General features: G+C 35.2%; 44 protein-coding genes. 40 read left to right on the top strand and 4 right to left on the bottom strand.

Annotated features, from left to right (window positions below):
* Nucleotides 1-167: 167 nt before the first annotated feature.
* Together J7E16_RS09565 and J7E16_RS09560 are read right to left on the bottom strand one after the other, a co-directional pair.
* Nucleotides 168-449, bottom strand: a complete 282-nt coding sequence (locus tag J7E16_RS09565; RefSeq protein WP_214891182.1) for a DUF1827 family protein — start codon at nt 447-449, stop codon at nt 168-170.
* Nucleotides 450-801: 352 nt separating this feature from the next.
* Nucleotides 802-3,045, bottom strand: coding sequence for an ATP-dependent Clp protease ATP-binding subunit (locus J7E16_RS09560; protein WP_214891180.1), 2,244 nt, complete (start codon nt 3,043-3,045; stop codon nt 802-804).
* A 199-nt stretch (nt 3,046-3,244) separates the two neighbouring features.
* On the opposite strand from J7E16_RS09560, the gene ykzS reads away from it, so the two are divergent.
* The 4 genes from ykzS to J7E16_RS09540 all read left to right on the top strand — a co-directional run bounded on the left by ykzS (nt 3,245) and on the right by J7E16_RS09540 (nt 6,599).
* Entirely contained in the window at nt 3,245-3,436 is a 192-nt protein-coding gene (ykzS, locus tag J7E16_RS09555; RefSeq protein WP_214891178.1) for a protein YkzS, read from the top strand.
* Nucleotides 3,437-3,599: 163 nt separating this feature from the next.
* Nucleotides 3,600-3,866, top strand: coding sequence for a phosphocarrier protein HPr (locus J7E16_RS09550; protein WP_034548148.1), 267 nt, complete (start codon nt 3,600-3,602; stop codon nt 3,864-3,866).
* A complete protein-coding gene (ptsP, locus tag J7E16_RS09545; protein ID WP_214891176.1) occupies nt 3,866-5,587 on the top strand; it encodes a phosphoenolpyruvate--protein phosphotransferase in 1,722 nt (573 codons plus the stop codon). The genes J7E16_RS09550 and ptsP overlap by 1 nt, the downstream gene beginning before the upstream one ends.
* 127 nt (nt 5,588-5,714) lie before the next feature.
* Nucleotides 5,715-6,599, top strand: coding sequence for an NAD(P)-dependent oxidoreductase (locus J7E16_RS09540; RefSeq protein WP_214891174.1), 885 nt, complete (start codon nt 5,715-5,717; stop codon nt 6,597-6,599).
* Nucleotides 6,600-6,665: 66 nt separating this feature from the next.
* Here J7E16_RS09540 and J7E16_RS09535 read toward each other — a convergent pair whose 3' ends face one another.
* Nucleotides 6,666-7,847, bottom strand: a complete 1,182-nt coding sequence (locus J7E16_RS09535) for a pyridoxal phosphate-dependent aminotransferase (protein ID WP_214891172.1) — start codon at nt 7,845-7,847, stop codon at nt 6,666-6,668.
* 176 nt (nt 7,848-8,023) lie between these two features.
* Here J7E16_RS09535 and J7E16_RS09530 point away from each other — a divergent pair, with 176 nt between their 5' ends.
* The 4 genes from J7E16_RS09530 to thrB all read left to right on the top strand — a co-directional run bounded on the left by J7E16_RS09530 (nt 8,024) and on the right by thrB (nt 11,688).
* Entirely contained in the window at nt 8,024-8,257 is a 234-nt protein-coding gene (locus J7E16_RS09530) for a YkuJ family protein (RefSeq protein WP_034548155.1), read from the top strand.
* 220 nt (nt 8,258-8,477) lie between these two features.
* Nucleotides 8,478-9,767 (top strand): homoserine dehydrogenase, encoded by a 1,290-nt coding sequence (locus tag J7E16_RS09525; protein WP_214891170.1) that lies wholly within the window; start codon nt 8,478-8,480, stop codon nt 9,765-9,767.
* Nucleotides 9,767-10,825: a threonine synthase gene (thrC, locus tag J7E16_RS09520; protein WP_214891168.1), complete on the top strand. Its 1,059-nt coding sequence runs from the start codon at nt 9,767-9,769 to the stop codon at nt 10,823-10,825. The genes J7E16_RS09525 and thrC overlap by 1 nt, the downstream gene beginning before the upstream one ends.
* On the top strand, nt 10,822-11,688 hold the full coding sequence (thrB, locus tag J7E16_RS09515) for a homoserine kinase (RefSeq protein ID WP_214891166.1): 867 nt from the start codon (nt 10,822-10,824) through the stop codon (nt 11,686-11,688). Before thrC ends, thrB begins: the two co-directional genes overlap by 4 nt.
* A 59-nt stretch (nt 11,689-11,747) precedes the next feature.
* On the opposite strand, the gene J7E16_RS09510 is transcribed toward thrB, so the two are convergent.
* On the bottom strand, nt 11,748-12,389 hold the full coding sequence (locus tag J7E16_RS09510; RefSeq protein WP_214891164.1) for a copper homeostasis protein CutC: 642 nt from the start codon (nt 12,387-12,389) through the stop codon (nt 11,748-11,750).
* 251 nt (nt 12,390-12,640) lie between these two features.
* Here J7E16_RS09510 and dapG point away from each other — a divergent pair, with 251 nt between their 5' ends.
* From dapG to cspD, 32 genes are all read left to right on the top strand, one after another.
* On the top strand, nt 12,641-13,846 hold the full coding sequence (gene dapG, locus J7E16_RS09505) for an aspartate kinase (RefSeq protein ID WP_214891162.1): 1,206 nt from the start codon (nt 12,641-12,643) through the stop codon (nt 13,844-13,846).
* 171 nt (nt 13,847-14,017) lie between these two features.
* Complete coding sequence (locus J7E16_RS09500; RefSeq protein ID WP_214891160.1) at nt 14,018-14,563, top strand: YqeG family HAD IIIA-type phosphatase; 546 nt, start codon at nt 14,018-14,020, stop codon at nt 14,561-14,563.
* Nucleotides 14,541-15,674 carry a ribosome biogenesis GTPase YqeH gene (gene yqeH, locus J7E16_RS09495; RefSeq protein ID WP_214891158.1) on the top strand — a complete coding sequence of 378 codons (1,134 nt, stop codon included), beginning with the start codon at nt 14,541-14,543 and terminating at the stop codon, nt 15,672-15,674. Before J7E16_RS09500 ends, yqeH begins: the two co-directional genes overlap by 23 nt.
* Nucleotides 15,675-15,722: 48 nt before the next feature.
* A complete protein-coding gene (gene yhbY, locus J7E16_RS09490; RefSeq protein ID WP_214891156.1) occupies nt 15,723-16,037 on the top strand; it encodes a ribosome assembly RNA-binding protein YhbY in 315 nt (104 codons plus the stop codon).
* 39 nt (nt 16,038-16,076) lie between these two features.
* A complete protein-coding gene (locus J7E16_RS09485; RefSeq protein ID WP_214891154.1) occupies nt 16,077-16,730 on the top strand; it encodes a nicotinate-nucleotide adenylyltransferase in 654 nt (217 codons plus the stop codon).
* On the top strand, nt 16,720-17,328 hold the full coding sequence (gene yqeK, locus J7E16_RS09480) for a bis(5'-nucleosyl)-tetraphosphatase (symmetrical) YqeK (protein WP_214891152.1): 609 nt from the start codon (nt 16,720-16,722) through the stop codon (nt 17,326-17,328). Before J7E16_RS09485 ends, yqeK begins: the two co-directional genes overlap by 11 nt.
* A 10-nt stretch (nt 17,329-17,338) precedes the next feature.
* The gene (gene rsfS, locus J7E16_RS09475) at nt 17,339-17,695 is read left to right on the top strand and encodes a ribosome silencing factor (RefSeq protein WP_214891150.1); all 357 of its coding nucleotides are present in this window, start codon (nt 17,339-17,341) and stop codon (nt 17,693-17,695) included.
* Nucleotides 17,696-17,700: 5 nt separating this feature from the next.
* Nucleotides 17,701-18,435, top strand: a complete 735-nt coding sequence (locus tag J7E16_RS09470) for a class I SAM-dependent DNA methyltransferase (protein WP_214891148.1) — start codon at nt 17,701-17,703, stop codon at nt 18,433-18,435.
* A 74-nt stretch (nt 18,436-18,509) separates the two neighbouring features.
* The gene (recQ, locus tag J7E16_RS09465) at nt 18,510-20,306 is read left to right on the top strand and encodes a DNA helicase RecQ (RefSeq protein WP_214891146.1); all 1,797 of its coding nucleotides are present in this window, start codon (nt 18,510-18,512) and stop codon (nt 20,304-20,306) included.
* Nucleotides 20,307-20,322: 16 nt separating this feature from the next.
* Complete coding sequence (locus tag J7E16_RS09460) at nt 20,323-21,543, top strand: nucleotidyltransferase (RefSeq protein ID WP_214891144.1); 1,221 nt, start codon at nt 20,323-20,325, stop codon at nt 21,541-21,543.
* Between the two features lie 85 nt (nt 21,544-21,628).
* Nucleotides 21,629-22,192 (top strand): YceD family protein, encoded by a 564-nt coding sequence (locus J7E16_RS09455; RefSeq protein WP_214891142.1) that lies wholly within the window; start codon nt 21,629-21,631, stop codon nt 22,190-22,192.
* A gap of 68 nt (nt 22,193-22,260) precedes the next feature.
* Complete coding sequence (gene rpmF, locus J7E16_RS09450; RefSeq protein ID WP_034548189.1) at nt 22,261-22,440, top strand: 50S ribosomal protein L32; 180 nt, start codon at nt 22,261-22,263, stop codon at nt 22,438-22,440.
* 215 nt (nt 22,441-22,655) lie between these two features.
* Nucleotides 22,656-23,036, top strand: coding sequence for a DUF3397 domain-containing protein (locus J7E16_RS09445; RefSeq protein ID WP_214891141.1), 381 nt, complete (start codon nt 22,656-22,658; stop codon nt 23,034-23,036).
* A gap of 381 nt (nt 23,037-23,417) precedes the next feature.
* Nucleotides 23,418-23,849 (top strand): division/cell wall cluster transcriptional repressor MraZ, encoded by a 432-nt coding sequence (gene mraZ / locus J7E16_RS09440; protein ID WP_034548190.1) that lies wholly within the window; start codon nt 23,418-23,420, stop codon nt 23,847-23,849.
* A 61-nt stretch (nt 23,850-23,910) separates the two neighbouring features.
* The gene (gene rsmH / locus J7E16_RS09435; protein WP_214891139.1) at nt 23,911-24,867 is read left to right on the top strand and encodes a 16S rRNA (cytosine(1402)-N(4))-methyltransferase RsmH; all 957 of its coding nucleotides are present in this window, start codon (nt 23,911-23,913) and stop codon (nt 24,865-24,867) included.
* Between the two features lie 30 nt (nt 24,868-24,897).
* Nucleotides 24,898-25,281, top strand: a complete 384-nt coding sequence (gene ftsL, locus J7E16_RS09430; RefSeq protein WP_214891137.1) for a cell division protein FtsL — start codon at nt 24,898-24,900, stop codon at nt 25,279-25,281.
* Nucleotides 25,278-27,431, top strand: coding sequence for a penicillin-binding transpeptidase domain-containing protein (locus J7E16_RS09425; RefSeq protein ID WP_214891135.1), 2,154 nt, complete (start codon nt 25,278-25,280; stop codon nt 27,429-27,431). The genes ftsL and J7E16_RS09425 overlap by 4 nt, the downstream gene beginning before the upstream one ends.
* 21 nt (nt 27,432-27,452) lie before the next feature.
* Nucleotides 27,453-28,931, top strand: coding sequence for a UDP-N-acetylmuramoyl-L-alanyl-D-glutamate--2,6-diaminopimelate ligase (locus J7E16_RS09420; protein ID WP_214891133.1), 1,479 nt, complete (start codon nt 27,453-27,455; stop codon nt 28,929-28,931).
* Nucleotides 28,932-28,943: 12 nt separating this feature from the next.
* Nucleotides 28,944-29,909, top strand: a complete 966-nt coding sequence (mraY, locus tag J7E16_RS09415) for a phospho-N-acetylmuramoyl-pentapeptide-transferase (RefSeq protein ID WP_214891131.1) — start codon at nt 28,944-28,946, stop codon at nt 29,907-29,909.
* A gap of 72 nt (nt 29,910-29,981) precedes the next feature.
* Entirely contained in the window at nt 29,982-31,367 is a 1,386-nt protein-coding gene (gene murD / locus J7E16_RS09410) for a UDP-N-acetylmuramoyl-L-alanine--D-glutamate ligase (RefSeq protein WP_214891129.1), read from the top strand.
* Nucleotides 31,368-31,387: 20 nt separating this feature from the next.
* A complete protein-coding gene (gene murG, locus J7E16_RS09405) occupies nt 31,388-32,491 on the top strand; it encodes an undecaprenyldiphospho-muramoylpentapeptide beta-N-acetylglucosaminyltransferase (RefSeq protein WP_214891128.1) in 1,104 nt (367 codons plus the stop codon).
* Nucleotides 32,492-32,514: 23 nt separating this feature from the next.
* Complete coding sequence (locus J7E16_RS09400; RefSeq protein ID WP_214891126.1) at nt 32,515-33,441, top strand: cell division protein FtsQ/DivIB; 927 nt, start codon at nt 32,515-32,517, stop codon at nt 33,439-33,441.
* A 132-nt stretch (nt 33,442-33,573) separates the two neighbouring features.
* Nucleotides 33,574-34,905, top strand: coding sequence for a cell division protein FtsA (gene ftsA, locus J7E16_RS09395; protein WP_214891124.1), 1,332 nt, complete (start codon nt 33,574-33,576; stop codon nt 34,903-34,905).
* A gap of 35 nt (nt 34,906-34,940) precedes the next feature.
* Nucleotides 34,941-36,200 (top strand): cell division protein FtsZ, encoded by a 1,260-nt coding sequence (gene ftsZ, locus J7E16_RS09390; protein ID WP_214891123.1) that lies wholly within the window; start codon nt 34,941-34,943, stop codon nt 36,198-36,200.
* 2 nt (nt 36,201-36,202) lie between these two features.
* Nucleotides 36,203-36,877, top strand: a complete 675-nt coding sequence (locus J7E16_RS09385) for a YggS family pyridoxal phosphate-dependent enzyme (RefSeq protein WP_214891121.1) — start codon at nt 36,203-36,205, stop codon at nt 36,875-36,877.
* Nucleotides 36,878-36,924: 47 nt separating this feature from the next.
* The gene (locus J7E16_RS09380) at nt 36,925-37,410 is read left to right on the top strand and encodes a cell division protein SepF (protein ID WP_214891119.1); all 486 of its coding nucleotides are present in this window, start codon (nt 36,925-36,927) and stop codon (nt 37,408-37,410) included.
* Between the two features lie 21 nt (nt 37,411-37,431).
* Nucleotides 37,432-37,719, top strand: a complete 288-nt coding sequence (locus J7E16_RS09375; protein WP_211249831.1) for a YggT family protein — start codon at nt 37,432-37,434, stop codon at nt 37,717-37,719.
* Between the two features lie 20 nt (nt 37,720-37,739).
* Nucleotides 37,740-38,522: a YlmH family RNA-binding protein gene (locus tag J7E16_RS09370; RefSeq protein WP_214891117.1), complete on the top strand. Its 783-nt coding sequence runs from the start codon at nt 37,740-37,742 to the stop codon at nt 38,520-38,522.
* Nucleotides 38,523-38,604: 82 nt separating this feature from the next.
* Nucleotides 38,605-39,270, top strand: a complete 666-nt coding sequence (locus J7E16_RS09365) for a DivIVA domain-containing protein (RefSeq protein ID WP_214891115.1) — start codon at nt 38,605-38,607, stop codon at nt 39,268-39,270.
* A 361-nt stretch (nt 39,271-39,631) separates the two neighbouring features.
* The gene (ileS, locus tag J7E16_RS09360) at nt 39,632-42,424 is read left to right on the top strand and encodes an isoleucine--tRNA ligase (protein WP_214891113.1); all 2,793 of its coding nucleotides are present in this window, start codon (nt 39,632-39,634) and stop codon (nt 42,422-42,424) included.
* Between the two features lie 100 nt (nt 42,425-42,524).
* A complete protein-coding gene (gene dapF, locus J7E16_RS09355; RefSeq protein WP_214891111.1) occupies nt 42,525-43,505 on the top strand; it encodes a diaminopimelate epimerase in 981 nt (326 codons plus the stop codon).
* A 164-nt stretch (nt 43,506-43,669) separates the two neighbouring features.
* Nucleotides 43,670-43,870: a cold-shock protein CspD gene (gene cspD / locus J7E16_RS09350; protein ID WP_034548228.1), complete on the top strand. Its 201-nt coding sequence runs from the start codon at nt 43,670-43,672 to the stop codon at nt 43,868-43,870.
* Nucleotides 43,871-44,089: the final 219 nt, after the last annotated feature.

Below are 44,089 nucleotides of genomic sequence, written 5' to 3'. Positions count from 1 at the left end.
GCTCTTTGCTTGATTAATAATCGGCCAAGAAAATGCCTGGACTGGAAAACAGCATACGAAGCGTTTATGGAAAAGGTGTTGCACTTAATTTGACAAACCGTCATTAATTAAAAGGAAAGATGTTTTTTTGGGAAAATCACTTGAAATAAAGTTGTTCACTATAAAAGTCAGTCTTCATTAGGTACAGAAAGTTCAACAATATGTGGAGCATGTAGAATATCAACATTTTCTAAAGTTGCTTCAAGGATACTTTCTAATACAAAACTGATTTCCGCATTCTTTATATTACGGTTTTTATTTAGTAAAAGAACATCTTTATGTGTTGCAGCACCTGAATAGATAATTGTTGTTGGACCTAAAGAAAAAACTTTCACAAAATTTGCATCAGTATTCTCTAGTTGTTCCATCACAAGATCAGAATGATTATTCGTAACATCTATTAGTTTCATAATCTTTCACCTCTTTTTATACCGGTTAGGTTACATACATTATATAATTAAAAACGGAACAATTCAAAGCATTTCAACTGCCCGGCACTTACTTAAGTGAAAACGATAAGAAAAATAAAGGTAATTTAAAGCAGCAACAATTTATTATGACAGATATGTTTCAGCCAAAACTGAGTGAAATAGTTCAAATGGTACGCATAACTATACTGAATATTATTATTTAGGATAAGTTTATTTTAAGAGAAGTAGTGACCAAAATAATCTAGTCATTAGTTCAGTGATTTGCCAAGAAGATAGCACTCCATCAAGCTCTTTTTATCTTTATTGGAGTGCTGTCTCTATAGTTTGAAATTTAATTTTCGGTATCGGGTTCTTCCTTTGATCCAGTAGGAGATTCTGCTGAGATAATTTCTTTTGCCTCTACAACAATGTTCCCTTCAACGTTTGTTTTTGCAATCAATTCTTTTACAGAAGGGTAATCAAGATAGAAATCTGCAATTCGATCTTCAATTTGTTCTTGAATAACACGTCGCAAAGGACGCGCGCCTAATTTTGGATCATAGCCTAATTCGACTAGTTTTTCTTTAGCAGAAGGTTCTACTTCGATTGTTATACCTTGATGTTCGAGCATATCATTTACATCCTTTATCAATAAATCGACAATAAATAATAAGTTTTCTTTTGTAAGAGAATTGAATTCAACGATTCCATCAAAACGGTTAATAAATTCTGGTTTGAAGTAATCCGTTAAATGATTTAATATGGATTTTTGTGTGCCAGAAGTGGTGGCACCAAAACCTACGCTAGCTTCTACATCACTCGTACCAGCATTGCTTGTCATAATGATAATAGTATCTTTAAAACTAACTGTACGGCCTTGGGCATCCGTTAATCTGCCATCGTCAAGAATTTGTAGAAACATATGCAACACATCAGGGTGAGCCTTTTCAACTTCATCTAATAAAATGATACTGTAAGGATTGTGACGAACTTTTTCGGTAAGTTGACCTGCTTCTTCATAGCCAATATACCCAGGAGGAGAACCAATTAATTTAGAAACACTGTGTTTTTCCATATATTCACTCATATCAAATCGAATATAGGCTTCTTTGTTCCCAAATAGCTCTAATGCTAGTTGTTTAGCTAATTCAGTTTTCCCAACACCAGTAGGGCCGATGAAAAGGAAAGAACCAATTGGACGGCTTTTATTATTGAACCCAACACGGCTTCTGCGTATTGCCCTGGAAACTTTGTCGATTGCTTCATCTTGTCCAATAACATGTTTTTTAAGATCTTGTCCTAAGTTCCGTAATTGTGTTTGCTCTTTTTCTTTTAAATCTCCTACAGGAATATTTGTCTTCATTTCAATAATTTCGATCATATCCTGCTCAGTTACTGTAGGCTCATCTGAATCAGGATTTTGTTGATCTCTCATGGTAGAGAATTTTTTAGCCTGATCACGATAAAAAGCCGCTTTTTCATAATCTTCTTGTTGTAAAGCTAGTTGTTTTTGTTGAGCAGCTTCTGCAATTTTATCCTCCAATTGTTTCGGATCAACAACTTGTATCGTTAAATTCTTTTTGGAACCCGATTCATCTAACAAGTCAATCGCTTTGTCGGGCAAAAAACGATCTTGAATGTAGCGGTTAGATAAGCTAACGGCGCTCTTAATAGCTTCATCCGTGTAATGAACATGATGGTAATCTTCGTATTTTTTTTGGAGACCTTGAAGAATAGTAATAGTTTCTTCAACGGATGGTTCACTAACACGTACGGGCTGCATACGGCGCTCCAAAGCAGCATCTTTTTCAATCGTGCGGTACTCTTTTAACGTCGTTGCCCCGACCATTTGCATTTCACCGCGTGCAAGAGCTGGTTTAAGCATATTGCCAGCATCCATACTGCCTTCCGCACTTCCGGCTCCAACAATTTCGTGGACTTCATCAATAAACAAAATAATTTGTGGATTTTTCTTTAATTCATCCATTAATTGTTTCATACGTTCTTCAAATTGACCACGTATGCCCGTTCCTTGAACTAAGGAAGCAACGTCTAGCCGAATGACTTCCTTACTTAATAATTTTTGAGGCACATCACCATCAACGATTTTTTGTGCTAAACCTTCAACAACTGCCGTTTTACCAACACCAGGTTCACCTGTCAATACAGGATTATTTTTAGTCCGGCGATTTAGAATTTCAATCACTCGTTCAATTTCCTTATCGCGTCCAATGACTGGATCTATAGCCCCTGTTCGTGCTAAATCGGTTAAATTCGTTCCATATTCACCTAAAAGTCCAGGCTTTTTATTTATAGGCGGCTGACCTCCAGAACCCTTTTGAGTGGGAGGGACGCTTGAATTATTTTGTTGTGAGTTGTTATTTTGAGGATTTTGCATGGAACGGAAAATTTGATCTAAATTACCGAAACCAAAAGGATCTTGTGGTGATCGATTATTTCTGATCTCGCCATGATTTTGAGCATCTTTTATAAGTTGGTAACAATTTTGACAAACATCCAATTGACCTTTTTGGCCATTCATATTGGTGTATAAATGGATAGTTGCTTCACGTTGATTGCAATTTTGACATAACATTTAAACACAACCTTTCATTTAGTAGGTTAGTAAATCAAATAAAATTAAACAAATGATTGACCATTACTGACCTTTCTAATTATCATTATACACTGACCTTTTTTGACTTTCAAGTAATTGGTACTATAATTTTTTGTTTTTTTGAATTAAACTGATCATAATCAAGTTAGTTAAAACATTAGTAAAGGAAGTCTTAATAATGACCAGAGAAGAATTACAAAATCAACTGAAACAGTTGATCAAAGGCGATATTGATACAATGGCTATTGAAAAAAAAGATTTTATGACTTTTCGAGAAATTTGGATCAATCATGAAGAGAAAGAATCTATTATCGGAGAGGCTCTGCATAACGGAAATGTTATTTATCGGTATAGGTCAAATGGAAAGTAGCATAGAATATTTAGAAAAAAATAGTTGTTAAAACAGAAAAAAAATGGTAGTCTTATAAGTTGTAAGGGCTATATCGAATGTTTTTGCTGAAAAGAATATTATTGACAGTCGAAACTGGATGGAGTCCTCAAAAATAATATATATTAAAGGGGATTTTTTAATTATGGAAAAACGCGAATTTCACGTAGTAGCTGAAACAGGTATCCATGCACGTCCAGCAACATTATTAGTACAAACAGCAAGCAAATTTAGTTCAGATATCAACCTAGAATATAAAGGTAAATCTGTAAACTTAAAATCAATCATGGGCGTTATGTCTTTAGGTGTTGGACAAGGTGCTGACGTAGTTATCTCTGCTGATGGTTCAGACGAATCTGAAGCTCTTGCAGGAATCGAAGAAACAATGAAGAAAGAAGGTTTAGCTGAATAATGGTTGAAAAATTAAAAGGGATCGCAGCAAGTGATGGTATTGCAGTAGCAAAAGCTTACTTACTAACTGAACCCGATTTAACTTTCAACAAAATTTCAGTTGAGAACTCTGATTCAGAAATTAACCGCTTAAAATCGGCATTAAAAGAAGCATCAAAAGAACTTGAGATCATTCGATCTAAAGCAGCAGAATCTTTAGGTGAAAAAGAAGCCCAAGTTTTTGATGCTCATTTAATGGTTCTATCTGATCCAGAATTAATCGGGAGTATCGAAAGCTCTATTAATGATAATAAAGTCAATGCAGAGAGTGCATTAAAAGAAGTAACGGATATGTTTATTGGGATGTTTGAAGGCATGGAAGATAACCCTTACATGCAAGAACGTGCAGCTGATATCAAAGATGTTACTAAACGAGTATTAAGCCACTTGTTAGGTGTGAAACTGCCTAATCCTTCAATGATCGATGAAGAAGTGATTGTGGTTGCTCATGACTTAACACCAAGTGACACTGCTCAATTAAATCGTCAATTTGTGAAAGCCTTTGTTACAGACATTGGTGGACGTACATCACATTCAGCTATTATGGCTCGTTCGTTAGAAATTCCTGCAATTGTAGGAACGAAAGAAATCACTTCTTTTGTTAAAGAAGGCGATTTTATCATCATTGATGGTTTAGAAGGCGATGTAATCGTTCACCCTGAATCAACAGATGTTGAAACTTACGAAACAAAAGCAAAAGCTTTCGCTGATCAAAAAGTTGAATGGGATAAATTAAAAGATGAACCAACATTAACAGCAGATGGAAAGCACATCGAACTAGCTGCAAATATTGGTACTCCTAAAGATTTAGTAGGCGTAAAAAACAATGGCGGTGAAGCTGTTGGACTATACCGCACAGAATTCCTTTATATGGATTCACCTGATTTTCCTACAGAAGAAGCTCAGTTTGAAGCTTATAAAGAAGTTTTAGAAGGTATGGAAGGCAAAGGCGTTGTTGTTCGTACAATGGATATTGGCGGAGACAAAGAATTGCCTTACCTAACATTGCCACATGAAATGAATCCATTCTTGGGTTACCGTGCAATTCGTATTTGTTTAGCAAAACCGGATATGTTTAGAACGCAATTGCGTGCATTATTACGTGCCTCTGTTTTCGGACAGTTACGTATTATGTTCCCAATGATCGCAACTTTACAAGAGTTCCGTCAAGCTAAAGAAATGCTTTTAGAAGAGAAAGCTAAATTAGTAAATGAAGGTATTGAAGTATCAGATGATATCGAAATTGGTATCATGATCGAAATTCCTGCTGCTGCCGTTATTGCAGATAAATTTGCTAAAGAAGTAGATTTCTTCAGTATTGGTACCAACGATTTGATTCAATATACTATGGCTGCTGACCGTATGAATGAACGCGTTTCTTATCTTTACCAACCATATAACCCATCAATTTTGCGTTTAATTAAAACGGTGATCGATGCTTCTCATAAAGAAGGAAAATGGACTGGTATGTGTGGAGAAATGGCTGGGGATCAAACGGCTGTACCGCTTCTGCTAGGACTGGGATTAGACGAATTTTCTATGAGTGCTTCAAGCATTCTTAAGACACGTAGTTTAATGAAACGTTTAGATACGAAAAAAATGACTGAATTAGCTGATAAAGCAATCAATGATTGTGATACAGCTGATGAAGTAGTAAAACTTGTTGAAACGTATACTAAATAAAGAGAGGGAGCACAAGAATCAATTTGATTCTTGTGCTCTTTTTTTGCTACTTTTCCCTAAATAAATTACGCTCTCTTTGCAAGAACTGATATACTAGAGTTAAATTGAACAAGAGGAGAGGACATTAATGAAAAAAACTATCGGGTTTATCGGAACTGGAGTAATGGGTTTTTCTATCGTTAAACACTTATTAACAGCTGACTACACAGTAACAGTATACAATCGTACAAAGAGTAAGGCCGACGAATTAATTCGTTTAGGAGCAAACTGGGCCGATTCACCAGCTGAGGTAACTGAAAAGAGCGAAATTATTTTTACTATTGTAGGGTATCCCAAAGATGTTGAAGAAAGTTACTTTGGTGAAAATGGCATCTTTAAAACAGCCACTGAGAAACATATTTTGGTAGATATGACGACCAGTACACCTACATTAGCTAAAAAACTGTACAATGAAGCACAACAAAGAGGCATTGAGGTTTTAGATGCTCCAGTTTCTGGAGGAGACTTAGGGGCTAAAAATGGAACTTTAACCGTTATGGTTGGTGGAGACGTAAATACTTATGAAAAAGTAAAACCTATTTTTGAATTATTTTCTGCTAAAGTAAACTTGCAAGGCGAAGCTGGTAGTGGACAACACACAAAAATGGCTAATCAAATTATGATTGCTGGGACAATGATGGGTATGGCAGAATTATTAGTCTATGCAGAAGCTGCAAATTTAGATCTTGAAAAAGTATTGGATACGGTTGGCGGAGGTAGTGCCCAAAACTGGTCTTTATCAAACTATGCACCAAGAATCATTAAAGAAGATTTCACTGCTGGTTTTTTTGTTAAGCATTTTATTAAAGACTTGAAAATTGCATTAGATGAAGCTGAAAAAATGTCTTTAGATTTGGCCTCTACTCGTTTAGCTAAACAGCTATATGAAGATTTAGCGCAAAATGGTTTTGAAAACGATGGGACACAAGCCATTATTAAATTATGGTGGCCAGAAGGAAAACGTTCAAGATAAAAACTAAAAAGGCAGAAATGAAATTGATTCAATTTCATCTCTGCCTTTTTAGATATAAGGATAGTGTTATAAATTAGGTTTATTTTCTTGGGTGTAATTACGCAATCGTTTGACAGCTTCCACTAATTTTTCCATGCTAGCAGCATAACTAATACGGATATAACCTTCGCCAGCACTTCCGAAGGCGGAGCCGGGTATCAATGCTAGTTTATTTTTTTCAGCTAACTCAATACAAAAATCCATACTATTTTGTATAAACTCTTGCGGGATTTTTGCAAAAAGATAAAAAGCTCCATTTGGACGAGCAACTTCAAAGCCTAATTGAGTCAGTTCTTCAAAAAGATAATCTCTTCTTTTATGGTATTCTATTTTCATTGGAAGAGCATCGTCTATTCCAACGGTCAAAGCTGCTAAAGCTGCTTTTTGAGAAATAGAAGTAGCGCATGTGACAAGGTATTGATGTACTTTGATAATTTGTGCTGTAAGTTCTTTTGGTGCAAAAATAAAGCCGATTCTCCACCCGGTCATAGCATGTGATTTTGAAAGTCCATTGATCAAGATAGTTTGATCTCTTAAGTATTCAGCAATAGAGACATGTTCAACATCGTAAGTTAGTTCACTGTAAATTTCATCACTAATAACAAATAAAGGGTATTTTTTAATGGTTTCAGCAAGAGCTTTGATCTCTGCTCTTGTATAGGTCACACCAGTTGGATTATTTGGGTAGTTTAAAATAATAGCCTTTACACTCGTTCCGTGTTTTTTTAGTTCATCCTCTATCATCTCAGGAGTCAATACAAATCCGTTGACACTAGTATCAATGAAGATAGGCGTTGCTTGACTCAACGTGATCAATGGTTCATACCCAGGAAAAATTGGTGAAGGAACCAATATCTTATCACCAGGATTTAAAATAGCCAGCAAAGAAGCAGAAATGGCCTCAGTAGCTCCGACAGTCACCAATACTTCATTTTTTGGATCATAAGAAACCGTATATTTTTTTTGCATGAAAGCCGAAGCGGCTTCACGCAATTGACTATCACCAGACATACCTGTGTAATGCGATTCATTGTTGTTGATTGCTTCAATAGCAGCTAATTTGATATGATTGGGAGTATTGAAGTCAGGTTCACCCAAAGTTAGTTTAAGGATATTTTTTATCGGTGAAACACGTTCGTCAAATTTTCGAATATCTGACACTTCGATTTTGTACGTTTGACTGTTAAAATGATCAAGTAATGGATTCATAACTTTTACGCTCCCTTTTGAAATATATATTGCAATTATATTAACATAAGTTTTCATGAAAAAATGTTTTTTTAGATAAAGATTATTTTTTTATGAAAATAGAGTGAGTTTAATGTCTTTTATATAAAATTCTGGTAGAATGATTATTGAGTTAAGTTTGAAAGGGGCACGAAACTATGACAACTTCACAATTAGTAGGAATTATTCGCCGATTGGAAGCTATGCTAGAAGATACAGAAAGTGAAGTTCAAGTTCGTCGATTTGAAAAAGAAGGAAACGAACGTTGTATTATTACGTATGATGCAAAAACTGAAACATTTGAATTATTAGAAACAGCTACTCAACAAGTGTATCAATTTGATGATGTAGACTTGGTTGCTATGGAAATATTTGAATTATTTCAAGATTAAAATAGCCGTTAATGGTAAAATTTTGTCTGAAAAAGACGTATAGAAAAATTCTTTTTAGAATTTTTCTATACGTCTTTTTTGATTTTTTAAACTAGTATTTTTCCTGAAATTCGTTATACTGATAATATCGATAGTTAAAAATCAATGAGAAAAGATACTGAGAACTTATATAAAGAGCAATGACAAAAATGAATTAAGAGATACCGAAGGGGGAAAAAGTATGGAAAAACAATTGCAAATAGGCATTTTAGGTTTCGGAACAGTTGGGAGCGGTGTTTTACGCATCTTGAAACATCATGAACCAAAGTTAAATCAAATGACAGGCGTTTCATTAAAAGTAAAAAAAGTTTTAGTGCGCGATATTTTGAAAAATCGTGGCACAATTGCTGATGGTATTGAATTAACGCTTGATGCTGATGAGATTGTGAATGATCCTGAAATCGATATTATTGTCGAAGTTATGGGCAGTATTGATCATGCGAAAAAATACATTGAAAAAGCCTTGATAGCTGGGAAACATGTTGTTACAGCAAACAAGGACTTAATGGCATTGCATGGAAATGAATTAGTTGCCTTGGCAAAAGAAAACCGATGCGATCTCTACTATGAAGCTAGCGTTGCTGGAGGTATCCCGATTTTACGCACAATAGTGGATAGTTTAGCTTCTGATGAGATACAAAAAGTTTTTGGTATTGTGAATGGTACAACAAATTTTATCTTATCAAAAATGACAAATGAAGGAAAATCTTATGATCAGGCCTTAAAAGAAGCACAGGAATTAGGTTTTGCAGAGAGTGACCCGACGAATGATGTTGACGGTATAGATGCTGCGCGTAAAATGGTCATACTAACTCGTTTAGCTTTTGGCATGAATGTAGAAGTAGATAAAATTGAAACAAATGGAATTCGGGATCTTCAGCAAGAGGAGATTGAAATAGCCGATAAATTAGGTTATAAAATCAAATTGATTGGATCAGCTATTCAAATAAAAAATAAAATCAGTGTAGATGTAGGACCGATTTTAGTGCCGATCAATCATCCATTAGCAAGTGTCCAAAATGAGAATAATGCTATTTTTGTAGTAGGGGCTGCAGTTGGAGAAACAATGTATTATGGACCTGGAGCCGGTGAATTGCCAACTGCAAACAGTGTTGTCAGCGATGTTATTACAGTAGCTAAAAATATCCGGTTAGGTACAAGTGGCAATGTATTTAGTTCTTATCAACATGAAACGAAACTTGCAAGGGATACAGAAGTGAACAATAAATATTATATTGCTATTGAGATGCAAGATAAAACAGGACAATTTTTAGCATTAACAAAATTATTTAGCCAATTTGATATTGGTTTTGATCAAATTATTCAACAACCACTTTCAAGTTATATGGCGAAAGTAGTGATCGTGACCCACAAAATAAATAAAGCACAACAAAAAGAAATGGTGAGTGCACTTAAAGAGGTAAATGAAATGAATTTACTTGTTTGTTTTAAAGTGATGGAGGGAAAATAATGTATCAAGGATTACTTGAAAAATATAAAAAGCTGTTGCCGATAACAGATAAAACGCCTATGATTTCGCTGTATGAAGGAAATACACCTTTGATCCCATTGACAAATCTTTCAAATGAGCTTGGTATCATACTATATGGGAAATACGAGGGGTTGAACCCCACTGGTTCATTTAAAGATCGTGGAATGGTTATGGCAGTGGCTAAAGCAAAAGAAGCAGGGGCAAAAGCAATTATTTGTGCATCTACTGGAAATACTAGTGCTGCAGCTGCAGCATACGCTGCACGAGCTGGGTTAAAAGCGTATGTTGTCATTCCAGATGGAAAAATTGCTTTGGGTAAGTTGGCTCAAGCTGTTATGTATGGGGCCGACATCATTTCTATACAAGGTAATTTTGATCAAGCTTTAAAATCAGTAAGAAAGTTAGCTGAAACAGAAGCTGTTACTTTAGTTAATTCAGTAAACCCTTATAGAATTGAAGGACAAAAGACTGCTGCCTTTGAAGTGTGTGAAGATCTCGGAAAAGCTCCAGATGTGTTAGCTATCCCAGTCGGGAATGCCGGGAATATTACGGCTTATTGGAAAGGCTTCAAAGAATGGGATGAATTGAATCAAACAGGGTTGCCAAAGATGCATGGCTACGAGGCAGAGGGCGCAGCTGCTATTGTTCATGGTAAAATTATTGAATCTCCTGAAACGATCGCAACAGCTATAAGAATAGGCAATCCAGCCAGTTGGAAATTAGCTGAAAAAGCTCGAGATGAGTCCAGAGGAAAAATAGATTTTGTTACAGATGATGAGATCATTCAGGCTTATCAAAAAGTAGCAATGATGGATGGTGTATTTATTGAACCAGGGTCAGCGGCTTCATTAGCAGGGGTGATCAAAGACGTCAAAAGTGGAGCTATAAAAAAAGGTGAAACGGTTGTCTGTGTATTTACGGGTAATGGATTGAAAGATCCAGATACAGCTCTTGAAGTAACTAGTATTCCTATTTCAAAAATGGATGATTTAGAGGATATGAAGAAACATTTGCAAGCAGGTGTTAAAAAACCATGAAAATAATTGTGCCAGGAACGACTTCAAACTTAGGTCCTGGGTTTGACTCATGCGGATTAGCACTAAACCTCTATTTAACATTAGAAATAGGAGACGAAATTGAAAGTTGGGTGATTCATCATACCCTAGGTGAAAACATTCCGAGTGACGAAACGAATCTTATTGTTCAGACTGCTCTTTCGCTTGCTCCGGCTATTCATCCTCGAGAATTGTGGATGGAAAGCGAGATACCAGCAACGCGTGGATTAGGCAGTAGTTCGGCTGCAATTATCGCAGGGATAGAAATGGCTAACCAATTAGCTGGATTGAAATTAAGTGACAAAGAAAAAGTGACTATAGCATCTACTTTAGAAGGACACCCAGATAATGCAGCGCCGGCTATACTGGGAGACTTTGTTGTAGCAACCATGATCAACAATACCGTTTTTACGGTGAAACAAGTCTTTCCGGATACAGGTGTATTAGCCGTTATTCCAAACCATGAATTATTGACAAAAGAAAGCCGCGATGTATTGCCTGAAATTTTGGATTATCCACAAGCTGTTCAAGCTAGTTCTATCAGTAATGTTATGATTTCAGCTGTTTTAGCTAATGACTTGAATTTAGCAGGTGAAATGATGGAAAATGATTTATGGCATGAGATCTACCGCGAAAATTTGGTGCCTCATTTGTCTCAAATTCGTAATTTAGCCAAAAAAAATGGAGCGTATGCTACTTTTTTAAGCGGAGCTGGATCAACTGTTTTGATTTTAGTTCCTTATCTAAAATTAAAACAAATAGAACAATTATTAAAAAACTCCTTCTCAGATGCTGAGGTGAAACAGTTTAGTGTTGACCGAGAAGGTATGAGAGTACAAACATAACTAAAAATAGAGTCGGAACAAAAGTTCCAACTCTATTTTTAGTTGTGTTAGACGTGCCTTCAAAGCTCACCGACAATTTTTGAACCATGTAGTTCTGAAACGCCTAAGTAGTGATGGATATCATCTGCATTTTCATTAGTGATGCCCCCGCCTGGAAGAATAAGAATACGATCTTTTGCATAATCAACCAACTCTTTGAGATGTGGAAGCGTTTCTTCAATTGGCAAACTTAAATCCCCGCCATGAGTTAAAATTCTTTGCACACCATGTCCTGCCAACCAATCGATTGCTTCAAACTGCTTTTCAACTGGGATGGCATCAAAAGCCATATGAAAAGTGGTCTGTAATCCATAAGCTTCTTCTAATAATTGTTCGATTGCATCTTCGTCAATTAAATGGTCATCTGTTAAACAACCCAACACGATCCCATCTAATCCCAAATTACGAGCTTCAATAATGTCATAACCCATAATTTTCAATTCACTGTCATTATAGATGAAATTACCTGAACGAGGACGAATCATAGCCATTAACGGTATCATTTTTTCAGCGCAATAAGCAGCCGCTTCATGCATGACACCTTTGCTGACAGTTGTTCCCCCACTTACCAAGTAATTACATATTTCTATTCTAGTTGCTCCTTGTGCAATTGCTTTAGGAAGAGAGCTATAATTTTCTATACAGACTTCTTTTAAATACATAATGAAAAACTCCTTTTAATGGTTTATAAGCTAATTGTAAATCTACTGGTTGAAATTTATATTTACCAGTTCAACACTAAGTAGTATAGCAAAAAAACACTAAATAGTTCTATGAAATTCGTAAGATAATTGAATCTAAAGAATGTCTTCGCTATAATAGAGCAGAAATACTAAATGAAATGTTTATTATTTTTAAAATAATTGGACAGCAACGATTTTTTTCATGAAAATCGTTTCAAAGGATGGTAATAATGAAAATTTTAATTCAAAAATTTGGCGGTACTTCAGTAAAAGATGAAGAAAGCCGATCAGCTGCAGAGAAACATATCGTACATGCCGTTTCGTTAGGATATAAAGTAATAGTGGTCGTATCAGCTATTGGAAGAATGGGTGATCCATATGCGACAGATTCTCTCTTGGCGCTGGTTGATGGAGAAAAAAGCTATTTAGATCTAAGAGAGCGAGACATGTTGTTATCCGTTGGAGAAACAATATCTACAGCTGTCTTTACGAATCAATTGAAAAAAAATGGCACTCATGCAATAGGTCTGACTGGACAAAGCGCCGGTATATTTACTAATGAAGACTTTGGACAGGCAAGGGTAAAAAGAGTAGAGACAGCTATGATTTATGAATATTTGAAAACAAAAGATGTAGTCGTAGTGGCTGGGTTCCAAGGGGTAAGCGAAAAAGGAGATGTCACAACTATTGGACGTGGAGGTAGTGATACCACGGCTGCTTTGTTAGGTGCTGCTTTTAAAGCAGAATATATTGATATCTTTACAGATGTCTGTGGAATGATGACAGCAGATCCACGATTAGTTGAAAAAGCTCAATTTTTGCAAGTTGTGAGCTATAACGAAGTAAGCAATATGGCTCATGAAGGAGCGAAAGTCATCGATCCAAAAGCAGTTGAAATTGCGCAACAAGCGGGGATACCCGTGCGGATCCGTTCCACTTATCAATCTGTTAAGGAAACGGGAACATTGATTACCAATTCAGAAAAGCAAAGTGGTCCACAGCGTTTAGTAACTGGAATTGCTCATGTACCTCGTTTAGTTCAATTTACGATTGAAACAAATAAGAATTTACAAGAGTCATTATTTAATCTGTTAGCTCAATCGGGTTTTAGTTTGGATTTCATTAATATATTTCCTGAAAAAATTGTTTTCACACTTCCACAAGCTTTTTCTGGAAAAGCGAAACAATTACTGAATGAACAAAAAATTACTTTTACAACTCACGAAAATTGTGCAAAAGTTGCAATCGTAGGAGCAGGTATAACTGGCGTTCCAGGTGTAACAGCTAAAATCGTTACGGCAATGTCAAAATCAAGGATCCCGATTTATCAATCATCGGATAGCTACACAACTATTTGGATTTTAATTGAGGAAAAAAATTTAAAACAAGCATTAAATGAGCTACATGAAGTATTTCTACAAACAAATGAATACTAAAAAAAGTATAGCTGTGACATTCAAGTATAAAATAACGATGTCTCATGAGAATTAGCCTAAAAAAGACTGGTAATGATTGTTTTTTTTATAATTTGGCGTATAATTAAGAAAATAGCAAACTTGAGGAGTACTGTTAAGAGGTACTCCTATTTTAGTGAGTAAGGAGAAAAAATGTTAACGATATTTAAGCCGACGTACATGGTGGAAGCTATTTACCATATAACACCAGAACAATTGAAAGAACAAAATGTCAAAGCTGTCTTAGCAGACTTGGACAATACTTTGATTGCATGGAATAATCCAGATGGAACTGAAGAATTGATTGAATGGATCAACATGATGGAAAAATCCGGTATTCCTGTAGTGATTCTATCTAATAACAAAGCAACACGTGTGGAGCGAGTTGCAAAGGTATTGCAATTAGACTATGTTTCGAGAGCTTTAAAACCAACAACGATTGGGTTTAAAAGAGCAAGTAAAAAATTAAATCTATCCACTGATGAGATCATTATGGTCGGCGATCAGATTATAACGGATATTTGGGGTGCAAACCTTGCTGGGATACGTAATGTATTAGTAAAACCGATACTAAACACAGATGCTTGGAATACTCGCTTTAATCGCTTTATGGAACTGCATATTATGAACTATATGATCAAAAAAGATCCAACTATGAGATGGAGGAAATCAATAAATGACGATAGTAGAATTAAATAATGAAGAAGAGATTCGTTGCGTTGGTTGTGGAGCCATTATTCAAACAACAGAAAAAGAAGCGGTGGGTTATACACCAACTTCAGCCTTAGAAAAAGGGTTAGAAAAAGGCGAAGTGTATTGTCAACGTTGTTTTAGATTGCGCCATTATAATGAGATCCAAGATGTCCAATTAACGGATGATGATTTTCTGAAATTATTGAATGAACTTGGTTCAGAAGATGCATTGATCGTAAATGTTGTTGATATTTTTGATTTCAATGGGAGTTTAATACCAGGTTTGCATCGCTTTGTTGGGAAAAATCCAGTTCTTTTAGTTGGAAATAAGGTGGATCTACTTCCTAAATCATTAAAACGCGGAAAAATGACGCAATGGATGCGTGAACGAGCTCATGAAGAGGGCTTGCGACCTGAAGATGTTTTGTTAACCAGTGCTATGAAACCTGCTGAAATGGAAGTCTTGCTAGATACGATTGAAAAACACCGCAAAGGACGTAATGTATTTGTAGTTGGTGTAACAAATGTTGGTAAATCAACATTGATCAATCAAATCATCAAGTCGACTGCAGGGGTGCAGGATCTAATCACAACTTCTCAATTTCCTGGAACAACGCTTGACCGGATAGAGATACCATTAGATGATGGTAAATTTTTAATTGATACTCCGGGAATTATTCATCGTCATCAAATGGCTCATGTTTTGGGAGATAAAGATTTAAAATTGATTGCGCCTAAAAAAGAAATAAAACCAATCGTTCATCAACTAAATGAAGGACAAACATTGTTTTTTGGTGGAGTAGCTCGGTTTGATCACTTAAAAGGGGGCAGACATTCATTTACTTGTTTCACTTCAAATGATTTGCTTATTCACCGCACAAAATTAGAAAAAGCAGATGAATTGTACCAAAAACAAGTGGGTAAACTGTTGCAACCTCCACGTGAAGATGAAGTTGCGGACTTTCCTAAATTGGTTCGTTTTGAATTCTCTGTTAAAGAAAAATCAGATATCGTCTTTGCTGGACTTGGATGGGTTACAGTCAATGAACCAGGATGCGTCGTAGCAGGGTGGGCACCAAAAGGTATCGATGTCCTTATTCGAAAATCTTTAATATAAATAGAAATAAATAGAAATGATCATTAGGATCTTAATGGAGTGAATAAAATGAAATTAACTGGTAAACAAAAACGTTTTTTAAGAAGTGAAGCACATCATTTGAACCCTATTTTTCAAATTGGGAAAAATGGATTAAATAAAGAGGTAATCGTTCAAATTAACGAAGCTTTAGAGAAAAGAGAATTGATCAAAGTGGGCTTGCTTCAAAATACAGATGAAGTGGCTCAAGAAGTAGCAGCTATTCTTGAACAAGAAATTGGTTGTAATGCAGTCCAAGTGATTGGTCGCGTTATCGTATTATTTAAGAAATCTACTCAAGAAAAGTATCAACGTATTTCCAATGAAATTCCAAGAGTGAAATAACAACTTTTGTTCGATATTATTTAGTTTACATGAAGAAAGGTGAGCGACTTGAAAGAGCAAACTTTTTCTGCTAATAAAATACAATTTTCAACAGAAATAGAAATTGATACTCAGCCAAAAAGAAGAGTGGGTATCCTTGGAGGGACATTTAATCCTCCACATATCGGGCACTTGATTATTGCTGATCAGGTTTGTCATCAACTGGGTCTAGAAAAGATTTATTTTATGCCGAGTGCAAATCCACCACATCAAGATGAAAAGAGAGCAATCGATGCCAAGCATCGTCTTCATATGGTTGAATTGGCTATAGAAGATAATACGGTTTTCGATGTCGAAAAATCAGAAATTGATCGTGGCGGAAAAAGTTACACGTATGATACGTTAGTGAAATTAAAGGAAGAACATCCAGATACAGAATACTATTTTATTATCGGTGGAGATATGGTTGAATACTTACCTAAATGGTACAAAATAGAAGATCTGGCTCAGCTTGTAGAATTTGTGGGAGTGAATCGTCCAGGATACCCCTTTATTAGTCCGTATTCTATTATTTGGGTCGATGTCCCTTCAATGGATATCAGTTCTACTTCCTTACGTAAAAATCTAAAAATGAACTGTCCAGTAAATTACTTGATCCCTGAAAAGACCCTTAATTATATTCGTCAGGAAGGATTGTATCAAGATGGAAAGTAAAAAAAATTCATTAGTATATTCAAAAAAATACGTTTCTCTGACAAGAGATAAATTGATTCAGATTATTCAAAGTCAAATGAGCCGAGAACGATTTCAACATGTCCTAGGTGTAGAGCAAGTTGCTGTTCAGTTGGCAGAAAAATTTGGAGTATCAACAGAAGCTGCCAGTATTGCTGCTCTGACCCATGATTATGCTAAAGAACGTAGTGATAAAGAAATGCAAGAGTTGATTTTTAGCGAAAAGTTAGATTTAGAATGGCTTGATTATGGAAGCAACATTTGGCACGGTCCTTTAGGAGCTGTCTTAGTTGAACGAGAATTAGGTATCTCAAATCCAGATATTTTGAATGCTATTAGACATCATACAATAGGTGCTGAAAAGATGACTTTGTTAGAACAAGTGATCTACGTCGCAGATTATATCGAACCTGGCAGGAATTTTCCAGGTGTTGAACGTGCACGGGTGCTTGCGGCAGAGAATTTACAAAAAGCTGTTCGTTATGAAACAAAACGAATATTACAACATTTAATTGAGCAAAACAGAAAAATTTATCCAAAAACAATTGCTACTTATAATAAATGGGTAGCAAATTCTTAGGAGGAATAACATGTCAACTGAAAGTATAAAATTAGTAGAAACAGTCGTTAAAGCAGCAGATGATAAAAGAGCAGAGGATATCGTAGTAATGGATGTCAGCAAGATTTCAATTTTGGCCGATTACTTTATTGTGATGCACGGAAATAATGAAAAACAAGTTAAAGCTATTGCTGAAGAAATCATCGATAAAGCTCAAGAGTCAGGAATTGATGTAAGAAGAGTGGAAGGTCGTGAATCATCTAAGTGGATGCTTATTGACCTTGGAGATGTAGTTGTACATGTCTTCCACTATTCAGAACGTTCATTCTACGATCTTGAAAAATTATGGAGTGATGCTCCATTGGTAGACATCACTAAAATGGTCTAAGCTTAATGAGTTACCAAACATTTGCACAGGTCTATGATGCTATTATGGATGAAACTCTTTACGATCGATGGGGAGAATTTGTGGATAGTCAGCTTCTAGACAATAAGCCGCCATTATTGGAACTTGCTTGTGGGACTGGAGCTTTGGCTGTAGCACTTTCTAAAAGAGGCTATGATGTAACAGGGCTAGATTTATCTGAAAACATGTTGAGTTTAGCTAATGAACGAGCTATGGTTGAGCAAGTAAACTTACCTTTGATTCAAGCAGACATGATGGATCTGTCTGAAATTGGTCAATTTGGAGCTGTTACTTGTTTTTCAGATTCACTTTGTTATATGCCTGATGAAGAGGCCGTATTAAAAGTTTTCCAGCAAGTGCACAATGTATTAACAGAAAATGGAACATTTCTGTTTGATGTTCATTCAATTTATCAAACAGATGTAGTGTTTCCTGGTTACATGTTTAATGACCAATCAGAAGGAATTAGTTTTTTATGGAAAAGTTATGCGGGTGAAAAAGCCCATTCTGTTGAACATGATTTAACTTTCTTTGTATACGATGAAGAATTAGATCTTTATGACCGTTACGATGAAACACATAAAGAACGGACATATTCATTAGAACAGTATAAAAGTATGCTCTCAAAAGCTGGTTTTTCTTCAATTAAAGCAAGTGCTGATTTTGGAGAGTCAGAAATAACAGAGGAAAGCCCACGATGGTTTTTTATTTGTACCAAATAAATCGTTTATGAAGTAGAAACTTTTTTAATGAAAAAACAGAAAAATCGACTAGGATTTTTCTGTTTTTTTTCATAATGATTTTTATAGAAAGGAGAAATACATTGTTAACAAAGGCTTATGATGTACTCAAAGAAATTTACGGGTTTTCAGAATTCAAAACGGGACAAAAAGAAGTCATTGATAAAATATTACAAGGAAAAGATGCCCTAGCCATTATGCCTACAGGTGGTGGGAAATCTCTTTGCTACCAAATTCCTTCTCTAGTTTTCGAAGGAATAACGATAGTCGTATCACCGCTTATTTCATTGATGAAAGATCAAGTAGACGCTTTGACCGAGTTGGGAATACCAGCCACTTATTTGAATAGTACATTGACAGCTGCCGAGATGAATGTTCGACTAAAAAAAGCAGTCAATGGAGATTACAAACTGATTTATGTTGCTCCAGAACGATTTCAGACAGAAGAAATTTTTTACTTGATGCACACTATAACCATATCAATGATAGCCATTGATGAAGCACACTGTATTTCGCAATGGGGACATGATTTTAGGCCAAGTTATCTGTCTTTAGGAGAATCAATCCAACAATTAGATTATCGTCCAATCGTATTGGCGTTGACCGCTACAGCAACTCCAGTCGTTTCAAATGATATCATAAGTTTATTAGGCATCCATTCAGATAATCGAATCAAAACGGGATTTGAACGCGATAATCTTGCTTTTCAAGTAATTAAAGGTCAAGAACGAAATCGGTTTTTATTGGATTATTTAACAGTAAATAAAGGTCAATCAGGAATCGTTTATGCTAGTACACGCAAAGAAGTAGAACGTATTTATGAATTGCTGAATGCTAAAAATATTAAAGCTGGAAAGTATCACGGCGGGTTAAAAGAAGATGAACGTAATAGTTGGCAAGAAAAATTTCTGTATGATGAAGTAACGGTGATGGTCGCCACAAATGCATTTGGAATGGGTATCGATAAGAGCAATGTTCGTTTTGTTATTCATTATCAGATTCCTAAAAATATTGAAGCTTATTACCAAGAAGCTGGACGTGCAGGCAGGGATGGATTGCCAAGTGATGCAATTTTATTGTTTTCTCCTCAAGATATGCAAATCCAAAAATTCTTTGTTGATCAATCAGAGTTAAATGACGAATTAAAAAATCAAGAATACCGTAAAATAAGAGAAATGGCTCAATATGGCTCCACTCAGATTTGCTTGCAGCGGTATATCGTTGAATATTTTGGAGACAATTGCGACGATTGCGGAAGATGCAGCAATTGTCTAGATGATCGTGAGGCTACAGACATAACTTTAGAGACTCAAAAAGTATTATCCTGTGTCAAAAGAATGGGTGAAACTTATGGGAAGTCGTTGATCATGAAAGTGTTGACAGGATCTAAAGATAAAAAGGTCACTCAATGGCATTTCGAAGAACTTTCAACTTATGGGCTGATGAAAGGTATACCTCAAAAAGAAATAACACAATTGATTGATTATTTAACAGCCGAAAAGTATTTATCTCCGACTGACGGTCAATACCCTGTTTTAAAATTAACAGAAAAAGCTGTTACTGTTTTAAAAGGGGAAATGATCGTCACTAGAAAACAAGCAAAAGTCGCACAAAAAGTTGCCGTTGATGATGCCCTATTTGATCAGTTGAGAGAACTGAGACGGACTTTTGCTACAGATCAAAAGGTTCCGCCTTATGTTATTTTTTCAGATGAAACGTTGCATCAAATGTGTGTCTTAATGCCTCAAAATAAAGCAGGAATGCTAGAAGTAAAAGGCGTTGGTGAAAATAAATTTGAAAAATATGGTGAAGCTTTTTTAACTTGTTTAAAGCAAGTTAAAGTAACGAATTAAAGAGAGGTTACTAGATATGAAAAGTTGTGGTGTAGTTGTAGAATATAACCCCTTACACAATGGGCATGTGTATCACTTGAAAAAAGCTAGAGAATTATCAGGTGCAGATATAATTATTGCTGTTATGAGCGGGAATTTTCTGCAACGCGGGGAGCCAGCTATTGTAGATAAGTGGTCTCGAGCGCAAATGGCTTTAGCAGCTGGAGCAGATATCGTAATAGAATTACCGGTTGCTTTTAGTACACAACCAGCTGATTACTTTGCAAAAGGAGCAGTTGGGTTATTGCATGCCATGAAATGTGATGCCATCTGTTTTGGTTCTGAAACAGGCGAAAGTAAAGATTATCAAAAGCTGGCTCAATTTTTAAGGCAGCACATGTCAGAGATTGATCGGCGATTTAAAGAAAACAAAGATCCGGGACAGACTTATGCTTGGCAGATGGATCAAGTTCTTAAAGAATTGATGCCTGATCAGCCTGTTTCTCTTTCAATGCCAAACAATATTTTAGGATTAGCATATGCCAAAGAAAACTTGCTATATGAAAAACCAATGGAACTTTACACCATAACAAGATTAGGGTCAGATTACCATGATAAAGAATTGATCAAAGAAAATTTCTCGAGTGCTACAGCCATCCGAGAAAAATTACTGGATCCTATGCAAAAAAAAGATCTGATTGAAGAATTAAAGTTCAGTATGCCCTATCGTAGTTTTCAATTAGTAACAACACATCCTTTAGTTAGTTGGGAAAACTATTGGCCGTACTTAAAATACCAAATACAAGTTCAATCGCTTGAAGAGTTACGGAGTGTTTACCAAGTAACAGAAGGCATTGAATATAGATTAAAGGCATCTATTCAAGAAGCAGAAAGCTTTGAACAGTTTATTTCATCTGTGAAAAATAAACGAGTATCGTGGACTCGTTTGCAACGTATCTGCGTATATATTCTTCTTCAATTAAAAAAAGAAGAGATGACTGATGAATTGAAGAAGCCAAAAGCCATACACTTATTAGGCTTTAATCCTATAGGAAGAAATTATTTAAAAGTAATGAAAAAAGCTTTTTCTTTACCGTTGATAGCCAATGTAACAAAAAAGAATAATAATTTATGGACATTAGATATAAAAGCAGGTAAAATTTATCAAATGGGTCGGATGGATTTAATAAAAGAACAAGATTATTATCGTCAGCCACTAAAATTTTATTTTGAAAATGACCATGAAAACAAAGCTTAGCAAGAAAAGACTGTAAGGTAAAATACGTTGACAAAGGGTTCATTCACTAGTATAATAATCCTTGTTGCTTTAGGAGTGATATAAAATGAAATGGTCATTAAACGAATTGCAAAAATACCGCAATCAACCGTTAGTTTTCTCGGAAACTGTTGACTTAAAAAAGCCGTTGATGAATCGAGAAAAAGAATTAATGGATGTTTCTCCGATTGATTTGGAAGGAACGCTCATTGTTCATGAAAAAGAAATCTTGCTTCATATGGTTGTTTCATTAAATGTGACACTACCCTCTGCAAGATCATTAAAACCAGTTTTGTTCCCTATGTCTATTGGAATAGATGAAATATATATTCCGCCTTCTGTTACACCTGGTTCTAAAATAGATAATGAGGAAGAAACAGTCATTCTTTTAAATAAAGATATGGTTGATCTTACTGATGCTATAATAGATGCTGTTTTGTTGAATCTCCCATTGCAAGTCTTTACGCAAGAGGAGATAGAAGGACAAGAAATGCCTAGTGGAAATGATTGGCTGGTCGTTTCTGAAGATGAATACATTTCAGATTTAGAAACACAGAAATCAGAAACTGAAGATCCACGTTTTGCTGGTTTGAAAGATTTATTCAAAAATGAATCTGATAATCAGAAATAAGTATGTATCATAGGCTTCTTTCTAGCACAAATTTGTGCAGAGAAGCAACTTTTAAGGAGGTGTAAGGAATGGCAGTACCAGCAAGAAAAACATCAAAAGCTAAGAAAAACAGACGTCGTACTCATTATAAATTAGAAGTTCCAGGTATGAACGCATGCCCTAACTGTGGCGAATTGAAAAAAAGCCATCACGTTTGTGCATCATGTGGACATTACGATGGTAAAGAAGTAATCAGCAAAGAAGCTTAATTTTTTGCACAGTTCATCATGAGATGATTTGAAACCCCTTATTGAGACCATGGCTCAATAAAGGGTTTTTTTTTGATTTACTAAGAATATACAATTAGGAGTATACAAAAAAAGAAAATTACGTTAAATTTAAAAAAGATAGTTTGGTATTGTTTTGCTGTATAAGTAAAATGCCTATTGATCGAATTTACATATTTTAAAAAGGTGGGATAAAAGTGGATTCTGGAACTTCATTAATAATGGGTAAAGTAATTCTGTATTGTTTGCCCATTATTTTACTGGCTTTGTTTAGCAAACCAACACAGCGTCATTTTAAAAAACAAAATTCAGCTATTAAATTAGCAGATTTATTGGTTCCTTTTTTAATCCTAGGTATCCATATTCTTAGTCAGTTAACATATGGATTTTCTTTAATTCCATATTTTTTGATTTTTATTTTCAGTCTAGGAATTGTGATTCTTTTGATCATAGCGGTAAAAAAGGGCGAAATTTTATATAAAAGCTTTTTTAAAACTTATTGGCGTTTTGTTTTTATTAGTTCTATTGTAACTTATTACGGCTTAGTCGCAGTCGATATAGTTCTAACTTTAAATTGAGTTGCAGAGAGTTGTGCAGAATAAAAATGATCGTATCAGAAAATCGGTGGGATGATCGGTTGTAATAGTATGTAAAATCATTGTCTGGGATTCATGTTGATAGGATCATCAGTACGGTCATTTAAACAGGGTTAATCGTAATAAGTCTAAGAAGTAAGATAAGGACATATTGTCCTTATCTTACTTCTTTTTTTCCGTTATTTAGCAAGAACTAAAAGATCATCAGCGTAAATACACACTAAAAAAGGGAGAATTATGCCGTTTAAAAAACAAATATTACATTAACAAGAAGATTTATATCTTTTTTTGAATAATTGTGGAGGAAAGTGGGGCATTGTGGTAGACTAAAAATATCTAATCGGAGACTGAGGTGAGACAGCTATGTTAATGGGTGAACACAAGCACAACATTGATGCAAAAGGTCGTTTGATCATGCCATCAAAATTTCGATCTGATTTAGGTGAGAAATTTATTCTCACTCGTGGATTAGATGGATGTTTGTTTGGATACCCACAAGAATCATGGTCTGCTCTTGAAGAAAAACTCAAACAACTCCCGTTAGCAAAGAAAGAAGCTCGTGCTTTTACAAGATTCTTTTACTCCGCAGCTGTTGAATGTGAATTAGATAAACAAGGAAGAATCAATATTCCTCAAACATTAAGAGAACATGCAAAACTAGAAAAAACGTGTCATATTATTGGCGTATCTGAACGCATTGAAATTTGGAGTGAAACAAGATGGAACCAAGTTTCCGAAGAGGCTGAAGAAATGTTCGACAGCATTGCTGAAGAAATGATTGATTTTGGTTTCTGATAAAAGAACAGTGCATAAGTAGAAAATACTACGAAAAATAGTGAGTAAGGTAGGCGAAAAAATGACAGCATTTAATCATGAAACGGTCCTATTAAAAGAAACTGTTGATGGGCTTTCGCTATCCCCAGAAGGCATATACGTCGATTGTACTTTAGGCGGAGCCGGGCATAGTGAATATTTATTATCACAATTGAATGAAAATGGGCATTTATATGCCTTTGATCAAGACGAGCGTGCAATTGAAAACGCAAAAGTTCGGTTGGCTGAATATGTAGAAAAAGGTATGATCACTTTTATTAAGGCAAATTTTCGTTTTATAAAAGAAGAATTAACAAATTTAGGAATAAACGAAGTAGATGGAATTCTGTATGATTTAGGTGTTTCTTCTCCTCAATTAGATGAAGCAGAAAGAGGGTTTAGTTACCACCAAGATGCTCCTCTAGATATGAGGATGGACACCGATGCTCCATTAACAGCTAAAGAAGTCATCAATGAGTGGTCTTATCACGATTTGATAAGAATTTTTTACCGCTATGGGGAAGAGAAATTTTCAAAACAAATTGCTCGTAAAATTGAGGCTGCCAGGGAAATAAAGCCAATCGAAACAACATCTGAATTAGTAGAATTGATTAAAGCAGGGATACCAGCACCAGCTAGAAGAAAAGGTGGCCATCCAGCAAAGCGTGTTTTTCAAGCTGTACGAATTGCGGTTAATGATGAGTTATCTTCAGTCGAAGATTCATTGGAACAAGCTATTGATTTATTAGCGATAGGCGGACGTATCAGTGTCATTTCTTTTCATTCATTAGAGGACCGAATCGTTAAAACTATCTTCAAAGATCATTCAAAAGGCCCTGATTTGCCACGCGGATTGCCAGTTACTCCAGATGGTTTCTTACCTGAATTAAAATTGATTACCAGAAAACCAATTTTACCTTCAGAGCAAGAATTAGAAATGAATAATCGTTCGAGAAGTGCTAAATTACGAATTGCTGAAAAACAAAATAAACTAGTGTAACCATTAGAAAGCAGGAAGGAAGAATTGACTATGTCATCGGAAAGTAATTTAGCTAGAAACCTTGAAATCGAAGTGCCATTTCAGCCCCAGACAGCTCCTACTCCTAAAAAGGAAAAAGTACATACTCCTTTAACAAAAAGAATAGGTATTACAAAAGGTGAAAAATTACTCATAAGTTCTATTCTAATTGTTTTGTTTGCTTTAATTGCCGTTAGTATTTCATTAGAAATAACGATTGCCAGTACGAATCGTACGTTACAAGATACAGTGACATCTATAACCGAATCGACAACGGTTAATGAAAACTTAGAACAAGAAGTTCAAGAGTTATCTCGCTATGATCGTGTATATGAGATAGCAAATAAATTCGACTTAGACATGAATGAAAAAAATGTAAGGAATGTTATAAAATGAATAATAAAAATCCTCTAAAAAACAGAAAAAAGGTTGCCATACTTTTGTTCTTTGGCACGATTTTTTTGCTAGTCGTTTTTGCGGGACGAATTGCATTTATAATGGTAAAAGGTGAAGTCAATGGGGAGAATTTGTCTCAAAATCTAAATAATCTGTACACAAGAAGTAGTATCCTAGAAGCAAACCGAGGAACCATATACGATGTTGGGGGAGAATCGGTTGCATTGGATGCTACTTCTTATTCTTTAGTAGCGGTTTTAACGGATGAATGGTCGAACCCTGATGAACCACAGCATGTAGTCGATAAGAAAAAAACAGCTGAACTATTAGAAAAATTCATTCCAATGAGCAAACAAGATATTCTAGCTACTTTAAATCAGAAAAATCTTTCTCAAGTTGAGTTTGGCGAAGCAGGAAAGAATTTATCCTTTGATACAAAAAAAAGCATTGAACAAGAGAATTTGCCTGGGATCGTCTTTGAAGAAACACCAACAAGGCTTTATCCCAACGGTATTTTTGCTTCACATTTAGTAGGATATGCAGCGTTGCCCTCTGGAGAGGAAGAAGAAGCCTCTAGCACAGATTTAACCGGTATGATGGGGATTGAACTTGCTTATGATGATTTACTAAAAGGGACAGACGGCAAAACAATCTACCAAAAAGATAGTTTTGGTTATGTCATTCCTAATTCTGAAGTAGAAACGACTGAACCTGTAAATGGTGATGACATTTACCTTACAATAGATAAACGTATGCAAGTATATATGGAAAACGTTATGAGTGAAATAGATGAAAAATACAACTCTGCTATGGTGACAGCGACTTTGATCAATCCAGAAACGGGAGCTATCATAGCAACGTCGCAAAGACCAACTTTTAATGGAACAACAAAAGTTGGAATCGATCAATTATGGCAAAATTTATTAGTCGAAAATACTTTTGAACCCGGATCAACGATAAAGATTTTGACTTTAGCAGCAGCAGTCAGTGAGGGAGTCTTTGACCCAAATGCTTATTATCAATCAGGTGTAAAAATGATTGGCAAAGAGCCGATACATGATCATGATCCAGAAGGTTGGGGAACGATTTCTTATCTAGAAGGTTTAGCTCGTTCAAGTAATGTAGCATTCGCTAACTTAATGGAAAAAATGAGTCCTGAAACTTGGAAAGAGTATATGGATGCTTTTGGATTAGGCCAAACGACTAATTCAGGATTGGCCAATGAAGCAAAAGGTTCAATAGGTTTTAAATATCCCTTAGAGCAAGCCAATACAGCATTTGGACAAGGATTAACTGTAACAGCAGTTCAAATGCTGCAAGCTTTCACTGCAATTGCAAATGACGGCCAAATGATGAAGCCGCAATATATAAGCAAATTTGTTGATTCTGATACAGGTAAAGAAACAATCGTTGAACCCGAAGTAGTTGGCGAACCGATTACTGAAGAAGTAGCCCATCAGACACTAGAGTATTTAAAAGAGGTCGTTTATAATGAAAATGGTACCGGAGTAGGCTATCAAATTGATGGTTACGAGATTGCCGCAAAAACTGGAACGGCAGAGATTGTTAATCCTGAAACAAAACAGTATTATAGTGGTGGAACTGATTATATTTACTCGGTAGCAGCCATGGCTCCAGCAGATGATCCTAAGGTGATTCTTTATATTACCGTGCAACAGCCGGAAATTAAGGATGGCAGTATAACGGGAAGTGGAGTGGTCAAAGAAATCTATCAGCCTATTATGAAACGAGCATTAGAATATTTATCTTTAGGTGAAGAGGAAGACGCTGAAATAAATGCTGTAGAAATGCCAAAAGTTACAGGAACAACAAAAGAAGAGGCCCTTAAAATATTAGAAGATACTCAGTTAAATGTGACCGTTGTGGGAAATGGTGATACAATAGTACAGCAATTGCCATTACCAAACAAAACAACTATTGAGAATCAACGTGTCGTTTTGATGACGAATGGTGCAATGACAATGCCTGATATGATGGGATGGTCTAAAAATGATGTTTTGAAGGTTTCTGAGATAACGGGATTAGAATTTACATTTGAAGGTGAAGGCTATGTAGAGAGTCAAAGCCTAGAACCAAATGCAAATATGCATGATGCAGATAAAATTACTATAGGATTAGAAACTCCATAAGAATAGAAAAAGGTGAAAATAGTGAAAGCAATTGAATTGATCAAACCATTAAAAACAACAGAAGTTTCGATGGATATTTCCAATAATTTGGAAATAAATAAAGTTACTCAAGATACGAGAGAAGTTGAATCAGGTTCGCTTTTTATTTGCATTACTGGTGCTCTTCAGAACGGACATGATCTTGCAAAAGAGGCTGTTCAAAAAGGAGCAGTTTTAGTAGTGGCAAGTGAGCCAATCGAGGTAACGGTTCCTGTTATTTATGTAAATAATACAATGAAGGCTATGGCAATTTTAGCAGCAGCTTTTTATCATTATCCAAGTCAAAGTTTGCGGGTGATTGGTGTTACAGGTACAAACGGAAAAACAACTGTCACACATCTTTTAGATTATATATTTCACGATCACAAGGAAAAAACTGGCGTTATTGGAACAATGTACCGTCGTATTGGTTCTGAGGTGTACGAAACTAAGAACACAACACCAGACAGTATCACTCTACAAAAAACCTTATACGCAATGCAAAAAAGCGGTGTGAATACTTGTTCTATGGAGGTCTCTTCTCATTCTTTGGTTCAAGGCAGAGTGTGGGGGACTGATTTTGATATTGCTATTTTTACTAATTTAAGTCAAGATCACTTAGAATATCATCATACTATGGAAAAATATGCTGAAGCTAAAAGTCTTTTGTTTTCACAATTAGGTAACGGTTATCAACAAGACAAAGCTAAATTTGCTATTCTAAATTTTGATGATCCGGTGGGGAAAAGTTTTGAAGAAAAAACAGCTGCTCGGGTATTCTCATACGGGATCGATCAACCAGCTGATTTTAAGGCAACTGATTTGAGTATCACAAATAAAGGAACACGGTTTAATTTAAATTTTGAAAATCGGGTATATGAAGTACAGTTACAATTAGTTGGTAAGTTTAATGTGTCAAATGCTCTAGCGGCAATTGCTGGAGCTTATGCTGCAGGCCTTGAGTTGTCTTCTGTTATTCAGTCTATCGGTGAAATAAGCGGTGTGAGAGGTCGTTTTGAACTAGTTAAAGGCAATCAGGACTTTGCTGTGATCGTTGATTATGCACATACACCAGATGGTTTATTGAATGTTTTAAATGCAGTAAATGAAATCAAAACAGGCAATGTTTTTTGCGTAGTTGGATGTGGTGGAGACCGCGATCGTACTAAACGACCAATAATGGCTGAAATTGCGCAAAAAAATTCAGATACGGTTATCTTTACAGCTGATAATCCGAGGACTGAAGATCCAATTGCAATATTAGATGAAATGGTCGAAGGTTTGAAAGAGGAAACTTATCAATTGATTCCTGATAGAAGAGAAGCTATTCAAGCTGCTATAAAACAAGCAAAAACAAATGATATTGTATTGATTGCTGGAAAAGGTCATGAAAATTACCAAATTATTGGTACTAAAAAAATTCATTTTGATGATGTTGAAGAAGCTAAACTGGCAATAGAAATAAAAAACAACGATAATTAGGAGCGGGAAATAATGCAATGGACAGAAATGGTAATTGCAATTGTGAGCGGATTTGCCTTAACCATTATGGCAATGCCAATCGTAATTGGATTTTTTAGAACAAAACAATTAGGTCAAACGACTAGAGATGAAGGTCCAAAATGGCATGAGATAAAAACAGGAACTCCAACTATGGGAGGAATCGTTTTTCTAATAGCTGCCATTATTTCGACTGTCTGGGTAGCTATATGGCAAAATGTCCTTACATTAGGTATTGGTTTGTCGTTATTCATCTTAATTCTTTATGGATTGCTTGGATTTTTAGATGACTTCATAAAAGTATTTAAAAAGAGAAATCTTGGATTAACTTCTAAACAAAAATTAATAGGTCAAATATTCGGCGGACTGCTCTTCTTTGTCGCTTACCGTTTTGATGGACTTCCGACCGAACTAGTCTTTCCCATTCTAGGTACAGTTGATATAGGATGGTTTTATGGATTGTTTATTATTTTTTGGCTAGTTGGCTTTTCAAATGCCGTTAACCTGACAGATGGTTTGGATGGATTAGTAGCTGGAACAGCAAGTATTGCATATGGTGCATATGCGATCATCGCTTGGAATCAACAACAAATAGATATTTTGATCATTTGTTTAACTATAGTTGGCGGTTTGATCGGCTTTTTCTTTTTTAATAAAAAACCCGCAAAAATATTCATGGGCGATGTTGGTTCACTAGCTTTAGGTGGTGGTCTAGCAGCAATCTCAATTTTGCTGCACCAAGAATGGTCACTTCTTCTGATCGGTTTTATCTTTGTTGTGGAAACAGCTAGTGTTATGATCCAAGTGACTTCTTTTAAATTGAGAGGTAAAAGAGTATTTAAAATGAGCCCTATTCACCATCATTTTGAAATGAGCGGATGGAGTGAATGGCGTGTTGTTTTAACTTTTTGGGCTATTGGATTAATAGCTGCAGTAGCTAGTCTATTCATGATCCTATAATGCTTACTAAAAGAATATAACTACTTTTTAAATTTGAAATCTTCCTTATTTTTAAGAAAAAGAGGTCTATAAATGAAAAAAATAAAACGCTATGAAAATAAAAAAGTATTGGTTTTAGGTTTAGCTTTAAGTGGAGTGAATGCAGCAAAATTGCTTCATTCTTTAGGGGCATTAGTAACAGTTAATGACTATAAAAAATTCGATGAAAATCCTCAGGCACAAGAATTGTTAGAATCCGGCATACGAGTTGTTACGGGTGGACATCCTGTTGAATTACTAGATGAAGATTTTGAATGGGTCGTGAAGAATCCAGGCATTATGTACAATAATCCTATCATTATAAGAGCTAACGAAAAAAACATACCTGTCATTACTGAAGTCGAATTAGCTTACGAAGTGGCCGAGAGTATGGTCATCGGTATCACAGGTACAAATGGGAAAACGACGACTACAACTATGATTGCTGAGTTGCTAAATGCAGAACGTTCTAAAGGCCAGGCATATGTAGCTGGAAATATTGGTACACCTGCCAGTCTAGTGGCTCAAAAAGCAACATCAGATGATGAGATCATTATGGAATTGTCTAGTTTTCAGTTAATGGGTATCACTGAATTGAAACCGCATATTGCAGTGATCACGAATATATATTCTGCTCATTTAGATTATCATGGAACAAGAGAAGAATATGTAGCAGCTAAAATGAATATTACAAAAAATCAAACTGAAGAAGATTACTTAATTGTCAACTGGGACCAACCTGAGTTAAGAGAGTTGTCTAAAAAGAGTAAAGCCATTATTATTCCTTTTTCAAGGAAAGAAATTTTAAATGATGGAGTGTATCTTCAAGATGATGTTATTTATTACCAAGGCGAGCCTGTCATGGCTAAAGAAAATATCTTGATTCCTGGGGACCATAATGTTGAGAATGCCATGGCAGCAATTGCTGTTGCTAAATTATTGAATCAAAAGAATGGTATTATTCGGACAAGTTTAGAAAAGTTCACCGGTGTAAAACACCGTACCCAATTTGTAACAGAGTTTAAAGAAAGACGTTTTTATAATGATTCAAAAGCAACCAATATCTTAGCAACAGAGAGCGCCTTGAAAGGTTTTGATGCACCAGTCATTTTATTAGCTGGCGGTTTAGACCGAGGAAACAATTTTGATGAATTGATTCCATCTATGAGTGGGAAAGTAAAAGCGCTTATTGTTTTTGGAGAAACAGCAATGAAGTTAAATGAGACAGGTGAAAAAGCTGAAATACCAACTATTATTTCAGTTCAGAATGTTGAAGCAGCTGTACCTGCAGCTTATGCTTTAAGCGAACCGAATGATGTCATCTTATTATCTCCTGCTTGTGCCAGCTGGGATCAATACCGAAGTTTTGAGGTTCGTGGAGATGCTTTTATTCATTCCGTTGAGCAATTAGTAGAAGAAGCAATAGAAGAGGGGGAATAGACCGACTGGTCTGACAACTAATGAAAATATTATTATCAGGTGGCGGTACTGGAGGACATATCTATCCAGCACTCGCACTAATGCGTCGTATACAAGAAGTTGACCCAACAGCCGAGTTTTTGTATGTTGGAACTGAAAAAGGTCTAGAAAGCAAAATTATAAAAGACTATAATATTCCTTTTGCTTCTGTAGAAATAAAAGGATTTAAGCGCTCATTATCGCTTGATACTTTCAAAACGATTCGAATGTTTATCAGCAGTATCAGCCAAGCTAAAAAAATCGTTAAAAAATTCCAGCCTGATATTGTTATTGGAACAGGCGGTTATGTATGTGCCCCCGTAGTTTACGCTGCATCAAAATTAGGAATTCCTAGTATTATACATGAACAGAATAGCGTTGCGGGTATAACAAATAAATTTCTTTCACGTTATGTGACCAAAATTGCCATTTGTTTTGAAGAAGTAAAAAAAGACTTCGCTAAATATCCAGCTAAAATTTGTTTTACTGGTAATCCTAGAGCACAAGAAGTGAGCAATGTACAAAAAAAAGCAGCTTTAGAAGAATATAATTTAGATTCTAAAAAACCGACTGTTGTAATTTTTGGTGGAAGCAGGGGAGCAAAAAAAATCAACGAGGCTTTTATTGAAGCTTTACCTATGTTAGCTACCAAAAACTATCAAGTATTAATGGCAACTGGAGATGTTCATTATGAAGCCATCCAAAATCAGTTGATTAAAATAAAAAATGATAAGTTTAATGTCTCGGTAGTGTCTTACATTCCTAATATGCCAGAAGTTTTTTCAACGGCTTCATTAGTTGTTTCAAGAAGTGGTGCTACCACCTTGGCAGAACTTACAGCGTTAGGATTACCAAGTATTTTGATCCCTAGTCCTTATGTTACGAATGATCATCAAACGAAAAATGCAGAAAGTTTAGTGAATAAATATGCCGCAATGCTGCTTAAAGAATCTGAGTTAACGGGTGAAAAATTAGTCGAAACACTGGATGAATTGATGTTGGACCCAAATAAACGTCAAGAGATGGCAGAAAATGCTAAAAAAATTGGCATGCCAGATGCTTCAGATCGATTAATCGAGGTAATAAACGAGATCATGAAAAAATGACTTTTATTAAGGAGGATAGGTGCATGAAAAAAGAAAATAAGAAACAAAAAAAACAGTTTAAATTGCACCTTTCTTCCTTGAAAAAAAGGGCAAAGATAAAAAGTGAATCAACCAGTGATCAGCAGTTTCAAATTAAAAAAATGAAAAATCAATCAGATGAAAAATCAAAATCATTTGAGAATACGTTACAAAAATTAAAAAAGCAACGTCAAAAAAAACTCACTACAAGGTTGATCACACTAATTTTATTATTTTCATTTGCAATTTTAGTAGTCGTATATTTCATAAGTTCATTAAGCAAAGTTGATATTGTTTCGGTTAGCGGCACAAAAGAAGTAGCGGACCAAGAGATAATTGACGTCAGTCAAATTAAATCTGGAGACGACTTCTGGGGTGTTTTCTTTGAAAGAAAAGAAATCTCAAAAAAAGTCTTTTCTGAATTGCCGCAAGTTAAAGCCGTGGAGATAAATTTTAGTGGGTTAAATGATTACACTATAAAAATTGAAGAGCATCAAACAGTCGCTTATTTAGCTGAAGACAATCGGTACTATAATATTCTTGAAAATGGAAAAATTGTAAATGAAAGTAGAAAAATATCCATTGGAAATCCACCAATATTTAAAAATTTTAAAGAAAATGAAGCTTTAAATACAATCATCGTACAATATCAATTATTAAATGAGAATATCCAAAATAGTATATCAGAAATTGAATATACACCTAGTGATATTGATGATCATCTTATTAGACTATATATGAATGATGGCAATGAAGTGATTGCTTCTATTCCTTCCTTTGCTGAAAAAATGGTTTATTACCCTGATATGGTAAAAAAAATAGGTGATCAAAAAGGAACATTTAATATTGAGGTGGGAGCTTATTTTTCTCCTTTTGAATATAGTCAGGAAAAAAATGGCGCAGAACTCAACTTAGAAGAGGAAACACAGTAACATAGAATGAAAAAAATCACGCAAATAAATAGAACAAAATACTGAAATACTTCGTAAATTGATGATGCTTATGTTAAAATTGGTGTTACTATAGGTTTTAATAAAAAATTATGATATAGGAGGTTTCAATGAATGGGAACTACTGAAATGTATGTAAGTCTGGATATTGGAACCACTTCAATAAAAGTAGTTGTAGCTGAATATATTAACGGTGAAATGAATATTATTGGAGTAGGGAATGAAAAATCTGAAGGTTTAAATCGTGGAATTATCGTTGATATTGATAAAACCGTACAATCAATCAATAAAGCTATTAAACAAGCAGAACAAAAAGCAAATGTAGATATTCACAATGTTATTGTAGGGGTTCCAAGTAATTCTGTTGAAATAGAATCTTGCCATGGGATGATAGCAGTATCTGGGGAAAATCGTGAAATTACTGAAGAAGATGTCCAAAATGTTTTGGCAGCTGCAATGGTAAAATCGGTACCGCCAGAAAGAGAAATTCTAACTATCTTACCTGAAGAGTTTATCGTAGACGGTTTTGATGGAATCAAAGATCCAAGAGGAATGATTGGCGTTCGTTTGGAAATGCATGCTGTGATGTTGACTGGGCCTAAAACCATCATTCATAATACAAAACGTTGTGTAGAAAAAGCGGGTCTACAAATCCAAAATATTGTTATGCAACCTTTAGCAGCAAGTAGTGTAGCTATGTCTAGCGGTGAAAGAGATTTTGGTACAATATTAGTTGATATGGGTGGCGGACAAACGACAGCTTCAGTTATGCATGATCATCAATTGAAATACACTTATGTAGATCAAGAAGGTGGAGATTATGTAACGAAAGATATCTCTGTCGTTTTAAATACCACCATTGAAAATGCAGAAAGAATTAAACGAGATTATGGTTACGCTATACCTGAAGAAACATCTCAAGAAGAAAAATTTCCAGTAGAAGTGATAGGTAAAAGTCAACCGGTAAAAGTAGATGAACGCTATTTGTCAGAAATTATAGAAGCTCGATTAGTTCAAATTTTTGAAAAAATTAAAAATGAGTTGGATAAAGTAGGAGCAAGAGAATTGCCCGGTGGAGTTATCTTAACGGGTGGAGCTGCGGCTTTACCAGGTATAGTGGAGTTAGCTGAAGATGTTTTTGAGATTCCAGTGAAACTTTATATACCTAATCAGATGGGTATGCGTTACCCAACGTTTACTACCGGGATAGGATTGATCCAAAATGAAGCCAATTTAGATGAAATTCATCAAATCGTTAAAAAATACCAATTGGGTATCATGAACAAAGAAAATGGTTCGTCTAATTTTAAATCAGAATACCCATCAGAATACAACGAGATAAGTCCTTTAGAAGTTGAAAAAGAAAAGACCGTAAGAAAAGAAAAGAAAAAAGAAGAAAAATGGGGAAATAAAGCAAAAAGCTTTATTTCAAATTTTTTTGATTAAATAAATGCATTCAAATTGTAGTAGGAGGAAATGGAATGGACTTAGAATTTGATACAAATCCAGCTAATGGAGCAATAATTAAAGTAATAGGTGTTGGTGGAGCAGGTAACAACGCGGTTAACCGTATGATCGATGAAAATGTGCAGGGTGTAGAATTTATTGTAGTAAACACAGACTTGCAAGCACTAGCAGGCTCAAATGCTGAAGTTAAAATTCAACTTGGACCAAAATTGACTCGTGGACTAGGAGCAGGAGCAAATCCTGAAATTGGACGCAAAGCAGCAGAAGAAAGTGAAGAACAAATTGCTGAAGCGTTGCGCGGAGCAGATATGATTTTTGTGACTGCTGGTATGGGTGGCGGAACAGGTACTGGAGCAGCACCAATTGTTGCCCGTATTGCTAAAGAACAAGGAGCTTTGACCGTTGGGGTAATTACAAGACCCTTTACTTTTGAAGGACCTAAACGTGGACGTTTCGCTGCAGAAGGTGTAGCTCAAATGAAAGAGCACGTTGATACCTTAGTTATTATTTCTAACAATCGTTTACTAGAAATGGTTGATAAGAAAACGCCAATGCTTGAAGCATTTCATGAAGCTGATAATGTTTTACGACAAGGGGTACAAGGAATTTCAGATTTAATTACAGCACCAGGATATGTAAACTTAGATTTTGCTGACGTAAAAACAGTGATGGAAAATCAAGGTTCAGCATTGATGGGTATTGGTATGGCTAGCGGTGAAAATCGTACAGTTGAAGCGACTAAAAAAGCTATTTCTTCTCCACTGTTAGAAGTTTCTATAGACGGAGCAGAATCTGTATTATTAAATATTACCGGTGGATCTGATTTGACATTATTTGAAGCACAAGACGCATCAGATATCGTTTCAGCAGCATCTACTACAGAAGTGAATATTATTTTCGGTACTTCTATCAACGAAAATTTAGGTGATGACGTTATCGTAACAGTTATTGCAACAGGTATTGATACAGGTAAAGCAAAAGAAGCAAAACCACAATCAAATGAAAGAAATAGAAATGGTTCTGCACAACGAAATATGCTTGAAAATTCAGCTGCACAATCAGAGCAAACAAAAGATCCTTTTGGCGATTGGGATATCCGTCGCGAACCTAGTTCGCGTGATCAAAGAGTTAAAGCTCAAATAAATGGTTTAAATCAACAAAATGAAAAACCAGAATTTGATATTTTTAAACGAGAAGAAAAACAAGAACAAGATAAGCGTCAAGATGATGATAATCTTGATACTCCACCATTCTTTAGAAGACGCCGTAAATAAAAATGAATTCGGTAAAAGTAAATAGCCAAAAAATCGAGCAAATGTTGAATCTTTCATTGGAAGCATCCAGTCGAAAACGATCTGATGTCCAAGTCATTGTAGTAACCAAAAAGGTTTCTAGTGAACAAGCTATGGCTGCAATTGAAGAAGGTTATATGCATCTTGCTGAAAATCGCCCTGAAGGTTTAGAATTAAAGCAAAAAGAGCTAAACGATAAACGGCTGGTTTGGCATTTTATCGGAAATCTGCAAACAAGAAAAGTGAAAAAAGTAATCAATAAAATTGATTACTTTCACGCTCTTGATCGCTTGCCTTTAGCTGAAGAGATTGAAAAGAGAGCACTTAATGTTGTCTCATGTTTTATTCAAGTTAATGTTACTGGTGAAGAAACAAAAAGTGGAGTAAGCCCGGATCAACTTGATGATTTTATAAATAGTCTTTCACAGTTCTCAAAAATAAAAATAGTAGGTCTAATGACTATGGCACCATTAAATGCGGAAGAAACAGTTATCCGTTCTGCATTTGCTCAGTTAAAAAAATTACAAGAATCAATCAAAGATAAGGCCCTACCCTACGCACCTTGTACTGAACTCAGTATGGGAATGAGTAAAGATTACACAATAGCTGTTGAAGAAGGAGCAACTTTTGTTCGAATTGGAACGTCTTTTTTTGAATAAGAATCGATTTTTTGAAATATAAATCGATTTAAAAAGGAGGACTTTAAATGGGCATGTTAAATAATTTTACTCAATTTTTTGGTTTAAATGATGAAGAAGAGTTTGAGTCAGAAAAAGAAACAAATAATAATGAAAAGTTTTTAGCTAAAGCTAAGAAAAGTGAAGAAAAGCGTGAATTAGAAAGTAGAAAAGCATTTAATACACGTCGTGAACCAGCAACAACCAATAAAGTTGTATCAATGAAAAATCCGGAAAATGCTTACCAATCAAAAATCGTTGTATTTGAACCTAGAGTTTACTCTGAAGTTCAAGAAATAGCTGATCTTTTGCTTAGTAATCAATCTGTAATTTTAAATTTTACTCGTATTGAAGAAGATCAAGCTAAAAGAATCGTTGATTTCTTAACAGGTACGATCTATGCGATAAGTGGAGATATTCAACGGGTCGGAGAAGAAATTTTCTTATGTACACCTAAAAATGTTGAAATTGATGGTGTTTCACCAGATGCAATGCAAGAAAAAAATTTTTATTAAAGAAAAGAGGAAAAACGTATAGTGGCTAATTTTATATCAATACTATATACAGTACTTTCTAGAGGTTTGGATATATATTCCACACTAATTATAGTTTATATCCTAATGTCTTGGTTTCCTGGGGCTTATCAATCTAAGTTTGGCCAAATATTAGCAACGGTTTGTGAGCCATATTTAAATTTCTTCAGAAGATTTATCCCACCAATTGGCATGATCAATTTTTCGGGAATTGTCGCATTGGTCGTCTTGAATTTAGCTAAAAGTGGTTTGTTTTCATTATTCCAACTGATCATAAGGATTATCTATTAAGTGAAGGAGGTGTTTTTCTTATGATTGAAAATGTTTATCAACATTTTAGAAAAGAAGAACAACCCTTTATTGATAACGTTATAGGATGGATAAGAAGTGTAGAAGACCAATACACTCCTTATTTAACTAATTTTTTAGATCCTCGCCAATTGCATATCGTAAAAACGATAGTTGGAAAAAATAATGAAATCAATATTCATTCTTTTGGAGGGTATGAAGCGGCGGAGAGAGTGAGAGCTCTTATCTGTCCTACATATTTCACACCAAAGCAAGAAGACTTTGAGATAACTATTTTTGAAATACGATACCCTGTCAAATTTGCTTCATTATCGCATGGGAAAGTGTTAGGCACATTGCTTTCAACTGGGTTGAAAAGAGATTATTTTGGCGATATCATATCAGATGGAGCTCGTTGGCAAGTATTTGTTGAAAATTCAACAAAAAGCTACATTGAGCAACAAGTTATTAGTATTGGAAAAGTTGCAGTTCGAATGGAAGAAAAAAATTATACAGAAATTTTATTACCGATAGATAATTGGATGATTGAAAGCCAAACTGTTTCATCAATGCGTTTAGATACGCTTGTTTCTAGTGTGTTTAAAATCTCTAGACAACGGGCTAAACAAATGATCGAATCGGGTAAAGTGAAACTGAATTGGGTAGAATTAAATCGGCCTGATTTTGAAATCGGTTTATTAGATATTGTTTCGGTTCGTGGATATGGGAGATTACAAGTACAAGAAATTGAAGGCAAAACTAAAAAAGATAAATGGCGTCTTCAGTTAGGCGTCTTGTATAAATAATAATCAATTCGTTTACATGTAGTTAAGTTTATGCTATTTTTATACTAAAGCACGTTAAATTTAAAAATTGGAGGTGTCTTATATGGTGTTGACTCCCTTAGATATACATAACAAAGAGTTCCCTGTCAAGATGCGAGGCTACGATCAAGATCAAGTAAATGATTATTTAGATCAAATCATTAAAGACTACGAAATGGTTTTAAAAGACAAGCGTGAATTAGAAAAACAATTGCAATTTTCTGAAGAGAAAGTAGGGCATTTCAACAATCTTCAAGATGCCTTAAATAAATCAATCATTGTTGCTCAAGATGCAGCAGATAGATTAAAAGAAAATGCCATTAAAGAAGCAAATATCATTGGTCTTGAGGCTGAAAAAAATGCTGATCGTTTATTAGATGAAGCCGTTTCTAAAGCCAAGAAAATCACAACAGAAACAGACGAATTGAGGAAACAAAGTAGAGTCTTTAAACAACGTTTGCAGATCATGATAGAATCACAATTAGAAATGGTCAAAAATTCTGAATGGGATGATTTATTAAAACCTATAGAAGAAGAAGCGCTGAATATTCCTACATTGAAAGAAATTTTATCTAGTGTTAATAAAAGTGAAGAAGACTCAGTGAATATTGATATTGAATCTAGTAATGAAACGGCAACAGTAGTTAGCGATACGGATACAGCAAATAGTCATGAAGAAGAACAATCTTCAGTAGAGGGAAAATTACAGGCAATTGAATTTCCTAAATAAATCATATCAAGTAAATCAGTGAATGGAACAGAAAAACGATAGAATACTAAATCAAGCGAGTTAGAAAATAGTGAAAGTCTAACGGTCCCTTCTATTTGTAAGATCCTCCATGAGTGTTAATTTGAACCAGAGTAAAATTAACCGTTTAATTGGCGTTATACAATTACTTAAGAGAATAGAAAAAGAAGAAATTTTTTTTCTATTCTACATTTGGGTGGTACCACGAAGATTTCGTCCCTCTAGGGATGGAGTCTTTTTTTTATTGTTAAGAATAGTTGCAATTGATAAAGCTCAGTTGTATGATGAGCATGTCATTTTGGAATGAAAGAGATAAATTTAATAAATAAGGGGTCGATATTTGATGAAGATGAAAGAGACATTACAATTAGGAAACACAAAATTTCCCATGCGTGGGAATCTACCAGTTCGCGAATTAGAGTGGCAAAAGAATTGGGAAGAATTAGATATTTATGGACAACGCCAAAAAATGAATGAAGGCAAACCGACATTCGTTTTACATGATGGTCCTCCATATGCAAATGGAAACATTCATATAGGTCATGCGTTAAATAAAATTAGTAAAGATATCATTGTTCGCTACAAATCTATGTCTGGTTTTAGATCTCCCTACGTTCCAGGTTGGGATACTCATGGATTACCTATCGAGCAGGCGCTAACAAATAAAGGTGTAAAACGTAAAGAAATGAGTATTGCCGAATTTCGTAAATTATGTGAGGAATATGCTTGGGAACAAGTGAATAAACAAAAAGAAGATTTTAAACGGTTAGGGATTGCTGGCGAATGGGACCACCCTTACGTAACATTAACAAAAGAATACGAAGAAGCACAAATTCGTGTATTTGGAAAAATGGCTGAGAAAGGCTATATCTATAAAGGATTAAAACCAATTTATTGGTCACCTTCTAGTGAATCAGCTCTTGCTGAAGCTGAAATTGAATACAAAGATGTTAAATCAGCTAGTATTTATGTAGCATTTAAAGTAGCTGATGGGAAAGGGCTTATTGATGAAGATACATCATTTGTTATTTGGACAACTACGCCATGGACGATCCCATCAAATCTTGCAATTGCAGTTCACCCTGACTATGATTATTCAGTTATTCTAGCAGATGGCAAAAAATATGTTTTGGCAAAAGATTTAATTGAGACGGTAGCAGAAGAAATTGGCTGGGATAAATTTGAAATCATTAAAGAATTAAAAGGGAAAGATTTAGAATTAATGACGGCTAAACATCCAATGTATGATCGTACTTCTCTTGTGATTCTCGGAGACCATGTTACGCTTGATGCCGGAACTGGGCTTGTTCATACGGCTCCAGGACATGGGGACGATGATTTCATTGTAGGCCAAAAATATAAATTAGCTGTTTTATCGCCGATTGATGATAAAGGATGCTTTACAGACGAAGCACCAGGCTTAGAAGGTATCTTTTATGACAAAGGAAATAAAGTGATCACAGAATGGCTTGAAAAAGAAGGAGCATTATTGAAATTAAACTTCTTTACTCATAGTTACCCACATGACTGGAGAACTAAGAAACCGGTTATTTTCCGTGCTACACCGCAATGGTTTGCATCTATTGATAAGTTCCGCGGAGATATCTTAGAAGCTGTTGAAGGCGTTGAATGGGTCCAGAAATGGGGGATGCAACGTTTATACAACATGGTACGTGATCGCGGAGACTGGGTTATCTCACGTCAGCGTTCTTGGGGAGTTCCGCTACCTATTTTCTATGGTGAAAACGGAGAGCCGATTATTACACCTGAAACTATCGAACACGTAGCTGCTTTATTTGGAGAATTTGGCTCAAATAGTTGGTTTGAGCGTGAAGCTAAAGATCTATTACCAGAAGGATTCACTCATCCTTCAAGTCCAAATAATATTTTTACAAAAGAAACCGATATTATGGATGTATGGTTTGATTCAGGATCTTCTCATGAAGCCGTATTAAGAGCAAGAGAAAATTTAACTTTTCCAGCCGATATGTATCTTGAAGGTTCAGATCAATACCGTGGATGGTTCAATTCAAGTATCACAACTAGTGTAGCCATCAATGGAGTAGCTCCTTATAAAACAGTTCTCTCTCAAGGAATGGTTTTAGATGGGGATGGCCGCAAGATGAGTAAATCGATTGGCAATACTATTGCACCAAGCAAAGTGATCAAGCAAATGGGAGCAGATATCATACGTCTATGGGTTTCTAGTGTAGATACTCAAGCTGATGTACGTGTCAGTGATGAAATTCTAAAACAAGTTTCTGAAGTTTATCGTAAAATTCGTAATACAATGCGCTTCTTATTATCTAATACTACTGATTATGACCCTTCAGAAAATAAAGTTGCATTTGAAGACTTGCGTTCTGTTGATAAATATCTGATGGTTCGTTTAAACCAATTAGTAGAAAAAGTAGAAGGCCATTATGAGAAATATGAATTCTCTTCTATTTATCAATTGATCAACAACTTTTGTACCGTCGATTTATCACAATTTTACTTGGATTTTGCTAAAGATGTCGTTTATATCGAAGCTGAAGATGCTTACGAAAGACGTGCTATGCAAACGGTCTTCTATGAAGTTCTAGTAAAAGTCACAAAATTATTGACTCCAATTCTTCCACATACAGCTGAAGAAATATGGTCATTCTTAAGTGAACCAGAAGAATTTGTTCAATTAACAGATATACCAGCTGTTGATAACTACGAAAATGAAACAGAACTGTTGAATATTTGGAATGCGTTTATGGAAATTCGTGTCGTTGTTCAAAAAGCACTCGAAGAAGCGCGTAATCAAAAAATTATTGGAAAATCTTTTGAAGCAAAAGTTACGCTTTATCCTACCGAACAAACAAAAGACCTATTTGTTTCGTTGAATAGTAATTTAGCTCAATTATTGATCGTTTCAGATTTAGAAATAGCAGAATCGATCGAAGATGCGCCAATTAACGCTATCCGTTCTGAATCGGTGGCTGTTGTAGTCGAACATGCTCATGGAGAAACTTGCGAAAGATGTCGTGCTATTAAAGAAGAAGTTGGATCTAATGAACAGACACCAACTCTTTGTGCTCGTTGTGCAGCAATTGTTGAAAAACATTTTCCAGAAGCTTTAATTCCTGAAACAGAAGAAAATAATTGACAAAAATGCATCCAAAGGTTGATCTTTGGATGTATTTTTCATTGTATTTTATAAATGAAATGGTAAAATATATTAAAGAAAAAATAGGAGGTACAGCACAATGCAATTAGAATTTATCAAGGTTCATGGATCAGAGAATGAATTCTTTATTTTAGATGAAACACTGCTTGAAAGACCGTTGACACAAGATGAACTAGTATCTCTAACGAAAATCATTACAGATCGTAATACTGGACTACTTAAGGGTGCTGACGGAGTCCTATTAGTAGGGACAGCTAAGCGCAAGGAGTCGGGTGAAAGCATGCGAGTGATCAATAATGACGGTAGTGAAGCTAGTATGTGCGGAAATGGTTTGCGAACGGTTGCGCGCTATCTTTCTGAAAAGAAAAAATTAGATGAATTTATTATTGAAACAATGCACGCTGATTTACAGGTGAAAAAAGCAGAAGAGTTAGGGAAAAATATTCAAACCTTTCAAGTTGAGATTTCTCCTGTATCTTTTAATTTAGAAAAATTACCATTTAATTGGAAATCAGAAAATTTTATTGATCAAGAATTGTCTGATTTAGCGCCTGGTTTGAAGTTTTCAGCAGTAGCAGTGCCAAATCCTCATTTGATTAGTTTCGTTGATCATGGGACATTAACTAGCCCACAGTTCGAAAAACTTGCAAAGTACTTAAATGGAAAAAACCCTTATTTCCCTGATGGAGTAAATATCAGTTTTGTAGAAGAGCTAGGTAAACAAGAAATATTTGTTCGTACATTTGAAAGAGGTGTAGGTTTTACAAATGCTTGTGGAACAGCAATGGCAGCTAGCAGTCTAATGTATGTATTGTTAAAAGGTGGTATGATCGAAGAAAAAATTCAAGTGACCAATCCTGGTGGGATGGTCCAAACGATTGTTCATAAACATGAAGATGGAACTTACTGGATGGACCTAATTGGGAATGCAACATTCCTTAACAAAGTTTCCATTTCATTAGAAGATATTTTAGATTCTAAATTGGATAACAGTAATTCTGTATCGCTGAATGAAGCTAAAGCTTATCGTGAATTCATTGAAAATTTTTCTGCTGTCTAAATGTTTTTTTTTACAAGAACGGCTCTATTAAAGAAAAGTATCCCCTTGCAAAATGAAAAATGCTGCGTTATAATTACCTTGTAATCGATTTCATTGTATTAAAAAGACGAATAGCCACAAAAGAAAATCAATTGCAAAATGACTAATCGGGGGTACAGTAAATTATGGAAAAAGGAACAGTAAAATGGTTTAATAGTGAAAAAGGTTTTGGCTTTATTGAAGTTGAAGGCGGAGATGATATATTTGTACATTTCAGTGCAATTACCGGTGAAGGCTTCAAATCATTAGAAGAAGGACAAGCAGTTGAATTTGAAATCGTTGAAGGAAATCGTGGAGCGCAAGCTGCAAATGTCGTGAAACTTTGATTTCAATTGTATCCAGACTTCATTTTTAGCATAGCTAAATAATAAAAATGTAATTGTAAAAGTAAAGCGTACAGCTCTATTAAAGTACCGACAGAGTAACAAATCTGTTGGTACTTTTTTTTGTTTTATTTTATATATTTTTTTAAAAGTTAGTTATTTTCTATTGACCGAAAATTTCAAGTTTAAGTTAGCCACTTGTAGCTATTCTATTTTACTACT

This window comes from Carnobacterium sp. ISL-102, assembly GCF_018612935.1.
Lineage (GTDB): Bacteria > Bacillota > Bacilli > Lactobacillales > Carnobacteriaceae > Carnobacterium_B > Carnobacterium_B alterfunditum.
Note: the sequence above shows the minus strand (reverse complement) of the source record. Positions and strands in the feature narration are given on the sequence as shown.

Excerpts from the sequence above, each read along its gene's own strand:
- J7E16_RS09565 (WP_214891182.1), bottom strand. The coding sequence starts at position 449 with ATGAAACTAATAGATGTTACGAATAATCATTCTGATCTTGTGATGGAA.
- J7E16_RS09560 (WP_214891180.1), bottom strand. The coding sequence starts at position 3,045 with ATGTTATGTCAAAATTGCAATCAACGTGAAGCAACTATCCATTTATAC.
- ykzS (WP_214891178.1), top strand. The coding sequence starts at position 3,245 with ATGACCAGAGAAGAATTACAAAATCAACTGAAACAGTTGATCAAAGGC.
- J7E16_RS09550 (WP_034548148.1), top strand. The coding sequence starts at position 3,600 with ATGGAAAAACGCGAATTTCACGTAGTAGCTGAAACAGGTATCCATGCA.
- ptsP (WP_214891176.1), top strand. The coding sequence starts at position 3,866 with ATGGTTGAAAAATTAAAAGGGATCGCAGCAAGTGATGGTATTGCAGTA.
- J7E16_RS09540 (WP_214891174.1), top strand. The coding sequence starts at position 5,715 with ATGAAAAAAACTATCGGGTTTATCGGAACTGGAGTAATGGGTTTTTCT.
- J7E16_RS09535 (WP_214891172.1), bottom strand. The coding sequence starts at position 7,847 with ATGAATCCATTACTTGATCATTTTAACAGTCAAACGTACAAAATCGAA.
- J7E16_RS09530 (WP_034548155.1), top strand. The coding sequence starts at position 8,024 with ATGACAACTTCACAATTAGTAGGAATTATTCGCCGATTGGAAGCTATG.
- J7E16_RS09525 (WP_214891170.1), top strand. The coding sequence starts at position 8,478 with ATGGAAAAACAATTGCAAATAGGCATTTTAGGTTTCGGAACAGTTGGG.
- thrC (WP_214891168.1), top strand. The coding sequence starts at position 9,767 with ATGTATCAAGGATTACTTGAAAAATATAAAAAGCTGTTGCCGATAACA.
- thrB (WP_214891166.1), top strand. The coding sequence starts at position 10,822 with ATGAAAATAATTGTGCCAGGAACGACTTCAAACTTAGGTCCTGGGTTT.
- J7E16_RS09510 (WP_214891164.1), bottom strand. The coding sequence starts at position 12,389 with ATGTATTTAAAAGAAGTCTGTATAGAAAATTATAGCTCTCTTCCTAAA.
- dapG (WP_214891162.1), top strand. The coding sequence starts at position 12,641 with ATGAAAATTTTAATTCAAAAATTTGGCGGTACTTCAGTAAAAGATGAA.
- J7E16_RS09500 (WP_214891160.1), top strand. The coding sequence starts at position 14,018 with ATGTTAACGATATTTAAGCCGACGTACATGGTGGAAGCTATTTACCAT.
- yqeH (WP_214891158.1), top strand. The coding sequence starts at position 14,541 with ATGACGATAGTAGAATTAAATAATGAAGAAGAGATTCGTTGCGTTGGT.
- yhbY (WP_214891156.1), top strand. The coding sequence starts at position 15,723 with ATGAAATTAACTGGTAAACAAAAACGTTTTTTAAGAAGTGAAGCACAT.
- yqeK (WP_214891152.1), top strand. The coding sequence starts at position 16,720 with ATGGAAAGTAAAAAAAATTCATTAGTATATTCAAAAAAATACGTTTCT.
- rsfS (WP_214891150.1), top strand. The coding sequence starts at position 17,339 with ATGTCAACTGAAAGTATAAAATTAGTAGAAACAGTCGTTAAAGCAGCA.
- J7E16_RS09470 (WP_214891148.1), top strand. The coding sequence starts at position 17,701 with ATGAGTTACCAAACATTTGCACAGGTCTATGATGCTATTATGGATGAA.
- recQ (WP_214891146.1), top strand. The coding sequence starts at position 18,510 with ATGATTTTTATAGAAAGGAGAAATACATTGTTAACAAAGGCTTATGAT.
- J7E16_RS09460 (WP_214891144.1), top strand. The coding sequence starts at position 20,323 with ATGAAAAGTTGTGGTGTAGTTGTAGAATATAACCCCTTACACAATGGG.
- J7E16_RS09455 (WP_214891142.1), top strand. The coding sequence starts at position 21,629 with ATGAAATGGTCATTAAACGAATTGCAAAAATACCGCAATCAACCGTTA.
- rpmF (WP_034548189.1), top strand. The coding sequence starts at position 22,261 with ATGGCAGTACCAGCAAGAAAAACATCAAAAGCTAAGAAAAACAGACGT.
- mraZ (WP_034548190.1), top strand. The coding sequence starts at position 23,418 with ATGTTAATGGGTGAACACAAGCACAACATTGATGCAAAAGGTCGTTTG.
- rsmH (WP_214891139.1), top strand. The coding sequence starts at position 23,911 with ATGACAGCATTTAATCATGAAACGGTCCTATTAAAAGAAACTGTTGAT.
- ftsL (WP_214891137.1), top strand. The coding sequence starts at position 24,898 with ATGTCATCGGAAAGTAATTTAGCTAGAAACCTTGAAATCGAAGTGCCA.
- J7E16_RS09425 (WP_214891135.1), top strand. The coding sequence starts at position 25,278 with ATGAATAATAAAAATCCTCTAAAAAACAGAAAAAAGGTTGCCATACTT.
- mraY (WP_214891131.1), top strand. The coding sequence starts at position 28,944 with ATGCAATGGACAGAAATGGTAATTGCAATTGTGAGCGGATTTGCCTTA.
- murD (WP_214891129.1), top strand. The coding sequence starts at position 29,982 with ATGAAAAAAATAAAACGCTATGAAAATAAAAAAGTATTGGTTTTAGGT.
- murG (WP_214891128.1), top strand. The coding sequence starts at position 31,388 with ATGAAAATATTATTATCAGGTGGCGGTACTGGAGGACATATCTATCCA.
- J7E16_RS09400 (WP_214891126.1), top strand. The coding sequence starts at position 32,515 with ATGAAAAAAGAAAATAAGAAACAAAAAAAACAGTTTAAATTGCACCTT.
- ftsA (WP_214891124.1), top strand. The coding sequence starts at position 33,574 with ATGGGAACTACTGAAATGTATGTAAGTCTGGATATTGGAACCACTTCA.
- ftsZ (WP_214891123.1), top strand. The coding sequence starts at position 34,941 with ATGGACTTAGAATTTGATACAAATCCAGCTAATGGAGCAATAATTAAA.
- J7E16_RS09385 (WP_214891121.1), top strand. The coding sequence starts at position 36,203 with ATGAATTCGGTAAAAGTAAATAGCCAAAAAATCGAGCAAATGTTGAAT.
- J7E16_RS09380 (WP_214891119.1), top strand. The coding sequence starts at position 36,925 with ATGGGCATGTTAAATAATTTTACTCAATTTTTTGGTTTAAATGATGAA.
- J7E16_RS09370 (WP_214891117.1), top strand. The coding sequence starts at position 37,740 with ATGATTGAAAATGTTTATCAACATTTTAGAAAAGAAGAACAACCCTTT.
- J7E16_RS09365 (WP_214891115.1), top strand. The coding sequence starts at position 38,605 with ATGGTGTTGACTCCCTTAGATATACATAACAAAGAGTTCCCTGTCAAG.
- ileS (WP_214891113.1), top strand. The coding sequence starts at position 39,632 with ATGAAGATGAAAGAGACATTACAATTAGGAAACACAAAATTTCCCATG.
- dapF (WP_214891111.1), top strand. The coding sequence starts at position 42,525 with ATGCAATTAGAATTTATCAAGGTTCATGGATCAGAGAATGAATTCTTT.
- cspD (WP_034548228.1), top strand. The coding sequence starts at position 43,670 with ATGGAAAAAGGAACAGTAAAATGGTTTAATAGTGAAAAAGGTTTTGGC.